The organism is Micromonospora echinospora, from assembly GCF_900091495.1.
GTDB classification, from domain to species: Bacteria; Actinomycetota; Actinomycetes; order Mycobacteriales; family Micromonosporaceae; genus Micromonospora; species Micromonospora echinospora.
Genome location: NZ_LT607413.1, coordinates 111,528 through 168,594, shown reverse-complemented (window position 1 = coordinate 168,594; position 57,067 = coordinate 111,528). Strand labels below are relative to the sequence as shown.

The window sequence follows — 57,067 nt, the reverse complement described above, 5'->3', positions numbered from 1 at the left end:
GCGAACGCCAGGTAGGCCAGCGGGAAGGCAAGCCACCAGACCGCGTACCGGGGGCGCAGCCGGCCCCGGCGGTCGAAGAACGCCCAGTCGGCCACCGCGAGCAACGGGACCACGGTGTGCAGGAACTGGTTGCCGACCGCGTCGGCCAGGCTACGGTCCGGCTGCGCCATCGCGAACGGGCTCGCCGGGTTGGCCAGCACCAGGTGGTAGACCACCCCGGTGATGGTGATGTAGAGGGTGACCGCGCCCCGGAGGGCCGACGGCGGGTCGGGTCGCCCCTGCCGGGCCCGCGCGACGGCGTACCCGGCGAGCAGTCCGACCGCGATGTTGCTCTGGATGGTGAAGTACGGCAGCAGCCCGGTCACCGTGGCCGGACCGGCGGCGGTGAGCACGATCCCGGCCAGCACGCTGAGGACGACCAGCAGTCGGAGGACCATCGCCGCCGATCCACGCCGCAGAGTCATCGACAGTTTCCTTCCGTGGACACCCCGGCCGTCAGGTCAACCGCGCACGTTAACAGTCCCTACCCGGCCCGTCACCGGCCAGCGGCGTCCCGGACCGGCTCCGTGGGCTCCGGTGGGCCGACGCCCGGCTCGGGCAGGCCGACGCCTGGCTCCGTGGGCTCGGGCAGGCCGACGCCCGGCTCGGGCAGGCCGACGCCCGGGTCGGGCAGGCCGACGCCCGGGTCGGGTAGGCCGACGACGGGCTCCGACGGGCCGCCGGTGTGGTCGGGCCGGCCCGGGATGTCGCCCACCGGCGGGGTCGGTGCCGCCGGCTGCCCGGTCGGTCTCGCCGGTTGCACCGACGGTACCGCCGGCTGGCCGGTCGGCGGTGCGGGCGGAGGACTGCCGGGACCGGCGGTCGGCGCGTCGCGTGGAACGCCGGTCGGGGGCACCGGCGTCCGCCCGCCGCCCAGCACCGTGTCGCACCACGCGTCGACCCTGTCCCGCCCGGCGGCTGCCCGGACCAGCGGGGCGAAGGCCGGGTCCCGCAGAGCCCGGTCCGGGTCGACGGCGCGCGCGTCCCGCCAGGACCGGCACGCCGGAACCAGCTCCGGTGACCGTGGCCCACCGCCGGGCGGCCCGTGGGTGGGCGGCCCGGCGGTGGGTGCCGTCCGCACCCGCTCCGGGACGCCGCCGGACGGCCCGTCCACCGGCGTGGTCGTCGCCGGTGGCACCGGACGCAGCGGATTGGGCACCGCCCCCTGTACCGTGGCGAGGGCCATGCCGCCGGTCGCGGCCACGGCCAGGGCGGCGATGGTCTTCGCCGGCAGCAGGCGAGCCAGGGCGCCCCGGCGTGCTGGACGACGCGACGGTCGTCGGGCCGGTGCCGACCGTGCGGCGTGGAACGCCTGTACCGCGAGGTGTTCACCGCGCAGTTCCTCGGCCCGTGGGGCGGCGCGGGCCGCGTCGAGCAGCCGGACGAGGTCGTCGGGGACCTGTCGGCGCTCGACGGCGGCGACCCCGTCGAGCAGGCGTTCGACGGTGTCCCGGTCGATCCGGTGCTGGTGATGTGAGCTCATCTCGTGTCCATCAGCGCCGGGGCCTGCCTCGACGTCACACGGGTGCCCCGGGGCCTCCGGGATGGCCGACCGGAGGACCACCCTCCCGGTCCCCGGGACCAGTCGGGGATCATCCCTGGGGCCACCGGCAGAACGGACGGATCGACACCTCAAGGTCCAACCGGGACGGTACCCGTCGACAGACCGATGGATGAGGTGTCACAGTCAGCGACAGGAGAACATGAACGCATGAAGGTGCTCTTCCTCGGTGGTCCCTGGCACAACGAACGTCACGAGGTGACGCCCGCGCGGGCGTCCGCCGCCCTGCGGTCGCTCCCGCTGAGCTTCACCGTTCCGCTCCCGACGGAGCGCAACGGTGAAGCTGCGGAAGGGCCTCCGCCGCCGCGAGTCGGCGGCCACGTCACGTACACCCGTCGCTACGCCCGCGCTGGCGGTGAGCGCCTGCCCGTCTACGTCGCGCCGAACTACCAGGGCCCGCCCCGCGCCTGATCCCCGCCTCGTCCCGTCCCCGGGCCCGCTGCCCGGGGACGTTGCGGGGCGGTCCGGTCAGCCCATGGTCCGTTGTCCGTCGAGCGCCTCCCGGATGATGTCGGCGTGCCCGGCGTGCTGGGCCGTCTCGGCGATGACGTGCAGCAGCACCCGGCGCACCGACCAGCGGGCACCCGGAGGAAACCAGGGGGCCGACGGCAGCGGACGGGTCACGTCGAGGTCGAGGGTGGCCACCAGCTCGTCGGTGCGCTGCGCCACGTCGGCGTACCGGTCGAGGAGACCGGTCAGTGTCTCCCCGGCGGACATGCGGAACTGGTCCGTCCAGGAGTCCGGGTCGGCATGCATGGCGGCGGGCCCCTCGATCACGAAGCGCAGCCACCTCTCCTCGACCCCGGCGACGTGCTTGATCAGGCCGCCGAGGCACAGCTCGCTGACCGTGGTGCGCCGGGCTGCCTGCTCGTCGGTGAGCCCCTGCACCGTGTGCCGGAGGAACCCGCGGTGCAGGGCCAGCGACTGGAGCAGGTCGGCGCGTTCCCCGGTCGTCGGTAGGTCGGTAACGGTCACGTGTGGCGTCCTTTCACGTCGTCCGATCAGTACGCACGCTACGGACCACCCCCGACACTCCACCGGCACGCGCTTCCGCTCGAACCGCCTCCGGTTGCCGAATCCGGACACCGGGGGTCAACTGGTGACATGGGTGTGATCAGGGTGGGTACGTCGTCCTGGGCCGACCAGATGCTGCTGCGCTCCGGCTGGTACCCCCGTACGGCCCGGACCCCCGCGGCCCGGCTCGGCCATTACGCCGGACAGTTCGGTCTGGTCGAGGTGGACACCTCCTACTACGCGGTGCCGACGCCGGAGACCGCCGAGGGTTGGGCGGCGGCCACCCCGGACGGGTTCATTTTCGACGTCAAGGCGTTCAGCCTGTTCACCGGGCACCCGACACCGGTTTCCGTGCTGCCCCGGGACCTGCGTCCGGCCGGTACGCGCCGCCGGGTCCAGCGCCGTGACCTGTCCGACGAGGCGTACGACGAGCTGTGGGGGCGGTTCCACGCGGCGTTGGCCCCGCTCGCCGGGACCGACCGGCTGGGCGCGGTGCTGTTGCAGTTCCCGCCGTGGTTCGCCCACGGCGAGGCGGCGAAACGGCGGATCGTGGAACTCGCCGGCCGGTGCCGCCCGCACCGGGTCGCCGTCGAGTTGCGCCACCACTCCTGGTTCGCCGAGCCGACCGTGCTGGACACCCTCGACCTGCTCCGCGACCAGGACCTGACCTACGTCTGCGTCGACATGCCCCAGGGGTTCGTCTCGTCGGTGCCGCCCGTCCTGACCGTCACCGCCGGGTTGGCGATGGTGCGGTTCCACGGGCACAGCACCGCGTGGGAGAGCGGCGACAAGCAGGAGCGGTTCCGCTACGCGTACGCCGAGGAGGAACTCGCCCGCTGGGCGGAACTGCTGACCGAGTTGGCCGGGCAGGCCGACGAGCTACACGTGCTGATGAACAACTGTTGTGGCGACCAGGCCCAGCGGGACGCCGCCCGGCTGGCCGACCTGCTGGGCGTGCCGGCCGGCTGGGTTGACTGCAGGGGACCCCTGCTCGGCAGAAAGCGGTAACAGGGGTCCCCTGCTACCACCTCACCCGCATCCCGGACCACGGCGGGCGGAGGCACGGCGGGCGGAGGCACCGTGAGCGGCCGGCCCGCTCGGGCAGCGCCCCGTGCCGCCGGACGTGCCGCTCGTCGTAGAAGAACCGGGCCGGCCGTCGGGTCGCGGAGACCGGAGCCGGCTCTCACCCGCCCGGTGACCGGGTCTCCGGATGCATGCCCGTCGCCTCCTCCAGCGCGTTGTCCGGCAGGTCGCCGCCGGCCCGGTCGTCGGGGAAGGGGCGACGGGACGGCGCCGGGTCCGGGGGCGCTCCCGGCCCGGCCTCGACGTGGCGGCTCGGCTCGACCGGGCCGAACCCGTGCCGGCCGGCCGGGCGGGACACCCGCGCGGGCTCGCCCGCGCGCCGCTCGCCCCGTCGTCCGGGTGGCACGCCGGCCACCTCGCTGCCCTCGTCCATCGGCGAGTCCTCGCCGACTCCCCAGGGCAGCTCTCCCTCGTACTCGCCGGTGCTGCCCCACGGCCCCGGTCGCTGGGGCCCGCGTCCCTCGGCGTCCCGTTCCTTCATGGTCACCTCGCTGGTCGGCTGCGTCTGTCGAGGTGGAATCCCCGTCGGGAGCGGCTGCATGCCCGCCCCGTCCGCTCGGGTGGGCCGGACCGTTACCCGTCGGCCGGGCCGGGTAACCGCAGCGGAGGCCAGCAGCTACCGGGCCGCCGGCCGTACGCCGGGCGGCCGCGAGGACGGGAGTCGACATGAACCGCAGCGTCCAGGCCCACCTGCACGGCGGACCGCTCGACGGGACGGTGCGCCCGGCCCCGATGGAGGCCGACGGGCGACCCGCCGAACGGATCGAGTTCGACCACCGGGGGGACGGTGGGGTCTGGTACGTCGAGTACCGGCGCACCCGCGACACCGACCAGGGTTGGCACTTCGAGGCGACCGGTAACCAGGAACGCGCCGACGAGGAGTGACCGGACACGCGTCGACCCGCGACCGAACCGGTCGCGGGTCGCGCGGCCCCGCGGTCAGCGGTGGGCCATCATCCGGTGCATCCGGCCGTTGCCGTTCGCACCGAGCATGCCCACGCCCATGCCCATCCCCGGTCCCCGGGCCCCGTTCGTCCTGCCGCCCGCGCGACCGAGGATGCCCCGCAGCACCTGGCCGGGTTTCTGCTGTTCGCCGGCGTAGCTGGTGACCACGATCAGCGCCCCGGTGATGGCCGGGACGGCCCACTGGAGCACCTTCATCTGCCGTTGTGAGGAGGCGACCGCGCGCGGCGTGTCGTGCTGGGGTTCGGTGACCCCGGCGACCGGTGGCTGCCCCGCCTTCTCCAACCGCATACCGAGCATCCGGCTGTACCCGGTGACCGCCAGGGCGGCGACGGTCAGCGCGGTCTTGACCGCGCTCATCCGGCCGACCCCGGACTGGCTGAGCACTCGGGGGCTCTCGGTCACCAGTTCGCCGACCGCGCCGGCCAGGTGCGCCCCGATGGCCGCCGCGTTCACCGGTGTCCACCGGGCCCAGCCCGCCGAGGCCATCGGCAGTCGTTGGGTCCTGTCGCTGATCTGCGCCGCCGCGCCGTTGACCCCGGTGGCGCCCATCAACGAGCCGCCGAACCAGGCCGCGAGGCCGAGGTCGTGCATCGAGCGCAGGACGGTGTGCCGTTCGGACATCTGATCCCCTTCCGCCGTGTGGGCGCTGCGGCATACCCACCCCCCGGACGGCTATTCCCGCACGGTCGGTCGCCGCGCTGGTCAGGCGACCGCCGGGGCCGCCCGACCGATGCCGGCGACCGTCTCGTACACCGCCCCGAGCTGTTCCACGGCCCGCTTCCAGGAGTACCGGCTGCGGATCCGGTCCAGCGCCGCGGTGGCGTACGAGAAGCGGCGGACGTTGTCGCGCAGCAGCCGGCGGACCGCCGTCCCGAGGGCCCGGGGGTCGCGCGGCGGGACGAGGTCACCGGTGAGCCCGTCGACCACGGTGTCGGTGATCCCGCCGACGGTGGTGCCGATCACGGGCACCCCGCAGGCCATGCCCTCCAGGGGCGTGAGGCCGGACGGTCCGTACCAGGGGGCGGCGACGAGGATGTCGGCGGAGCGGTACCACCGGCCCAGCTCCGTACGGGGCACCGCGCCGACGAGGCGGACCCGCTCGGCCACGCCGCAGGCCGTGGCGAGAGCCAGCAGCCGGCGCGCCGTGCCGTCGCTGGGCAGCAGGTCGGCGGGGGGACCACCGACCACGACGCACTCCGCGTCCGGCACACCGGGCAGCGCCCGGACCACGTCCGGCAGACCCTGCGCGGCGACCAGCGGGCCGGCGGTGAGGATCCGGGGCCGGGCCGGATCCCGGGGCACGACCGGTCCCTCGGGGCCGAACAGTTCCTCGTCGACCCCGGTGGGGACCAGGGTCATCCGGGAGCGGGGCACCCCCAGCCGGAGCAGTTCGGCGACCTCGTCCTGGCACTGCACGACCACCCGGTCGACGGCCCGGCCGATGGCCCGTTCGTAGCCGATCCGCCCCGGTGGGCTGGTGTCCTGGTTGCCGAGCTGCCGCCGGGCCACCGTGCCGAGCCCGTGGTACGTCTGCACGACCGGCACCCCGGTCCGGCGGGCGGCGTGCAGGGTGGCCAGGCCGCTCATCCAGAAGTGCGCGTGGGCGACGTCGGGTGCCCAGTCACCGTCCCGCCACGCTCCGGCGAGCCAGCGCCCGAACTCGCCGAGGTAGGGGAGCAGCTCGTCCCGGGGCAGCCGCTCGGGCGGGCCGGCGGGCACGTGACAGACCAGGTAGCCGTCCCCGGTGGGCACGGCGTCGGGCATCGCGGTGGAGTCCCGGCGGGTGTAGACGCGCACGTCGTGGCCCGCGCCGACGAGGGCGGTGGCCAGCTCCGCGACGTGCGTGTGCTGGCCACCGACGTCCGGCTCGGCCGGTACGGCGAGCGGGCTGGCGTGCTCCGAGATCATCGCGATGCGCATGCTTCCTCCTCCATCAGCCGGTCCCGTCGCCCCGGGAACGGTCGACCGCCGAACCGTGCCGTTCCGCGTTCGACGCGGGCCGGTGGAGCGCGTCCCGGTCGGCGGGTGCCGACCGGGACGCGTCCGTGACGTTCCGGCTGGAGCGGACGCCCGACCCGCATGGCAGGGTCCGTACCCTGAGCCGTGCGGCCTAACCAACCGATCGGGTCACGTCCGGGCACTTCCGGTCAGACGTCGTCGCGGAGCATGCCCGGGCCGAACACCTCGTACGCGATCCGACCGGCCGGTACACCCCGGCGCACCAGCCCGCTGCGGACCAGGTTCATGAACGGCAACGGTCCACAGAGGTGGACGTGCGCGTCGGGGGTGAGCGGGATCAGCTCCGGGTCCACCCGGCCGGGTTGACCTCGGCCGACAGCCCGTCGAGCAGGTCTCCGTCCTCCTCGTACCACAGGTGCAGGCGCAGGTGGGGCAGGGCGGCACGGAGTCGGGGGAGCTGGTCGCGCAGGGCGTGCGTGCCGCCGGCCCGGTCGGCGTGCACGAGGGTCACCGGCCGGTGCGGCGCGGTGACGGCGAGGTGCTCCAGCGCGGCCATCGCCGGGGTCACCCCGATCCCGGCACTGATCAGCAGCAACGGGCCCTCCCCGGGGGCCGAGGCGACCTCGCCGAAGGGCGGGCTGAGCCGCAGCGTGTCCCCGACGGCCACCTGCTCGTGCAGGAAGGTGGAGACCGCCCCGTCCGGGGCGCCGTCGGTGCCGCGTACCCGCTTGACGGTGATCCGCCAGTGGTCCGCGCCGGGGCGGCCGGAGAGGCTGTACTGCCGGATCTGCTGGCCCCGCCCATCGCCGAGGTCGACGGCGACCGACACGTACCGGCCCGGGACGAAGTCGGGCACCGGGCCGCCGTCGGCCGGGACGAGGGTGAGGGAGACCACGTCGGCGGTTTCCGGGGTCCGCCGGTCGACCCGCCAGGGGCGCCACACCGGCTCGCCCTCGCCGATCCCGGCGCCGTGGTAGAGCCGCGCCTCGCGGGCCACCAGCTCGCAGGCGAGCAGCCAGTACGTCTCCTCCCACGCCGCCGCCACCTCGGCGGTGACCGCGTCGCCGAGCACCTCGCCGACGGCGGCCATCAGGTGCCGGCCGACGATCGTGTACTGCGCCGGGGTGATGCCCAGCGAGGCGTGTTTGTGCGCGATCCGGTCCAGGACCGGTCCCCACGGCAGGTTGCTCACCCCGATCAGGTGCTCGGCGTACGCGACCACGGCCGCGGCGAGCGCCGCCCGCTGCCGTCCGGTCGCCTGGTTGCCCTGGTTGAAGATGTCGAGCAGCTCCGGGTGGGCCTCGAACATCCGCTGGTAGAACCGGCCGGTGATCGCCTCCCCGTGCGCCTGTACGGCCGGCAGGGTCGCCTTGACCACCGCTGCTGATGTCTCCGTGAGCACGACTCACTCCTCCTGGTCACTGGTCGGTCGAGCGCGCTCAGCTAAACAGGTAGATCAAATACTTCTTCAGGGTCGAAGGTCCCGGATCCGGGGTCGTCCGGATCACACCGCCGGGGGACCTCCGGCCGTCAGCGGCGGCCCGTCCCGCTGACTAGGGTCGGGACGTGAAGCTCAACCGGTCCACCGACATGGCGCTGCGGATCGCCATGCTGACCGCCGCGTCACCGGGCCGGACGACCGTGGACGAGCTGGCCGTCCAGCTCGCCCTGCCCCGCAACCACGTGGCGAAGGTCGTCCAACGCCTCCAGCGGCTCGGTGTGCTGGTCACCATCCGGGGACGCGCCGGCGGGGTGGTCTTCGCCGAGGAGGCGACCGCGCTGACCGTCGGCGCGATGGTCCGGGCGTTCGAGGGCGACGACGAGGTGGTGGACTGCGACCGCCCGGCCTGTCCGCTGCGGCCCGCGTGTCGCCTGCGCGGCGAGCTGCGCCGCGCGCAGGACGCGTTCCTCGGCGTGCTCGACCAGGTCCGCCTCGGTGACCTGGTGGCCGGCTCGGCCGGCCCGGTGCTGCTCACCCTCGGTGGCCGGCCGCTCTGACGGGGTGTGTGTGACAAGACGGGACCCCGCCCGAGGTGGGCGGGGTCCCGGTGGTCCGTCCGAGGCGGCGACGTCCCTGGCGGCGGTGACGCCGCCTCTCAGGAGACGCTGACGCTGCCGTCCGGCGACCGTACGCAGGCCACGCTGCGGGCGGTGGCGGTGGCGGCCCCGGTCAGGCACTGCCCGAGCACCTGGTGCCCGGCGGCGTTCGGGTGCCAGGACTCCTGGCAGGTCTGGAAGTAGCTGACGCAGGTGTTCGCGATGTCCTGGATATCCAGCTTGTCGTAGCCGGAGAGGCTGGTCACGAAGACCCCCGAGGGCCCGTCCTGGAGCCGGATCGGGGTGGCCAGGGTGCCGGTGGGGCTGCTCGGCGACTCGCAGAGCCGGGCGCCGTCGAAGGCCCGCTGCACGTTCAGGTAGACCAGGTCCGCGCCGGGGAACTCGGCGGCGAGGGTGTCCCGGGTCGACCGGACCAGGGTGCCGAGGCTGGCGGAGAAGCGGTGCCCCGGGGCCAGGCTGGCCCGGTGGATCGGGCAGCCGGCCGCGTACCGCTCGGCGCCGAGGTCCCGGAACTTGTCCCGGTCGTCGGCCCGGCCGTCCTGCTCGTGGAAGGTCGGGTACAGGTCGAACGGCAGCGGGTTGGTGTAGTCCTGGAACACCACCCGGTGCTGGCCGTCGGCGTCGACCTGGGCGAGCGTGGCGAGGATCTGGCGGACCGCCGAGGTGGTCTCCCCGGTGGCGGCGGTCAGCTGCGCCGGGGTGGCCAGGTCGGCGTCGGCGCACGGCTCCTGCGGGACCGGGCCGCCCAGGTACGCCCAGAACTCCCACCAGCCGGTCCAGGCGTCGGCGATGAACCGGTTGGCGCACTTCTCCGCCACCGAGCCGAAGGTGAACGAGCTGTTGTTGGAACCGAGGCCGATCAGGACGAGGTCGATGTCGTGGGTCCGGGCGACCGCGCGGAGCTGGTCGAGCTGGGACGTCACCTGCCGGCCCTTGGCGCGGGCGGCCGAGGCGGCGCCGATGTCGTACGGCTGCCCGCCGGAGCAGGCCAGGTTGAACCGGTCCTGGATGCCCGGGAGGCTGGCCCGGTGCAGGGACGCGTTCGCCGAGCGGTGGCAGAAGTAGGCGTTGTTGTTCGGCGCGGACCAGCCCGGGAAGCCCTGGGGCACCCCGTTGACGTCGACCACCGGGGCGTACGCGCCGGCGCCTTCGCCGCTGATGAAGCTGTCGCCGAGCGCCACCGCGGCGGTGGGGAGCGCGGCGGTCGCCGGGGCGGGGGGCGCGGCCGTGGCGGTGAGCCCGGCCGCGGCCACGACCAGCGCCGCCGCGAGCGCGGTACGACGGAACAGGGACATCGGACCTCCATCCATCGATGGAAATGTGAGAAAGTCTTTGAGATCGCGATCACACCACGCCCGTCTCGCGGGCGTCAACGGTTCGCCGCCGTTTTCGATCGATGGACTTCGTGCTCCCGGGGGTCGGAGGGGCCTACCCCGACCCCGCCTCGCGGGCCCGTGGCCCTGCTCACGATCGGTGCGTGCGGACGGCCCCGGCGCGGGGCGGCGTGGGTATGTCGGCGCATCCGGCTAGGCTCGCTGCGGCGTGCCGTCCACCGGCGATCTCCGCCGGAGGTGGCCCCGCACCGCCGAGACCTGGGAGTACGACCAAGTTGACCGCAGAGCTTGAGCCCCTCTACGGGGCCGACGACCTCACCCACCTGGAGGGGCTGGACGCCGTCCGCAAACGCCCCGGCATGTACATCGGCTCGACCGACAGCCGTGGCGTGGGTCACCTCGTCAACGAGATCCTCGACAACTCCACCGACGAGGGGGTCGCCGGCCACGCCACCCGGATCGAGGTCGTGCTGCACGCCGACGGTTCGGTGCAGGTCGACGACGACGGCCGGGGCATCCCCACCGACGTGCACGCCAAGTCCGGCATCTCCGGCGTCGAACTGGTGCTGACCCGGCTGCACGCCGGCGGCAAGTTCGGCGGCTCGGGCTACAAGACCTCCGGCGGCCTGCACGGCGTCGGCGCGTCGGCGGTCAACGCGCTCTCCCGCCGCTTCGACGTGACCGTCCGGCGGGACGGCAAGGTGCACGCCATGTCGTTCCGGCACGGGGTGCCCGGCATCTTCGACGGCCCCGGCCCGGACGACCCGTTCACCCCCGGCCCCGGCCTCCAGGTGGTCGGCGCGACCAAACGCGGCCAGCGCACCGGCACCTCGATCCGGTACTGGCACGACGCGCGCTACTTCGAGACCGGCGCCCGACTGGACGTCGACGCGGTCCGGATGAAGCTGCGCAACACCGCCTTCCTGGTGCCCGGCGTCAACTACCTGCTCCGTGACGAGACCGGCGAGGAGCCGACCCGGGAGGAGTTCCACTACCCCAACGGGCTCACCGACATGGTGGAGTTCCTCGCCCCGGCCGGCGACCGGGCGGTCTCCGGCACCCTGCTGGTCACCGGCGAGGGCACCTACCGGGAGAACGCCGCCGACGCCAACGGCGTCATGCAGTCCAACGTGCAGCGTCGCGCCGAGGTGGAGGTGGCCTTCCGCTGGGGCACCGGCTACGAGCGCACCGTCGAGTGCTTCACCAACACCATCCGCAACGCGCACGGCGGCACCCACCGCAAGGGGTTCGAGCGGGCGCTGACGCGTACCCTCGCCGAGGCCGTCCGCAACACCCGGGGCCTGCTGCGGGCCAAGGAGGACCCGCCCACCCTGGACGACGTCCTGGAGGGGATGACCGCCGTGGTGCACGTGCGGATCCCCGAACCGCAGTTCACCTCGCAGACCAAGGACGAACTCTCCACCGCCGGCATCACCAAGGTCATGCAGTCCCTGGTGGAGCAGCACCTCAAGGCGTGGCTGGAGGACCGCCGGTCGAAGGCCGAGGCGCGCACCGTCCTCCAGAAGATCGTCGACGCGGCCCGGGTGCGCCTGACCCAGAAGCAGCAGAAGGACGCCGCCCGCCGCAAGACCGCCCTGGAGGGGGCGGCGATGCCGGCGAAGCTGGTCGACTGCCGCTCCGCAGGCATTGAAAGAAGTGAGTTGTTCATCGTGGAGGGGGACAGCGCCCTCGGGACCGGGCGACTTGCCCGGTCCGCCGAGTACCAGGCGCTCCTGCCGATCCGGGGCAAGATCCTCAACGTGCAGAAGGCGAACCTCCAGCAGGTGCTGGACAACGCCGAGTGCGCGGCGATCGTGCAGGTGCTCGGGGCCGGCTCGGGGCGGACGTTCGACCTCTCCACCATGCGGTACGGCCGCGTCCTGATCATGGCGGACGCCGACGTGGACGGCGCGCACATCCGGACCCTGCTGATCACCCTCTTCGCCCGCTACATGCGACCGCTGATCGAGGCCGGACGCCTCTACGCCGCGATGCCGCCCCTCCACAAGATCACCACGAGGGGGCGCAACCCGCAGACCGTCTACACCTACACCCAGGCCGAGATGGAGGCGACGGTTCGCAAGCTGGAGAAGGCCGGCAAGCAGATCGTCACCCCGATCCCCCGGTTCAAGGGCCTCGGCGAGATGGACGCCGACGAGCTGTGGGAGACCACCATGAACCCGGCCACCCGGTCGGTCCGGCGGATCACCCTGGAGGACGTCGACGCCGCCGAGCGGATCCTGGAGCTGCTCATGGGCGAGAAGGTCGAACCGCGCCGCAACTGGCTGATCGAGTCCGCCGACCGTGTCGACCGCGACGCGATCGACGCCTGACCACCCCTGTCACGGGAGAGAGCGCAACCATGGCACGCCGTAAGGAAACCCGCGACAAGGTCGACCTGTCCGCGTTCGACCGGGCCGGTGCACGGGTCTTCGACAACCCGCTGGTCACCGAGGTCTCCGACTCCTACCTGGAGTACGCGTTCTCGGTCATCCACTCCCGTGCCCTGCCAGACGCCCGGGACGGCCTGAAGCCGGTGCACCGCCGCATCCTCTACTCCATGCACGAGTCCGGGTTCCGCCCGGACCGGGCGCACGTGAAGTCCGCCCGCGTGGTCGGCGACGTGATGGGGCGCTACCACCCGCACGGCGACACCGCGATCTACGACGCGATGGTCCGGCTCGCCCAGGACTTCTCGCTCAACGTCCCGCTCATCGACGGGCACGGCAACTTCGGCTCCCCGGACGACGGCCCGGCCGCGGCGCGCTACACCGAGGCCCGGATGTCCCGGGAGGCGATGCTGCTCGTCGGCGAGCTGGGCGAGGAGACCGTCGACGTCGAGCCGAACTACGACGGCTCGCTGACCCAGCCCACCGTGCTGCCGGCCGCCTTCCCGAACCTGCTGGTCAACGGCGCGTCCGGGATCGCCGTCGGGATGGCCACCAACATGATCCCGCACAACCTCGGCGAGGTGGTCGCGGCGGCCCGCTGGCTGATCCGGCACCCGGACGCCACCCTCGACAAGCTGATGGAGTTCGTCCCCGGCCCGGACCTGCCCACCGGCGGCCTGCTGCTCGGCCTGGACGAGGTCCGCCGGGCCTACGAGACCGGCCGGGGCGTGGTGCGGATGCGCGGCCGGGTGGAGATCGGCCCGGTGGAGGGCAGTCGGGGCCGGCAGGCGATCACCGTGGTCGAGTTGCCGTACGGCGTCGGCGCGGAGAAGGTCATCGCGGCGATCACCAACGAGGTGACGAAGACCAAGCGGCTGACCGGCATCGCCGACGTCAAGGACCTCACCGACCGGGAGAGCGGCACCCGGCTGGTCGTCGAGTGCAAGGTCGGGGTCAACCCGCAGGCGCTCCTGGCCGACCTCTACCGGCTCACCCCGCTGGAGCAGTCCTTCGGCGTCAACAACCTCGTCCTGGTCGACGGGCAGCCGCGCACCCTGGGGCTCAAGGCCCTGCTGGAGGTCTTCCTCGCCCACCGGTACGACGTGGTGACCCGACGCACCTCGTACCGGCGGCGTCGGCGGGAGGAGCGGCTGCACCTGGTCGACGGCCTGCTCGTCGCGCTGCTCGACATCGACCGGGTGGTCCGGCTCATCCGGGAGAGCGAGGACGCCCAGGCCGCCAAGGACGGCCTGATGAGCCGGTTCGGCCTCTCCGAGATCCAGGCCACCTACATCCTGGACACCCCGCTGCGCCGGTTGACGAAGTACGACCGGCTGGAGCTGGAGGCCGAGCAGGAGAAGCTGCGCGGTGAGATCGCCGAGCTGTCCCGGATCCTCGACGACGAGAAGGTGCTGAAGAAGCTGGTCTCCGACGAACTGGGCGCGGTGGCGAAGCAGTTCAGCAGTCCCCGCCGGACCACCCTGGTCGACGGTGACCTGAAGGAGGTGCTGGCGGCGTCCGTGCCGGCCGGGCCGCTGGAGGTCGCCGACGACCCGTGCCAGGTGATCCTCTCCGCCACCGGGCTGATCGCCCGGACCGCGGCCGAGTCGGAGGAGGCCGCCGAGGGGCGCGGCCGGCGCGGCCGGGTCAAGCACGACGCGGTACGCGCGCTGGTGCACTCCACCGCCCGGGGCCGGGTGCTCGTGGTAACCAGCGCCGGGCGGGCGTTCAAGGTCGACGTGCTGCCGCTGCCCGTCCTGCCGCAGCAGTCCGGCACGGTGTCGCTCAGCGGCGGGATGTCCGTCACCGAGCTGGTGCCGCTGGAGCCGGGGGAGTCCGTGGTCACGCTGGCCCCGCTCGGTCCGACCGCCGAGGGGTCGCCGGGCCTGGCCCTGGGCACCCGGCAGGGCGTGGTCAAGGTCTGCGCGCCGGAGTGGCCGGTCCGCTCGGACGAGTTCGAGGTGATCTCCCTGCGCGAGGGGGACGAGGTGGTCGGGGGAACCTGGCTCACCGACGGGGCGGAGACGCTGACCTTCGTCACCTCGGAGGCGTCGTTGCTGCGCTTCGCCGCCGGCCTGGTCCGGCCGCAGGGCATCCGGGGCGGCGGCATGGCCGGCATCAACCTGCCGGACGGGGCACGGGTGGTCTTCTTCGGCGCGGTGCGCACCGACGACCCGGTGCACGGGGAGCCGATGGTGGTCACCTCGACCGGTGCCACGGTCAAGGTGACGCCGTTCGCGGCGTACCCGGCCAAGGGACGGGCGACCGGCGGGGTGCGTGCCCAGCGTCTCCTGAAGGGGGAGACGGACCTGGTCGTGGCCTGGGTCGGCGCCCGGCCGGTGGGTTCCACCGCCACCGGGGAGCCGGTCGAACTGCCGGCGGAGGATCCGCGCCGGGACGGGTCCGGCTTCGCGGTGATGCTCGGTCCCACCCTGCTGGGCCACCACCAGACCCGCGAGTGACCGTTCCTCCGGGGTCCGACCGCACGTCGGCCGGACCCGGAGGTAGCGGACGGGGTCAGGTCGGGACGCGGGGGGAGCGCAGGCGCGCGACGGCGCGCATGACGTGGTAGGTGACCAGGGCGGCGGCGGTGCCCAGGGCGATGCCGTTGAAGGACAGGTCGCCGACGGTGAGGGTGTAGTCGGCGGCTCCGATGATCAGGGCGACCGCGGCGGTGAAGAGGTTCACCGGGTCGTGGAAGTCGACCCGGTTCTCGATCCAGATCCGTGCGCCGAGGACGGCGATCAGCCCGTACAGGACGGTGGTCGCGCCGCCGAGCACCCCCGCCGGCACGGTCAGGATCAACGCCCCGAACTTCGGGCTGAGCCCGAGCAGCACCGCCGCCGCCCCGGCCACCCAGTACGCGGCGGTGGAGTAGACCCGGGTCGCCGCCATCACGCCGATGTTCTCCGCGTACGTGGTGGTGCCGGAGCCGCCGGCGGAGCCGGCGAGCACGGTGGCGATCCCGTCACCCAGGAACGCCCGGCCCATGTCCCGGTCCAGGTTGCGGCCGGTCATCGCGGCCACCGCCTTCACGTGGCCGGCGTTCTCCGCGATCAGCACCAGGACCACCGGGATGACCAGCACCGCCGCCTGGACGCTGAAGCTGGGCGCGTGGAACTCGGGCAGTCCCACCCAGGCCGCCTCGCGCAGCCGGGTGAGGGTGGCCAGGTCGAGCCCGTTCGTCGCGGCCGCGAACAGCCAACCGACCACCACGCCGAGCAGGATCGACAGCCGACCCGTGAAGCCCCGGAAGGCCACCGTGGTGAGCAGGATGGCGGCCAGGGTGACCGCCGCGACCAGCGGCTGCGCCTTGACGCCGGTGCCGCTGCCGTTGCCGTCCCAGGCCACCGGAGCGAGGTTGAGCCCGATCAGCGCGACGATCGCGCCGGTCACCGCCGGAGGCATCAGCGCGTCGATCCACCGCGTCCCGGCCACCTGGACGACCAGGCCGACCAGGGCCAGCGCCGCGCCGGCGACCACGATGCCGCCGAGCGCCGGACCGATGTCACCACCGGCCTTCGCCGCCATGACCGGTGCGATGAAGGCGAACGACGAGCCGAGGTACGACGGCAGCCGGTTGCCGGTGATCACCAGGAACAGCAGGGTGCCCAGCCCGGAGAAGAACAGCGTGGTGGCCGGCGGGAAGCCGGTGATCAGCGGCACCGTGAAGGTGGCGCCGAACATGGCCACCACGTGCTGCACGCCGACCCCGACGGTGCGCGGCCAGGAGAGGCGTTCGTCCGGGGCGACCACGTCGCCGGGGCGTACCGCCCGGCCGTCGCCGTGCAGCCGCCAGGGTGTCCGGCTCGTCGTCGTGGTGGGGGGTGGTGGTGGGGTCATGGCGGCACTGCCCTTCACGTCGGTGGGACCTGGTGGGGCAGCGGCGACCCTGGACGTTTCTAACAGAGTGCCGCTGGCGGCCGGTCCGCCGGACCGGCACCGGGCGGTGCGAACGGGTCCGCCGGTGGGGTCGGACGCGTGCCAGCCGTGGTCTCCGCGAGGGTCCGCCCGCGCGGACCCGGCTCAGGCGACGCCGGCGGGACGGAACTGCACGCTGACCCGGGGGCCGACCGGGCGGTTGGTCTTCGGGACGGCGTGTTCCCAGGTGCGCTGGCAGGAGCCGCCCATGACGACCAGGTCGCCGTGGCCGAGCGGGAAGCGCGGGCCGGTCCCGCCGCCGCGCGGGCGCAGCAGCAGCGGGCGGGGCGTGCCGAACGAGACGATCGCCACCATGGTGTCCGCGTGCGCGCCCCGACCGATGGTGTCGCCGTGCCAGGCGACGCTGTCCCGGCCGGACCGGTAGAGGCACATGCCGGCGGTGACGAACTCCTCACCGAGTTCGGCGGCGTAGTGCCGGTTGAGCGCCGCGCGGGCCTCGGTCAGCACGGGATGGGGCAGGGGGCGGCCGGCGGCGTACCAGCAGAGCAGCCGGGGTACGTCGACCTCGGCGTCGTACATCCGGCGGCGCTCGGCCCGCCAGGGCACCTCCCGCAGGAGCGTGGCGAGGACCGGGTCGGAGCCCTGCACCCAGCCGGGCAGGTGGTCGACCCAGGCGCCCCGGCCCAGCTCGTGCCGGCGCACCCGCCCGGCCAGCGGCTCCAGAGCGGGGCCGGAGTCGGTGAGGTCCAGCATCGAGGGCTGGTACGCGATGTCGGCCACCCGGCCGATCCTACCCACCTGTCGTACACACGTACGAGAGGCGGATGGTCGGGGTAGGGTGCCCGGCGGGGCGGCGGCGACCGGTTCCGCCCCATGTGACCAATCCCGGCGTACGCCGGCCGACCGACGGGAGAACCCGCATGCCGATCCGCGAGCCGTATCCGCGGGCGGTGTCATGACCAGCCTCACCCCGACGCCCGGGGCCGACCGGTCCCTGTCCCGCCTGCCGTCCCTGACCGGACTGCGGTGGATCGCGGCGATGCTGGTCTTCGGCTTCCACGTCGGGACGATGCGGATCATCGTCGAGCCGGAGTTCAAGGCCGTGGTGGACCAGTTGTTCACCCTGGGTCTCTCCGGGGTGCAGTTCTTCTTCGTGCTCAGCGGGTTCGTGCTGGTCTGGTCGGCCCGTGAGCAGGACACGAAGTGGGCGTTCTGGCGCCGCCGGCTGGCCAAGATCTACCCGAACCACCTGCTGATGTGGGCGGTGGTGCTGCTGGTCGGGCTCTGGTTCGCCGACCCGGTGAACCCCTCGGCGGCGGTGCAGAACCTCCTGCTCGTGCAGGCCTGGAACCCGACTCCCGGCTACTTCTACAGTGTCAACACGGTGAGCTGGTCGCTCTCCTGCGAACTGTTCTTCTACTTCTGTCTGCCGTTCGTGCTGCCGGCGCTGCGCCGGACGCCGTCGGTGGCGCTCTGGGCCGTGGTCGTGGCGGTGCCGCTGGTGATCCTCGCGCTCTGGCCGGGGCAGCTCCTGGTGCCGGAGGAGAGCCGGTGGTGGTTCACCCAGATCTTCCCGCTGGTGCGTTCCACCGAGTTCTGGATGGGCGTCGCCGCGGCCGAGTTGATGCGGCGCGGCCACTGGCGCGGCCCCGGCCTGCCGCTGGCCAGCCTGATCTTCGTGGTCACCTGGGCGGTGGCCGGTGAGTGGATCCGCGCCGAGTTCTGGGCGGCGCTGCTGTCGGCCGCGTACATCCTGGTGATCACCTCGGCGGCCCGGGCCGACGTGCGGGGCCTGCCCTCGCCGTGGCGCTCCCGGCCGCTGGTCTGGCTCGGCGAGGTCTCCTTCGCCTTCTACCTGGTGCACGTCTTCGTGATGGTCACCATCCTCCGGCTCACCGGCGACCACGGCGTGGGCTTCACCGGCTGGAGGGGGCCACTGGTGGCGGTCGGCTTCCTGCTGCTGAACCTCCTGCTGGCCTGGCTGCTGTACCGGTGGGTGGAGACCCCGATGATGCGGCTGCTCGCCCCCAGCCGGAAGCGCGCCCCCACCGGGAGCCCCGCGACGACGGCCGACGGGCCGTCCGCGACCGGGGGACGGCCGGCGACCGTCGCGCCCCGGCAGCGGGCCGCCGGCGTCGACCGGGAGGGACACGCCGACGTCCCGCCCGGTGACCAGGCCGGGGAATCCGACCCGGCCGGCATCGACGCGGGTGCCCGACGACCGGGGTAATCTGCTTCCCGTGCCTCCCGTCGTGCTCGGCTGCCTCCGTTGGTGGTCGGTGCGCCGGGCGTTGCGGGTGTTCACCAGCCTCGCCGTGGCGGTCGCCCTCGCGCTGAGCGGCGGCCTCGCCGGGGGCCTCCCCGCCGGGAGTCCACCCGCCCCGGCCGAGTGGTCCCCCGTCGACCGGGGCGCACCCGTCACCACGGAGCGGGTCGCCCACCGGGTGCCGGGCACGTCCCCGCTCGCCGGCCCGGTCGCCCACGACGTGCTGGCGCCGTCCTCGCCCTCCGGCCGGGTCGCCGACAGCACCACGAGCACCGTCCGCGCCGCCGGGCCGGACACCCACCACCAGACGCCGCTCGTCGCCACCGGTCCGGCCACCGCGACCGACGCCCCGCCGGCCGGGCCGGTGTCGACCGGACACCGGCCGGTCCGGCCGTTGGCCGCCACCGACGCCGGCGTGGTCGGTTCCCGGGCCCCACCACGTCGCTGATCCGTCCATCCCGGGTGTCCTGCCCCCGGGGAGAAGCTGACCCGACGAACCTCACCCCGCACCCGCCGACGGGGGTCCCGGCTCCGCCGCCAGCGGACCCGGCGCCCGAGGTGTGCGGCCCCCACCCGCTCCCGTGTCCCGTGAGGTGCCGACGTGGACGTCGTTCTCTACGAGTTCCTGGTCGACGTGCCCCGGGCGGCCGCCATCTGGTCCGCCCTGCTCGTGCTCGCCCTGACCGTGCTCACCGTCCTGGTGGCCCGCCCCGAGCGGGAGCCGACGCTCTCCCCGCCGGCTGCCGCTGCCGCCGACCCCGCCGCCCCCGACCCGGCGGACCTGCGCCGGTACGCCGAGGAGGTGGCCGTCGCGGCGGCCGGTGCCGCCCGGACCGCCCGCCGCCGCCGGGAGCGGTGGCTCACCGCGCAGGAACGGGTCGACCAGGCCTGGCGGGCGTACGACGAGGCGGAGACCGCCGCCCGTCGCTTCGCCGGGGCCGCCGCCCTGCCCGCCCCCCGGACACCCCGCACCCCGGCCGAGTACGTCGCCCGGGAACGCTTCCTGCACCGGGCCGCGATGGCCGCCTACTGGCGGGGCGACCTGTCGGTGCGGCAGCTCAGCGACGTGTTCGCCCGCCGTAACGGCTGGGATCCGCGGCTGCACCCCGTCGTGCAGGAAGCGGTCCTGCACCGGGTGGTCCGCGACCTGCGGCGGGTGGAGTACCGGACGGCGGCCGAGCGGGAACGGGTGGCCTGGCGGCAGGCGGAGGTCGCCGCGACGGCGGCGCGGTCCCTGGCGGCGGAGGCGTCCCTCGCGGCGGAACGGCTCCGGGCGAGCACCCGGACGGTCGTCGCGCCCCGGCGGCTGCCCGGTGCGGTTCGCCTCGCCGCCCGGTGGCGGCCGGCGCGGGTGGGATGACCCCGCCGGGGCAGATGTGGGATGCGCGGTCGGCCGGATCGCGCCGGCCGGCGTGCCGCGCTCGGCGCGAGCGTGACCGGATCGTGACGTGACCCGGGCCACGCCCCGGTTTCCCGCACCTTCGACCCCGGGCGTCCCGTTCCGCGTCGAGTGCGCCGAGGTGGTTGTGCCGATGCCGTCCGGAAATCGCCCGACGGTACTCGGGGAACCGGTCGTCCCATTGAGCGACGTCAGCGCGTGAACGTACCCGACTTCCGGGTGTGCTGTGCGGTTTGCCCAGCTCACGGGGGTTGGCAGTGGATTGCGGCGTCAGTAGTGTCGGCCCGTCTGGTGCGGTCGTAGGTCGCAAAGGGCGACACCGCGCCGGCCCGCCTAATCGTGCGCAACGAGCCGGGGACCCACGTACGTCCGGGGTGAATCCGCGGGGCCGACCCGTGGTAGGGCGATCTTCCCGCCCGAATCCGTCAGCTAACCCGGTAGGCGGTATCGGAAGGAGTACCTCGTGCCGTACGCCCCCGTTACCCGGCTCCTCCACGGTGCCCCGGTGCCGCCGGCCGTCCGCCCGCGCCGCCGGCACTGACTCCGGCGTCCACCCCCGGACGCCGTCCGAGCGGGCACCCCACACCGACGTCGACCCCACGCACGGTCCGCCGTGCGTCGACCGGGTGCGCCGCTCTCCACCCCTGTCTTCCGTGGAGGAACCCGTGAAGTACCCGGTCCCGCGACCGTTCAACCTGTTCCCAGCCCGCCGGTCGTACCAGGTCGCCGCCTCGGCGGCGGTGCTGGTGGCGGCGTCCACCGCCGGCGTCCTGCTCGTCGACCCCGACCCGCCGGCGCACCGCGAGGACACCGTCGCCACGGCGGCCGAGCCGGACCGGTCGACCGCCGCCTCGCGGCAGCACGGCCGTGCCACCGCGTCCCCGGCCAGCCCGTCGGCCGTCGCCACCACCCCGCCGGCCACCCCGTCCGCGTCGCCCACCGCCACCGGTTCGTCGAACCCGGACCTGACGGCCAGCCCCACCCCGCCGAAGCCGCCCGCGTCGAAGGTGCTCGACATCCAGTACCAGGAGCAGACCACCTTCTACTACTGCGGCCCGGCCGCCACCCGGATCGCGCTGACCGCCCGGGACGTCGTCCGCAGCCAGGACGACCTCGCCCAGCGGCTCAACACCACCCAGGCCGGCACCAACTCCGCCGAGGACACCACCCGCGTCCTGAACGACCTGGTCGGCCGGGACGTCTACCGGACCAGGACGATCCCCGGTAGCGCGGCCACGCCGGCCCAGATGGACCGGCTCCAGGCCGACGTGGTGCGGGCGGTCGGCAACGGGTACGCCGTCGTCGTCAACATCGCCGGCTCCGCCACCGACGTCGCCGGTGGCTGGCACTCCTACCCCGGCGGGCACTACCTGACCGTGGTCGGTTACCGGGACAACGGCCGGACCGTCAAGATCGCGGACCCGGCGAACGCCGCCGCCGGCTCGTACTGGATGACCACGATCAGCCTGGCGCACTGGGCCGCCACCCGGGGCTACTCCGCCTGAGCCCACGCCACGGTCGTAACCGCCGGCCGGGTGGTAGCAGGGGTCCCCTGTTACTCAGAAAGGAGTAACAGGGGACCCCTGCTACCAACCACCACAGACAGCTACGCGCCGACCGGCTGGTCCGCCTGGTCGGGGTGGGTGGCCGGAACGGCAGCCGGCGCGAGGTGCGCCCGGGCCGCCGCCAGGAAGCCCTCGGCGTACGACTCGATCGGGAAGTCACCCAGGTAGTGGGTGCGCATCGCCCAGCGCGCCTCGGCCAGCGGGTCGGTGCCGAGCAGCTGCTCCAGCACGCCGTCGACGTCGGCCAGGTCCCGGCGCAGCACGTAGCCGGAGCGGGCCAGCGGGAAGCGCTCGGTGAACGCGTCGCCGTCCGCGCCCATGTCGGTGACCGCGTACGGCTTGCCGGAGTAGAGGTAGTCGGAGATCACCCCGGAGACGTCCGAGATCAGCGCGTCGGAGCGGTTGACGCAGTCGACGAGGCTCATCGCCCGGCTGGCGTCGGTGCCCCAGACGTGCTGCCGGCCGGTGCGGGAGCGGTCCGCCGCGAGCAACTCCTCCACCCGGGCGAGCTGCCGTGCCGACTCCGGGTTCTGCGCGGTGTACGGGTGGGCCCGCAGGATCACCGTCGCGCCCCGGGCCAGCAGCCGCCCGACCACCGCCTCGGCCACCGGCAGCGAGCAGTAGTTCGCGTCCGCGTGGTGCCCGGTCCAGGTGGGCGTGTAGAGCACGGTCGGCTGGGCCGGCATCGGCACCGGCGGTCGGCGTACCCCGATCGCCTCCACCTGGGGGCGGCCGACGACGACGAACTTCTCCCGGGGAATGTGCACCCCGGCGCGGGCGTACCGGTCGATCGCCGCCTGCCCGGCCACGAAGTTCCGGTCGAAGATCGCCGAGACCGGGTTGGCGCTCGGGGCCTTGTCGCTGTCGCCGTGGTGGATCTGGATGTGGGTGAGCTGGGTGAACCGGATGCAGTGGGCGTTCTTCGCCCCGTGGTTGACGTAGAACGCCACCTTCAGGCTGGGGACGAGCGCCTCGTCGATCGCCTTCAGCGTCGGGCAGTACACCACCGGCGCGCGGGTGGCCGCCGCGATCGGGGCCAGGAACTCCGGTTCGCGCAGCAGCACCAGGAACGGCCGGCCGATCCGCTCCAGGTACGGCAGCCACATGGTGACCTGGTACTCCGAGCCGGGCGGGGCGGAGAAGTAGAGCAGGAACTCCGGCTGGTGCCGGGCCAGCGCGCGGGCCACCGGGCTGGCCGCGGCCGACGGGCGGAACCGCCGGCGGGCCAGGCGCATCCCGACCACTCCGGCCAGTCCGCCGACGAGCAGGCTGACCACCAGGGCGTACCAGCTGGGCAGGGCGAGCAGCGCGCCGAGCGCGACCGCGCCGAGCAGCACGGGGATCGCCGTGCCGACGTGGGTGGTGGTCAGTCCGGGCCGTACCGGCAGGTTGGCGGTGCGGATCTCCAGCCCTCCGGCGTCCCGCAGCGGGCCGTCGAGCAGCACCAGCGCGAGCAGCACCAGCGCGGTCGCCACCAAGGCGGGGTCGAAGCCGGCGTCGAGGCGGCGGGCGTACCCGACCAGGACGCCGGCGGCGACCAGGACGGACTCGGCCACCACGTCCGCACCGGGACGGACCCGGCGTTCCCACACCCCGGCGGCCAGCGCGGCGACCGCGAGCACCAGCCCGGGCAGGGTCGCCCCGGTGAGCGCGACCAGGAGGAAGGCCAGGACCGCCAGGCCCACGGTGAGGCACCGGGCGAGCAGTTTCCGGACCAGGGTGCCACGCATCTCGCTGACTCTCCTGCCTGTCGCGTGGAATGGGGGAGCGCGGGTTCAGCGGGCCGACGGCGCGGCCGACGGTGCCGGCCCGGCGGAGGGTGCGGATCCGGCGGAGGGTGCCGGCCCGGCGGAGGGTGCGGGTCCGGCGGAGGGTGCCGGCCCGGTCTGGGCCGGCACCACCGGATCGTCGGCCGAGCGGCGGACGTCGATCACCTGGCCGGTGAGGTCGGACAGCAGCACGTCCAGCGAGGCCCGGGCCACCGTCGCGGCGGCGAGCAGGGTGTGTTCCGGCTCCGCGCCGAACGCCCGGGTGCGCATCGGGGTGGCGGTGCGTTCCGGGTTGACGCAGTTGACCCGGACGCCGAACTCGGCCCACTCGTCGGCGAGGGCCTGGGTGAGGTTGACCAGCGCGGCCTTGGTCGCCGAGTAGAGCGCGTACCGGGCCCGGCCCCGGGTGTACGAGCTGGAGGTGTAGAGCAGCAGCTGCCCCCTGGTCTGGCGCAGGTACGGCAGCGCGTGCCGGGCGACGGTCACCGGCCCGACGAAGTTGACCTGGAGGAGGCGGTCCATGGTCGCCTCGTCCATCTCGGCCAGGGCGCCCTTCTCCAGGATCCCGGCGGTCACCACCACGTGGTCGATCCGGCCGGTGGCCTCGAACGCGGTGCGCAACGCCGCCTGCACGTCGGCGTCCCGCTCGACGTGGGTGCCGGTGGTGGAGCGGCTGACCGGGAAGACCTGCGCGCCGTAGCGGCGGGCCAGTTCGGCCAGCTCGTGGCCGATGCCGTAGCTGCCCCCGAAGACCACCAGCGTCCGGCCGGTCAGCTCCTCGGTGTACCGGTGTTCGTCCACCGGACGGGGTGCCCGCGCGGCGGCGAGCTGGAAGAGCTTGTCCACCAGGTGCACGTCCACCGGGTGGGTGACCTTGATGTTCTCGTCCGCGCCGTCGATCACTCTGATCGGCACCTCGGGCAGGTAGCGCAGCACCACGCCGCAGTCGTCGGTGGCGGCGAAGTGCGGGTCGTCGGCCGCCCGGCGGTACGCCTCGCGGATGGTGCCGGAGCGGAACGCCTGCGGGGTCTGCCCGCGCCGCAGCCGGGACCGCACCGGGATGCCGGTGATGCAGTCGTCCTCGCCCACCTCGACGATGGTGTCCGCCGAGGGGATCGCCACGTCCACCGCCTGGTAGGTCCAGAGCGCGTTCACGCACTCCCGGACGATCCGTCCGCTGAGCAGGGGGCGGACCGCGTCGTGGAAGAGGATGTTGCAGTCCTCCGGGCCGATGGCCTCCAGCGCGAGCCGGGTGGTGTCGCTGCGCGTCCCGCCGCCGGGGAGGACCTGGCGGACCTTGCGGAAACCGGCCGCCTCGACGATGGCGCGGGCGTCGTCGACGTAGCCGGGGGCCATCAGCACGAGGATGTCGTCGATCTCGGGAGCCGCCTCGAAGACCGCGATGGTGTGTTCGATGATCGGCTTGCCGGCGATCTTGACGAGTTGCTTCGGGATGCCCAGCCCGACCCGGGAGCCCGTCCCGCCGGCCAGCACCACCGCCACCGTCCGCGAGGGGCGCCACGGAGGCGGGGCCTCCGTACCGGTGCCGGCTCCGTTGGGGTGGTCCTGCGTCATCGTGATCCTCACTGATCCACGCGCCGTCGTCCGTGCCCGACTCCTCGGGCGGGCGCGGTACGACCTTAGCTCCGCCGCCGAACGCGCCTGCCCCCCGGTGTTCACCGGGGGGCAGGCCGCCACACGCTACTTCTTCATGAACTCGTTGTACGCCGCGACGACCTGGTCGGTCGGGCCGTCCATGCGGATCACGCCGGACTCCAGCCAGATCGACCGCTCGCAGGTGTCGCGGATGGTGCCGATGGCGTGGCTGACCAGGAACACCGTGCCCGCCTCGGCGCGCAGCTCGCGGACCCGGTCCTCGCTGCGTCGGCGGAACCGGGCGTCACCGGTGGCCAGCGCCTCGTCGATCAGCAGCACGTCGTGCTTCTTCGCGGCGGCGATGGAGAAGCGCAGCCGGGCCGACATGCCGGAGGAGTACGTCCGCATCGGCAGGGAGCCGAAGTCGCCGCGTTCGTTGATCCCGGAGAACTCGATGATCTGCGGAGTGAGTCGGCGGACCTGTGCCGGGGTCATGCCCATGGCCAGACAGCCGAGCGCCACGTTCCGCTCGCCGGAGAGGTCGTTGAGCAGGGCGGCGTTGACGCCGAGCAGGGAGGGCTGCCCCTGGGTGTAGATCGCGCCCCGGCTCACCGGCATCAGGCCGGCGATCGCCCGCAGCAGGGTCGACTTGCCGGAGCCGTTGCTGCCGATCAGCCCGATCGCCTCACCCCGGTACGCGGTGAAGCTGACCCCCTTGACCGCGTGCACCTCGCGGATGTTCGGCGCGTTGGTGCGGGTGACGATCCGCTTGAGGGCGGCCACCGGTGAACCGCTGCCCGGGGTGCCGGCACCGTAGACCCGGTAGATCAGGTGGACGTCGTCGGCGATGACGGTGGGGATGCGCTGGTCGGCGACGGTGGCGACGCCGGGGGTGACCTGGTTGTGCTCAGCCACGACCGTACTCCTTCTCGCCGCGCCAGAAGTAGACGTACCCGCCCAAGAAGGCGATCAGCGCCCAGGCGGTGCCGATCAGCCAGAGGCGCGGTGCCGCGGACGTCAGCAGGACGTCCTCCATCAGCGCGTGCCGGACCAGTTCGATGTAGATCAACAGCGGGTTCAGCTCGATCACCGTCTGAGCCCAGCCGGGCAGGTGCTTGGCGAAGTTCTCCACGCTGTAGAGCACCCCGGAGGCGTACATCCAGGTCCGCATCACGAATGGCATGAGCTGCTTCAGGTCGGTCATCTTCGAGCCGAGCCGGGCCATGCCGAGCGCCATCCCGACGTTGAACACCGACTGGAGTACCAGCGCCGGCACCACCAGCAGCCACTCCGGGCCGAACGGCTCCCCGGTGACCAGCACGATCCCGATCAGCACGAGCATGGCGGTGAGCAGGTTCTGGAACTGGGTCAGCGTCACCGCGATCGGCAGACTGGCCCGGGGGAAGTGCAGCGCCCGGATCAGGCCGAGGTTACTGGTGATCGACTGGGTGCCCTGGAGCACCACGGACTGGGTGAAGTTGAAGACGAACAACCCCACGCAGAGATAGGCGATGAAGTTGTCGATCCCGGCCTTGGTGTTGAGGATCACCCCGAAGATCAGGAAGTAGATCGCCGCGTTGGTCAGCGGCGTCAGGACCTGCCAGACCCGCCCGAGCCGGGCGGTGGCGAAGGTGGCGATCAGCTTCGCGTTCGCGTACGCCGCGATGAAGTGCCGATAGGACCACAACTGCCGGGTGTATCCGGCCAGGGTGGGCCGTTCGCCGGCGACCGTCAGACCGTACCGGGCGGCCAGTTGCGCCCGGGTCAGTCCTGAGTCGGCGTCAGCCACCGCCGTGTTGGCCATGGGAAGGCGCTCCGATCTTCCAGGTTGACGGATTGCGGGTGAGGCGGGCCTCCGGCATGTCGTCCGACCGGACCGCACGCGGTGGGAACGTCGAGCCTCATCGCTGCGTGGACCGTAGTGGAAAACACGTCGGGACGCAACCGTACCGTCGCTGCGCTACATTGTTCCACGTGACGACCGAGAAGAGGCGTGCTCCGGCGGGAGCGGCGGTGCTCCGTGGCGAGATCACCACGGCCATCCGCCGCGCCGTGATGCAGGAACTGGCCGCCGTCGGTTACGGTCGCCTCTCCATCGAGGCGGTCGCCCGCCGGGCCGGAGTGAGCAAGACCGCCATCTACCGGCGGTGGAGCTCCAAGCTCGAACTGGTGCTGGAGGTCGTCTCGGCCGCGGCCGGCAAGCGCCTGCCGTTGCCGGACACCGGCACGCTCCAGGGCGACCTGGAGATGCTCTACATGATCATGGCACGCGCCCTGGGGCACCCGCTCGCCTCCCAGATCATTCCCGACCTGCTCGCCGAGGCGGCCCGGAACCCGCAGATGGCCCAGACCCTCGAAGCGGCCCTACGACTCAACCAGCGCACCGTGGGTGGCCTGCTGATCGACCGGGCGGTGCAGCGCGGCGAACTGCCCGTCGGAGCGGACCCGGATGCCGCGATCGACTTCATCGTCGGGCCGCTGTACTGGCGGTTGGCCATCGCCCGGCTTCCGCTCGACCCGGCCGAGCTGCCCCGGATGGCGGCGGCGGTCGTCGAGGCGCTCCGAGTAGCATGTGAACCACCAATCCGGGACGAGCCGGGCGTCCAGCTCACCGTAGGACCCTGACAAACCGTGCTCGTCTCATCCGATCACCCCCATTTCGTACCGCCAGGTTCCGGGGACACCGGAACCGGCTAGCATCGCGGCCGGACGAGCTCCACACGACAGGAGGATGCCCATGACTGGGCAGAACGCCGAATTCATCCCACCCGCTCGGCCGGTGATCGGCGAAGCCGAGATCGAGGCCGCCGTTCGGGTGCTGCGCACTGGCCGGGTGGTCCAGGGCCCCGAGGTCGCCGCCTTCGAGGAGGAGTTCGCCGAGCTGGTCGCCGGGCGGCACTGCGTCGCGGTCAACTCAGGCACCTCCGCGCTCCAGCTCACCCTGATGGCCCTCGGACTCGGCCCGGGTGACGAGGTCATCGTCCCGTCCTTCTCCTTCGCCGCCAGCGCCAACTCGATCCGGCTGGTCGGCGCGGAGCCGGTCTTCGTCGACATCGAGCCGGGCTCGTTCTGTGTGGACCCGGCCGCGGTGGAGGCGGCCGTCGGCCCCCGGACCAAGGCGATCATGCCGGTGCACCTGTACGGACACCCGGCCGCGATGGACAAGCTCATGGCGATCGCCGAGAAGCACGGCCTGGCCGTCGTCGAGGACGCCGCCCAGGCGCACGGCGCCAGCCTGAACGGCCACCCGGTGGGCGCGTTCGGCACCGCTGGTTGCTTCAGCTTCTACCCCACCAAGAACATGCACTCCCTCGAGGGCGGCATGATCACCACGGCCGACCCGGCGCTCGCCCGGACGCTGCGACTGCTGCGCAACCAGGGCATGGAGCAGCGGTACGCCAACGAGGTCGTGGGCGCGAACATGCGGCTGACCGACGTCGCCGCGGCCATCGGTCGGGTGCAGCTGCGGCAGCTCGCCGACTGGACGGAGCAGCGGCGGGCAAACGCCAAGTTCCTGGACGCCCGGATCTCCGCGATGGTGACCCCGCCGGTGGCCGACAACGCCCGGCACGTCTACCACCAGTACACCGTCCGGGTCGTCGACGGTGACCGGGACGCCGCCCAGCAGCGCCTCACCGACCTGGGCATCGGCAACGCGGTCTACTACCCGACCCCGATCCACCGGCTCAAGCCGTACCTCAACGCCGACGGCGAGCCGGGCCCGTGGGACCTGCCGGAGACCGAGAAGGCCGCCGCCCAGGTGATCTCCCTGCCCGTCCACCCGTCGCTGAGCCAGTCCGACCTGGAGCGGATCGCCGACGCCGCCAACGTCGCCGGGGGTGCGGCATGAGCGAGGGCAGGAAGCTGCGCGCCGGACTGATCGGCCTCGGCGCGATGGGACGCAACCACGCCCGGATCCTCTCCGGTCTGGACGGCGTCGAGCTGGTCGGCATCGTCGACCCGGCCGGCGACGCGACCGGCACGCTGCACGCCCCGGTCGTCCCGGAGCTGGGCGAGCTGCTCGCCCTCGGCATCGACTACGCGGTGGTGGCCTGTCCGACCGCGCTGCACGAGCAGATCGGCCTGGAACTGGCCGGCAACGGCGTCTGCGCACTGATCGAGAAGCCGCTCGCCCAGTCGGTCGAGGCGGCGACCCGGCTGGTCGAGGCGTTCGAGTCGCGCGGCCTGGTGGCCGGTGTGGGGCACATCGAGCGGTACAACCCCGCCCTGCAGAACCTGCGTACCCGGCTGGAGGCCGGCGAGCTGGGTGAGGTCTACCAGGTCGTCACCCGCCGGCAGGGTCCGTTCCCGCACCGGATCGCCGACGTCGGCGTGGTCATGGACCTCGCCACCCACGACATCGACCTGACCAGCTGGGTGACCGGCCAGGAGTACACCTCGGTCTCCGCCCGGACGGTCTCCCGCAGCGGCCGACTGCACGAGGACATGGTCGCCGTCGTCGGTCAGCTCGTCGACGGCACGATGGTCAACCACCTGGTCAACTGGCTGAGCCCGCTCAAGGAACGGTCCACCGTGATCACCGGCGACAAGGGCTGTTTCGTCGCCGACACGCTCACCGCCGACCTGACCTTCTACGCCAACGGCGCCATCGACACCGAGTGGGAGGCGCTGCGCGCGTTCCGCGGCGTGGCCGAGGGCGACATGGTCCGTTACGCGATCCCCAAGCGGGAGCCGCTGCTGGTCGAGCACGAGCGCTTCCGTGACGCGGTGGAGGGCAAGGAGAGCGACATCGTGACGCTGCGCCAGGGCCTGCGGACCGTGCAGGTCGCGGCCGGTTTGCTGGAGTCGGCGTCGGTCGGGGCCACGGTCGACGTCGGCCCGACCCGCATCGACAGCGTCGACCGGACCGTCGCGCGATGACGAGGGTGGGGGTGGTCCGGCCGGGCCACCCCCACCGCCGCCCTCTCCGGTCAGGGCGAGTAGGTCCAGATCAGCATCAGGTGCCCGCCGTACCAGGCGGAGGCCAGCGCCAGGGCGACCAGCACCGTTCCCGCCTTCGCCCGGCCGGCTCGGCCCAGGACCACCGCCAGTGGCAGCAGCAGTGTGGCGGCCGGCAGCAGGAACCGCCCCTTCGAGTGGTAGTAGCCGGCACTGCCCACCGTCATCACCACCATGACCAGGCCGAACACGACCAACTGCCACGGTTGCCGGTCCAGTAGGCCCAGCACGACCAGCGTGGCGGCGGCGAACAGGAGCAGGGTGACCACGACCAGGTTCAGAGCCGACGCCTTGCCGAGCAGGTCGTGGGCGACCCGCAGGGTGTAGCGGCCACCGTCGAAGTAGCTGCCCCAACCGGCCCGTTGCAGGTGGAACCAGCCGTCGATCCGGCCGGTCTGGACGGCCACCCATCCGATGTACCCGATCCAGCCCAGCGGGGCCATGACCACCGCCGCCCAGGGCCGCCAGCCGTCCTGACGCCGGAACACGGCGATCAACCCGGCCAGCCCGACCACCCCGATCAGCGCGGTCGCCGTGGGCCGGCTCAGGCCGGCGACCAGGCACAGCACGCCGGCGGTGAGCCAGTTCCGGCGGAGCAGGGCCAGCAGCGCCCAGACCGCCAGAGCGGTGAACAGCGCCTCGGTGTACGCCATCGTCAGCACCACGGAGTGCGGTAGGCAACCCCAGAGCACCGCGAGCGCGAACCCGACCCGCCGGTCGTGCAGGTGACTGCCCAATGCGAACAGTCCGGCCGCCGCGACCAGGGCGGCCACCCAGCCGATCAGCAGCGCCGTGTTCCGTGCCCCCAGCGGCAGCAGCGGTTCCAGGCCGGCGATGAGCATCGGGTACAGCGGAAAGAACGCGAGGTCCCGTTCGCCGATCCCGGGCCCGCCGTAGCCGTCCGCGGCGATGCCCAGGTACCAGGCGCCGTCGTAGCCGGCGAGCAGCGCGAGCAGGTCGTTGAACCCGCCGCCGTTCCAGAGGGTGAGGACGACCAGGCCGGCCACCCGGGCGGCCGCGAAGGCGGCGACCGCCGGCGCGAACGTCCGGACGGCGGCGCGTAACCGGTTGTGGCCGTGCGGGACCCGGTGCGACGCCGGTGCGTGCGGGTGGGTCGGGAGCGGGCGGCTGTCGAGAGGGGCTGCGGTCATCGGTGCTCCAGCTCAGGCAGGAGGAGGGGGCGCGCGTCCGATGCCGGGTCGGGCGACCGGCCGCGGCAGCGGTGGTCCACCGGCCCGGCACGGGTCGGTGCGGTGGGGGTGCGACGGGTGGGGGAAGGTAGCCGTGGTCAGGGCTGCGGGGGTAGCCCGAACAGCGTGTCGAAGCGGCGCAGGGTGACTGTCCAGTCCCAGGTCGCCAGGGCGTGTCCGGCGGCTTCCCGCCCTGCCGTCCGCCAGCGTTCCTCGTCTGCGGTCTCCGCACGGATCCGGTCGGCGGCCTCGGCTGGCGTGTCGACCACCCATCCGGCGGGGAAGAGCGTGCGTGGACCGTGCGCCTGGCGGGCGAAGAAGGGCCAGTCGCGGACCACCGGCACCGCACCGCTCGCCGTACCCTCCACCAGCGCACAGTGGAAGCTCTCCCGCACCGACGTGCTGAGGATGACGCCGATCCGGGTGAGCACCCCGGGAACGTCGCTGACCTGTCCGACCCGGACCACGGCACCGGAGGGCTCCCACTCGGCGAGCTCTCGGGTGAGTGTCTCGTGGTACTCGCGCACCGCTCCGCTGGCGTCCGCCCGGAGCCCGTCGCCGACCAACAGGAGCCGGTACCGGGGGTCGGTCCGGCGCAGCAGGCGGAGCACCTCGACCGCCCAGAGCGGATCCTTGGCCACCGCGCCGACCCCGACCAGGCCGAGGGTGAACCGGGCGTCCGGGTCCTTGGCGCGCGGGTAGGCGTGCAGGTCCATCGCGTTGGCGATCACGTGCAGCCGGGGCGCGTCCGACGTGAGCAACTCCGGCACCACGTCGGTGACCAGTTCCCGGAGATGGTCGGAGACGAACACCACGTCGTCGACCCGGCTGAAGTCGACCAGGTGCGGCCAGAAGCTGAGCGCCTCGAAGCTGTGCAGTCGCAGTACCACCCGGGTCGTCCCGGGGTCGACCAGGGTGACCAGCGCGGCGGTCGCCACGCACCAGTCGACGAACAGGACGTCCGCCCAGTCCAACTGTGGCCGTAGCCAGGTCTCGACCTGGTCGCCGTGTGCCGAGGCCCCGGTCAGCAGGTGCTCGACCACCGGTTCGACCCGCCGGATCAGCGGCGCGGTGGTCGGGTCGTCGGACAGGTGCACGTACCGCAGCTCCACCGCCGGGTGATCGGCGTACCGCTGGCGGATCTCGCGCAGGAAGTGCGGGTTGCCGTTGGTGAGGACCAACAGTCGCAGCGGCCGGTCGCCCGGCGGCGGCGCCGCTGGCGTCGTACGTCCCCGGGGCATCCGCAGGGCCCGGCCCACGGCACTGTCGCGTAACGGGGCGAGGAAACCGGCCGGGTCCTCGGCCAGCGGGGAACCGAGCTGGTCGAAGTGCAGCGCGCGGTGGAACAGCACCCGTAGCGCCCGGTTCAGGTGCCGGGCTGCCGTCCGCCGGTCACCCCGGGCGTACCGCTCGTCGGCGACCGCCAGTTCGGCGCCGACCGCCTCGATGAGGTGGTCGGGTGTCCGGCCAGCCGCCAGGTCGTCGGTGGCCTCCCGCATCAGCAGGCCGGCCCGGGTGGGAGCGTCGGCGGTGCGGGCCAGTCCGGCCAGAGCCGCCCGCGCGTCGGCCGGGGCCCACCCGGCGCGGGTCATCCCGGACCGGAGTTGGTGGGCGAGCGCTCCCCGGGCCCGGGCCGGCAGCACCGGCGTGCCGGCGACCCCCCGCAGCAGCCGGACGGCGGCGCGGTGCCGGAGCACGGCGGGGGAGGTGGCCCGACGGAGTACGGAGGCCAGCGGGTTCCTCATGGCCGGTGGACTCGCTTCATGTCTGACCTTCCGATGGGAGCGCAGGGGTGTCCCGAGCCCGGTCAGGCTGGCGGGCGTGATCGACGCGGCTCATGTTAACGTCAGGCTGTCTGGGCCATATGGCAGGGAAGGTTTGGGTGCCGACGATTTCTCACCGGGATGTTGCTGTTATCACCCCTTGGTACCCAACCCGTGAGCTTCCGTTCCGTGGCGCCTTCGTCCGGGCGATGGTCGACGCCACCGGGCCCGGCTGTGACCGGATGACGGTCTTTCACTGCGACGCCTGGGTCGCCGCGCTCGACGAGCCCGCCGAACGGGAGGTGCTCGCCGCTCACCGGGCGCTGATGCCGCACACCATGCACCGCACCCCCACCGTGGGCGGGGCCGACCTGGTCTACATCCCGGTGCCGGTGCCCCGTGGCCAGGGCCACCCGGAGATCGCCGACCGGAACGACCGGGCGCTGCGCGCGGCGTTGGGCGGCCGGCCCCTCGACGCATCGGTGGTCCACGCCCACGTCGGGTTGCCGAGCGGGTGGGCCGCGATCCGTAACGCCCGCCCGGACGCGCGGGTGTTCGTCACCGAGCACGCGAGCTTCCTGGACAAGGTGTTGGAGACTCCCCGGGGCCGGGAGATGTACGACGAGGTGTTGCACCGCTGCACCGGATTCCTGGCGGTGGGCGAGGGGGTCCGCCGTCCGTTGGTCGAGGCGTTCCCGCACCACGCCGAGCGGATCGGCGCGATCTCCAACCCGATCTCCTTCGACCAGCCGCGTTCCGCCCCGGTGACCGCGCTGAGCCGCTGGCTGTTCGTCGGTGCGCTCTCCGATCTCAAGGGCGTCCCGCTGCTGCTGGAGGCGTTCGCCCGGTGCCGGGCGGACGACCCGTCGCTCACCCTCACCCTGGTCGGTGAGGGCGCGCTGCTGGCGTCGTTGACCGCCCGGGCCGTGGAGTTGGGGGTGGCCGACGCGGTGACCTTCACCGGTGCGATCCCGCCGGACGAGGCGCTGCGCCTGATGCGCGAGCACGATCTGCTGGTGCATCCGAGCCGTAAGGAGACGTTCGGGGTGGCCGTGGTCGAGGCGCTGGCGGCCGGGCTGCCGGTGCTGGTCACCCGGTGCGGCGGGCCGGAGCGGACGTTGGCCGGGATCGAGGACGCGGCCGGGCTGATGATCGACGTGACCGACGACCCGGAGACCATCGTCGCCGGGTACCGCGAGCTGCGCGCCCGGTACCCGCACGGGCTCGACCTGACGCTCGCGCACAAGACTCTCGCCGACCGGTACGGGTACGCCGCCGTCGCCCGGTCCCACCACGGTCTGTGGTTCGGCGACACCGAGCCCGCCCCGGCTCCCTGAGCTGTCGCGGCGACGAACGGATGGGGTGAGATGCACGTCCTGTTTCTGGCCGTCGGGGGTACCCGTCGACGTGCCGTGGTGGAGGAGTCGGCGCGGGCGGTGGCGGACGGGCACCGGGTGACCGTGGTCGTCGATCGGATCGCCCAGTGGACCCGGGACCAGTTCCCCGCCGGGGTCACGGTGGTCGAGCTGGCTCTGCTCGAACAACGCCTGCCGGCGCTGCGGATCGAACAGGCGGTGTTCTTCAAGGCGCCCCGCCGGGTGGTGCGGACGGTGGGCCGGGGGCCGCTGCGCGACGTGGCCCGCCGGGCCGGACGGTCGTACGAAACCCGGGTCGCCGCTCGGGCGCACCGGGTTTTCCTACGGGCCTGGGGTGGTGCGCGCGCACAGGCACGGCTGCGGCTGGTCGCCGAGCTGGTGGAGCGGGGGCCCGGAGTGGACCTGGTGGTGGCCAGCGACCCGGTGGCCATGCCGTTCGCGGCCCGGGTCGCCACCGGTGCCGGCCGGGTATCGTCGCAGCAGGTTTGCTTCAGTTACGACTACTCTGGCCGTACCTCAGCAACCCAGCACCGGCCCGTTCCGAACGCTGTCCAGGGGGACAACTCATGAACCGGACGCGGGAACCGCGTCAGCCACGCATTCTCTACCTGTCGTTCTATTTCCCGCCCTCCCGGGCCAGTGGCGTCTACCGCGCGCGGGCCACCGCCAACTATCTCGCCGCCCACGGCTGGGACGTGACCGCCTTCGCGGCGCCGATCAAGTTCCTGCGCGAGGTGATCGGTTCCGTCGACGAGCAGTTGGCCGAGACGGTCGACCCCCGGGTCCGGATCGAGCGCCCCCCGCTGAGCCAGTTCGCCTGGGAACGGGACCTGCGGCGGTTCAGCCGCTTCCGGGGGATGTCCCCGGTGATGGCCAGCAAGATGTACAAGCTGGGGTTGGCGAAGATCTTCCCCGAGCACTACCTCTCCTGGGCCGCCGCCTCGGTGCGTAAGGCGTTGGCGATGCATGCCCGCCGCCGGTTCGACGTGGTGCTCGCCACCGGCAACCCGTTCGCGTCGTTCGCCGCGGCCTGGATGATCCACCGACTGACCGGGGTGCCGTACGCGGTGGACTACCGCGACGCGTGGACGCTGAACATGTTCGAGGAGAAGCCCGGCTACCCGGACGGCCACCTGGCCTGGAAGTGGGAGCACCGGATCCTGCGGGACGCGTCGGCGTCCATCTTCGTGAACAACCCGTTGCGCGCCTGGCACGCCGACCGTTACCCGGAGCGGGCGGACCGGATGATGGTGGTGCCCAACGGCTGGGACCCGGACCTGTTCACGCAGGGGGAACCAGTCGACGCGGGATTCACCGACCCGGCCCGTCCGCTGCGGTTCAGCTTCCTGGGCACGGTCAACAACACCCAGCCGGTCGAGCAGTTGGCGGACGCCTTCGAGCGGGCCCGGCGGCACCCCGACCTGGCCGGCGCGGAGTTGAACATCCACGGTCACCTGGGCTACTTCAAGCAGAGCCAGTCCGAGATGATGAAACGGCTGGGGCTGTCCGGCGAGGGCTCGGCGGAGGAGGACGGTGCCATCCACTATCGGGGGCCGGTCTCCAAGACCGAGGTCGGGCGGGTCTACCAGGAGAGCGACGTGCTGGTCTTCCTGGCCGGCGGGGCGCGTTACGTCACCTCAGGCAAGATCTTCGAGTACATGGCCAGCGGCCGGCCGATCGTGTCGGTGCACGCCCCGGGCATCGCCGCGCAGGACGTGCTGACCGGCTATCCGCTGTGGTTCAACCCGAACAGCCTCGACGTGGACGAGATCGCCCAGGCGATGATCGCCGCTGGTAAGGCGGCCCGGGACATGACCCCGCAGCTGCGGGCGGACGCGCAGACCCACGCCGCCGCCTTCACCCGGGAGGCGGTGACCGCCCCCCTGGAGGCCCGGCTGCGGGCCATGGTCAAGCGGCGGATCATCGCGGGCGGAGCGGAGGCATCGTGACGACGACAGGCGAGAACGCGGAGGCCGCGACGGTGACGGCCGGGCGGCAGCCGAGAGTGCTCCTGCTCTCCTTCAACCTCCGGCCGCACGAGCGGGTCATCGCTCTGGCCGAAAACCTGATCGAGCAGGGCGCGCTGGTCGACGTCCTGGTCATGGACGACCAGGGCTGGCAGGACGTCATCGGACGGCCGAACCTGCGGGTGCACTCGCTGGACGGGGCGGAGCGACGGCACCTGGTCATGCGGGCCGAACGGGTGGCCGTCTTCCGGGGGCCCGGCGCGGTGCTCTCCGGTCTCGGCAAGCTGACCGGCCAGCGGCCGGTCCGGCCGCTGGTGCGGGGGCACGAGAAGCTCGCCGGCGCGTTCCACCGCCGGGTCTTCATGAAGAGTTACGCGGCGGTCCGGCCCATGGTGCTGTCCCGGCTCTTCGAGCGTCGGCTGCCGGATCTCGGTATCGACCGGGTCGACGCGATCATCGCGTCCGACATGCTCACCGTGACGCTCGGTTGGAAGCTCGCCAAGCGGTTCCCGAACGCGGTGGCGACCACCTCACTGGATCCGCCCGTCCTCACCGCGGAACGCTGAGCCGGGACGCCCCCGGGTCAGCCACCCGGCCCGGAGCGGACACCACTCGGGACGAACACGACGCCGCAGGCGGGCCGACGATCCGGCATCCACCTGCGGCGTCCCGTCGTCACCGGCGGACGTGCTCCGCGAGGACCCGTACCACCTGCTCGGCGGCCCGCCCGTCGCCGAACGGCTCACCGCGTGGAGCCTCCGGCGTCGGCCGGGTCGCGGTGGACACCCAGCCGGTGTGACCCAGTGCGGCCGGGTCCGGCACGAGCACGTTCCAGCCGTCGTGCAGGGTCTCCACCCACTCGGTCTCCGGACGCAGCGTGGTGCACGGCCGGTCCAGCAGGTAGGCCTCCTTCTGCAACCCCCCGGAGTCGGTGACCACGCCGACCGAGCCGAGGACCGCAGCCACCAGCGCGGCGTAGGGCAGCGGACGCCCGACGTGCAGTGACCCTCCGGCCAGCTTGAGTCCCTGCTCGTTGGCGCGGGCCAGCAGTCGGGGGTGGGCCAGCAGCGCGACCGGCACCGGCAGGTCGGCCAGGGCGGCCACCAGCGCGGCGAGTCGCTCCGGGTCGTCGGTGTTCTCCGCCCGGTGCAGGGTCGCCAGCAGGTACGGTGCCTCCGGGTCGATCCCCTCGGGAAGCTCCGGACGGGCCTGCGTGCCGGCGAGCACCGCGTCCCGCACCCGTAGGCAGACATCCACCATCACGTCACCGACCAGTACCGACCGGTTGGCGAGGCCCTCGGTGGCGAGGTGCCGCATCGCCTCCCCGGTGGGGGCGAGCAGCAGGTCCGCGCAGTGATCGGTGAGCACCCGGTTGTGCTCCTCCGGCATGCGCCGGTTGAACGAGCGCAGCCCGGCCTCCAGATGGGCGACCGGCAGGTGCTGTTTGACCGCGGACAGCGCACCGGCGAGGGTCGAGTTGGTGTCGCCGTAGACGAGCACCCAGTCCGGCTGCTGCTCGGCGAGCACCGGGTCCAGCGCGGCGAGCGTCTTGCCGGTCTGCGCCCCGTGGCTGCCGGAGCCGATCCCGAGGTGGACGTCCGGGTCCGGGATGCCCAGGCCGGAGAAGAAGACGTCGGAGAGGTCGGCGTTGTAGTGCTGCCCGGTGTGCACGATGACATGCTCGTGCTCGGTGGCGGCGAACGCCGCGGCTATCGGGGCGAGTTTGACCAGCTGCGGCCGGGCGCCGACGACGCTGAGTACCTTCATCTCCGGTTGTCTCCTCCGAGTGTGCGGTGTTGTGCGAACGGCCGCTGCGGCCGGACCCGCCGGACACCGTCGCCGGTGCGCGGGAACCCCCTGGCCAGCATCCCACCGCGTGGACGGTCGGCCGACGACCGGTGGCGTGTCGCGTCGGCCATCCGTGTCGAAGGCGGCCCAGGCTAACATCTGGGCTGTCTTCCAACGGACGGTAACCGTCCCGACCCCTGAGGATCCCCGTGGCAACGGAGCAACCGGCCGTCATCGACCACCCTGAGCAGGACGGAGTTCGTAGCGACACACCCACCGGAGCGCGGGCGTCCCGGTGGCGGGACGTCCTGCGTCGACGGTCCGTCGTGGCGGTCGCTGCGCTCCTGGCCGGGTACGTCGTGGCCCGGCTGGTGATGATGGTCAACGCGGAGGCGTTCCGGACGTTCGACTCCCGCTCCTACGCCGGCCGGCTCGACGGCCGCAACTTCACCGAGGTGCTGTCGTTCACCGGCGGGTCGCCCCGGCCCTGGGGCGCGCCGCTGCTCTACGCCCTGACCGGTGACGACCAGTCCCGCGCGTGGCTCCAGGGGCTGGTCGGGATGGTCGCCTGGGTGGTGCTGGTGGTCGCGGTCTGTCTGTGCCTGCGCGGGCTGACGGCGCGGGTGGTGGCGACGGTCGCCCTGCTCCTGTTGGCACTGACGCCGCAGGTGTACGTCTGGGACCACACCCTGTTGTCCGAGTCGCTGTCGATCAGCCTCGGCCTCCTCACCGCCGGTCTGCTGGTGATCGGACTGCGGACCGGCAGCCGAGTGGCGCTGGCCGTGGCCGCCCCGGTCGCGGTCTGGTGGATCTTCACCCGGCCGGACGTCCTGCTCTACGTGGGGCTGGTGCTGGTGGCGCTGGTCCTGGTCGTCTGGCGGCTGCCCCAGCGCCGGCGGGGTGCGGTGGCGGTGCTGGCCGTGTTGCTGGCCGGGCTGGGCTGGATGGCGGCGATCCAGGGCTCGACCGACCGTACCTTCGCGAGGTGGAGCGCCACCGGGCTGCCGCAGACCGAGGAGACCTTCCTCTACCGGCTGATGGTCCAGGTGATGGACGACCCGCAGATGCGGGCCACCTACTACACCGATCTCGGCATGCCCCGATGCGTGGCGGTGGAGACGGCCACCGACCGGGTCGCCTGGCGGATCAGCGAGGTCGCCAAGGCGTACCGGAGCTGCCCGGAGCTGATCGCCTGGACCGAGGAGCACAGCCTGCTCTCCGGCTACCGGTACGCCCTGGCCGATCCGGGGCACTACGCCACCACCACCCGCGAGGATCTGCGGTACGCGTTGGGCGGGCACCCCCTGCACACGTACGGCAAACCGGTGACGATGCTGCCCACGACGGTGCAGCGGGCCTACTTCCCGCCGGTCACCGTGGTACTGCCCGCCCTGGTGGTGGCGGGGCTGGTCGCGGTCGCCGTGGCGGTGGCCAGTGGGGCGTGGCGCCGCCGGCCGTGGCTGGTGGTGGCCGGGCTGGCCGCGGCGCTGGCCAGCGTGGCGAGTGTCCTGGTCAGCCTGATGTTCTCGGCCGGCGAGTACAGCCGGTTCGGCATCCAGGAGGCGATCTATCTACGGGTGGCGCTGATCCTGCTGGTCGTCGTCGCGCTCGACACGGCGTCGACCCGGTGGGCGGCGCGTCGGGGTCGGTAGGCGTCGGCCGGAGCGGAGGACGTCGCGGTGGGCCGGTGACCGGCCCGCCGGCCGTGCGGGTGAGGTCGAGGTCGATGCGTTCCGGCCTGCCGTAGACTCTCGTGGGCTCGTCGGTGGGTCCGGGTGATGGCCGACCCATCAACCGGTGAGATGTCTCGACGTGAACCAAGTGCCCGCAGAGAGGCGGAAACGGGCAGAATGGCGATTGACAGCGCGAATGGGCAGCCCCGTGGACGGGTTGTCATGCTGGTCGACAACGGTGTGAACGGCGACTCCCGGGTGCAGAAGACAGCCCGCTCGGCCGCTGACGCCGGCTGGGACGTCGTCCTGCTGGGCCGGTCTCCGGGCGGAGTGGCGCAGTCATGGCGGCTCGGCGAGGCCGAGGTGCGGCTGTTGGCCATGCCCGCCCCACTGGCCCGTCGGCGGCACGAGTTCCGCCGGGCCTGGCTGCGCTGGCCGCTGGCGTACCCGCCGAGCGGGATCGCCGCCCATCGTCAGCAGGCGGTCCGGGCCTGGCAGGCCGACCTCGCCGTCCGGGCCGCGAAGTTGGCCGTCGCCGACCCTTCCACCCCGCGACTGGGACTGAGCCGGCGGGTGCTCCAGGCCGAGCAGGTCGCGGCGAAGGTGACCCGTACCTGGGTCTCGGGGCGGTACTGGATGCTCACCCGGGCCCGCACCCGTCGTCGCTTCCGTAACCCCTGGGACCGCGCGTACACCAAGTTCTGGCAGACGGTGAAGGGCGACGGCGCGTGGCGGCGCCTGGAGCCGGGCCTGTGGGACTACGAGCTGGCCTACGGGCCGGTGGTCGACGAACTGCGACCTGACCTGATCCACGCCAACGACTTCCGGATGCTCGGGGTCGCCGCCCGTGCCAAGATCCGTGCCGCCGCGCAGGGACGTGAGATCAAGGTGGTCTGGGACGCGCACGAGTTCCTGCCCGGTCTGAAGCCGTGGCAGGACAACGCCCGTTGGCTGCCCGCGCACCGGGCCCACGAGCGGGAGTACGCCCCATACGCCGACGCGGTGATGACCGTCTCCGACGGCCTGGCCGAGCTGCTGCGCCGCGAACACGGGCTGACGTCCATGCCGGACGTGGTGCTCAACGCCCCGGCGGCCGACCACGGTGAGCTGGTTCCGGACGCGCCCGCGCCCGACCTGCGCGCCCTCTGTGGAGTCGGCCCGGACGTGCCGTTGCTGGTGTACAGCGGGGCGGCGGCGAAACAGCGCGGTCTGGACATCATGGTCGACGCGCTGCCGCAACTGCCCGGTGTGCACGTCGCGCTGGTGGTCAACAAGCCCGCCGGCCCGTACGTGACCGGGGTGCTCGCCCGCGCGGCTCGGCTCGGCGTCGCCGACCGGGTGCACGCCCTGCCGTACGTGGCGCACTGGCAGGTGGTGCCCTTCCTCTCCGGGGCGGACGCCGGGGCGATCCCGATCCACCACTGGCCCAACCACGAGATCGCGCTGATCACGAAGTTCTTCGAGTACTCGCACGCCCGGTTGCCGATGGTGGTCAGTGACGTGAAGACGATGGCCGGTACGGTGCGCTCCACCGGCCAGGGCGAGGTGTTCCGCGCCGAGGACGTGACCGACTACGTCCGGGCCGTCAAGGCGGTGCTCGCCGACCCGGCGCGCTACCGGGCCGCCTACGACCGCCCCGGCCTGCTGGAGAGCTGGACCTGGGAGGCGCAGGCCGAGGTGCTGGACGCCGTCTACCGCCGGCTCCTGCCGGGCCGGCCCGGCCCGACACCACCCGGCACGCACCCGGCCCCGGCCGTGGACCCGGCGGCCGACTGGCCGGCGGTGGGGGCCGGCACGTGACCGTCCCCGACGTGACCGTCATCACCGCCGTCTACAACACCATGCCGTACCTGACCCGGTGCCTGACGTCGGTGCTCGAACAGACGATCGGGCTCGACCGGCTGGAGGTCGTCGCGGTGGACGACGGGTCCACCGACGGCAGCGGCCGGGAGCTGGACCGGTTCGCCAAGGCGTACCCGGGCACGGTGAAGGTGATCCACCAACCGAACTCCGGTGGCCCGGCGAACCCGAGCAACCGCGCGCTGGAGATCGCCACCGGTCGGTACGTCTTCTTCATCGGGTCGGACGACTACCTCGGCCCGGAGGCGCTGGAACGGCTCGTCGCCGCCGCCGACCGGCAGGACGCCGACGTGGTGCTCGGGCGGATGGTCGGGGTGAACAGCCGGTACATCCACCAGGCGATCTTCGAGTCGAGCCAGTCGGACGTCGACCTGTTCACCTCGCCGCTGCCCTTCTCGCTGTCGAACACCAAGCTGTTCCGGCGTGAGCTGATCGAGCGGCACAAGTTGCGCTACCCGGAGGACATGCCGGTCGGCAGCGACCAGCCGTTCACCATCGAGGCCTGCTACCGGGCCCGGCGGATCTCCGTGCTCGCCGACTACGACTACTACTTCGCGGTGCGGCGGTTCAACGCGCGCAACATCACCTACAAGAGCCGACACCTGGAACGGCTGCACTGCGCCGAGTCGATCATGAACTTCGTGGGCGGGCTGATCGAGGCCGGTCCCCGCCGGGACGCGGTGCTGCTGCGCCACTTCGCCTGGGAGGTCGCCCGGCTGCTGGAGAACGACTTCCTGGGGTTGGACCGGCCCACCCAGGCCAGCGTCCACGCCGGGGTGCGGTCGTTGGCCGAGCGGTATCTCACCGACACCATCCGCGACCAGCTCGGCATCGAGCCCCGGGTCCGGCTCGCCCTGGCCCGGCACGGCGAGCTGGACGACCTGCTCGCGGTGATCCGACAGGACGCCGACCACGGCAACCCGCCCACGGTGGTGGAGGACGACCGGTGGTACGCCGAGTACCCCGGCTTCCGTGACCCCCGCCTCGGCATCCCGGACCACTGGTTCGAGATCACCGGCAGCGCCGCGGAGTGGATCGCCCGCCTCGACACCGTCCAGGTGACCTTCGAAGGCTCCCGCACCCTCGTGGTGACCGCCCGCAGTCCCCGTCCCGACCTGCCGCACCTCGCCTCCGCGTTGCGGGTCATGGCGGGCGACGACGTGCCGGCGGAGACCACCGAACTGGTCCCGGACATCACCGGCACCACCATCCGGGCCCGCATCCTGTTGCCCGCTCTCCTCACCGACCTGGCCCCCGGCGGTAAGCTTCGACTCATCCAGGCGCGGATCGACGCGTTCGGTACGACCGGGACGGCCCCCCTGCGCGGTCCCCGTCGGGCGGTGCCCCAGCGTGTGGTGGTCCGCCGCGGCGCGCGTCTGCACGTCCTCACCGCCACCGTCAACCACAAGGGTCAACTGATCGTCGCCGTAGCACCTGTGACGCCACGCCGGGTGATGGCCCGCCTGCGGCGCAGGCTCCCACTAGGAGGAAAGTAGTAGACATGAACATCTGCGTCGTCGCCCTCGGGAAGATCGGACTGCCGCTGGCCGTGCAGTTCGCGACGAAGGGGCACCGGGTCCTCGGTGCCGACGTCTCCGAGCGGGTGGTCAGCCTGGTCAACGACGGTGCGGTGCCGTTCCCCGGGGAAACCGATCTGGACGTCAAGCTCAAGGAGGTGGTCTCGGCCGGTCTCCTCTCGGCCACCACCGACACCGCCGCCGCGGTGGCCGACAGCGAGGCCGTCGTGGTGGTCGTACCGCTGTTCGTCGACGCCGAGGGCGTGCCGGACTTCGGCTGGATGGACGACGCGACCCGGGCCATCGCCGCCGGACTGAAGCCGGGCACCCTGGTCAGCTACGAGACCACCCTGCCGGTCGGCACCACCCGCAACCGTTGGGCGCCCATGCTGGAGCAGGGCTCCGGGCTCACCGCCGGCAAGGACTTCCACCTGGTGTTCAGCCCCGAGCGGGTGCTCACCGGCCGGGTCTTCGCCGACCTGCGCCGCTACCCGAAGCTGGTCGGTGGCATCGACGAGGCGTCCGCCGCGCACGGCGTGCGCTTCTACGAGTCGGTGCTCGACTTCGACGAGCGCCCCGACCTGGGCAAGCCGAACGGCGTGTGGGACCTCGGCTCGGCTGAGGCGTCCGAGCTGGCCAAGCTCGCCGAGACCACCTACCGGGACGTCAACATCGGCCTGGCGAACCAGTTCGCCCGGTTCGCCGACACCGTCGGCGTGGACGTCACCAAGGTCATCGAGGCCTGCAACACCCAGCCGTACAGCCACATCCACTCCCCGGGCATCGCGGTCGGCGGGCACTGCATCCCGATCTACCCGCGGATGTACCTGTGGAACGACCCGGCCGCCACCGTGGTCCGGTCCGCCCGTGAGGCGAACGCGGCGATGCCGGACTACGCCGTCGACCTGCTCGCCGCCGCGTACGGCGACCTCACCGGCGCAGAGGTGCTGGTGCTCGGCGCCGCCTACCGGGGCGGGGTCAAGGAGACCGCCTTCTCCGGGGTCTTCCCGACGGTGGAGGCGCTGCGCGCCCGGGGCGCCCGGCCGTACGTCTCGGACCCGATGTACACCGCTGAGGAGCTGACCGCGCACGGCCTGCCCCCGTACTCCGGGGAGCGGGTCACCGCCGCCGTCGTGCAGGCCGACCACGCCGAGTACCGTTCGCTGGCCGCCAGTGACCTGCCCGACGTACGGGTGCTGGTCGACGGCCGGCGGGTGACCGACCCGGCCCGCTGGGCCGACGTCCGGCGCGTCGTCATCGGCGGCTGAGCCGCACCGGCCCACCGCGCCACACCCGAGGTCGACACGGACCCCGACCGATCCGGTCGGGGTCCGTCCGCGGTAACAGGGGCCCCTGCTACCACCTCAGCCGCGGGCGGGCGGGGTGGCCGGGTCGCGGGAGACGACCTCGCCCTTCTCGTTCACCCAGCCCTTCGGCCGGGCCGGGTTGCCGGCGACGAGCTGGTACGGGGCGACGTCCCGGGTCACCACCGAGCCGGCGGCGATCATCGCGTACTCGCCGACCTCGATCCCGCAGATCAGGGTGGCGTTCGCGCCGATGGAGGCGCCCCGGCGCACCACGGTCGGGGTGATCTGCCAGTCCGGGTTCTGCGCCCGGGGCCGGAAGTCGTTGGTGAACACGGCGCACGGGCCGACGAAGACCTCGTCCTCCAGGGTCACCCCCTGGTACACCGAGACGTTGTTCTGGACCTTACAGAGGTCCCCGATCACCACGTTGCTGTCGACGTAGACGTTGCGGCCGATCACGCAGCCGCCGCCGATCCGGGCGGTGGACCGGACGTGGGCCAGGTGCCAGACCTTCGTGCCGTCCCCGATCCGGGCGCCCTCCTCGACGTCGGCGGACGGGTGCACGAAGACCTGGTCGGTTCCTTGGCTCATGAGCTCCACTCACAGTGTTCGCAGGGCGCGGGGCGCGCCGGTGTGACGCACGTCCGGCGGCCGGCGGGACGGACCCCGCCCGGCGTCGTCGCGCGTGCTCGGTCACCGCGGTCCCGGCGGGACGCCAGGGAGCACCACGGCAGCCGGAAGCATAACCGGCGGCCCCGCCCACTCCGGACGCTTACCCGGACGGCCGCCCCTGCGGAGTGTCCCTGCGGTACGCGGGCGGCTGGCCGCCCCACCGGCCGTCCCACCACCGCCGGTGCGCGCCCCGGTCGCCGACCACCTGCCCGGTGCCGTGGCGACCGGGGTGTCGCCGGGCCAGCCGGTCTGGCACCATTCGCTGACCGGGGGCTCAACGGTGGAGGGGGTGCGGGTGCGGGTCCTGCTGGTGGAGGACGACCGCCGGGTGGCGGCGGCCCTGTCGTCGGCGTTGGGCCGGCGGGGCTACCAGGTCGAGCACGCCGCGACCGTGGCGGCGGCCCTGGCCGCCGCGCCGTGCGACCTGGTGCTGCTCGACCTGACCCTGCCGGACGGGGACGGCACCGAACTGTGCCGGGAACTGCGGCGGCGCAGCGCGCAGATCGGCATCATCGCGGTCACCGCCCGGGGCGAGGAGCGGGACCGGGTGCTCGGGCTCCGCCTCGGCGCGGACGACTACGTGGTGAAGCCCTTCTCCATGGTCGAGTTGCAGGCGCGCATCGAGGCGGTGCTGCGCCGGGCCGCCCGGGCCGCCCCGGAACCGGACCGGATCACCGCCGGTGGGCTCCGGATCGACGTGGCCGCCCGTACGGTCACCGTCGACGACCGGCCGGTCACCCTGACCCGCAAGGAGTTCGACATCCTCGTCTCGCTGGCCCGCCAGCCCGGCACGGTGGTGCCACGCGAGCGGATCCTGCTCGACGTCTGGGGCACCACCTGGGCCGACCGGCACACCGTCGAGGTGCACGTCGGGTCGTTGCGGAGCAAGTTGGGCGACTCGCGCCTGGTGGAGACCGTGCGCGGGGTCGGCTACCGGCTCCGGGGCGAGTGAGGGCCCGGTGCGCCGTCGGCTGGTCATCAGTTACCTGCTGCTGATGGCGTTGGTGCTGGTGGCGCTGGAGACCCCGCTGGCGGTGACCCTGGCCAACCGGGAGACCGACCGGGTCCGCGCGGACCGGCTCGCCGACGCCACCCGGTTCGCCTCGCTCGCCGGCCCGGCCCTGCGGGGCGGCGGCACCGGGCAGCTCGACGGCGAACTCGCCAGCTACGAGAAGCTGTACGGCATCAGCGCGGCCGTGGTCGACCGGGAACAGCGGACGGTGGCGGTCTCCGCCGGCTACCGGTCGTCGCCGGACACCGAGCTGGCGTTGCGGGTCGCGCTCTCCGGTCAGCAGTTCACCGGCACCGAGTCGGTCTGGCCCTGGGTGGACGGGCCGATCGTGGTGGCGGTGCCGATCAACGACGGCGGCGAGGTGCTGGGTTCGGTGGTCACCACCAGCCCGGTCGACGCGGTCCGCCGCGCGGTCACCACCTGGTGGCTCGCGCTCGCGGTGATCGGGCTGCTCGCCGTGCTGGCCTGCGTGCTGACCGCGTTCGGGCTGGCCGGTTGGGTGCTGCGCCCGGTGATCGAGTTGGATGCGGTGACCCACGAGATCGCCGAGGGGGACCGCACCGCCCGGGTGCAGCACCGGCTCGGCCCGCCGGAGCTGCGTCGTCTCGCCGCCGGCTTCAACCACATGGCCGACGTGGTCTCCGACGTGATGGACCGCCAGCGGGCCTTCGTCGCGCACGCCAGTCACCAGCTCCGCAACCCGCTCACCGCGCTGCGGCTGCGGGTGGAGGAGCTGGGGCCGAGCCTGACCGACGCGGAGGGGCGGGCCGAGCACCGGCTCGCCCTGGAGGAGACCGACCGGCTGGCCCAGGTGCTCGACGCGTTGCTCACCCTGGCCCGCGCGGAGCGGGAGGAGAACCGGCTGGTCACCGTCGACGCGGTGGCGGTGGCCGCCTCCCGGGTGACCGCGTGGGAGCCGCTGGCCCGCCGCCGGGCGGTCACGCTGCGTCTGACCGCCGCCTCCGCCCCCCGGTACGCCCTCACCGTGCCGACCGCCATCGACCAGGCCCTGGACGCGTTGATCGACAACGCGGTGAAGTTCAGCGGTCCCGGCGGCGCGGTGACGGTGGACGTCGAGCCGGACGGGGACGGGGTGACCGTGGTGGTCCGCGACACCGGTCCGGGCATGACCGACAGCCAGCTCGAACAGGCGACCGAACGGTTCTGGCGGGCCCCGGACGCCCAGAACGTCGAGGGGGCCGGGCTCGGACTGACCATCGTGGCCGTGCTGGTGGACGCCTCCGGTGGGCATCTCACCATGCGCCGGGGCGAGCCCCGGGGCCTGGTCGCGGAACTGTGGTTCCCGGCCGCGCCGACCGGCGACGGCCACCCGACCGGCGACGGCCACCCGACGGGCGACGGCCAGCCGGCGGGGGAGGGGGCGCCGACCGGGGACGGCCTGCCGGACGTCGAGGGCCGACCGGGCCCCCGGAAACCTGCGGCTACCTGAGCCTGCCCTTCGGGCCCGGCTGGAGGCTCGGTCAGGGCTTGTTCTCGCGGTACCAGGCGGCGGCGCCCGGATGCAGGGGCAACGGGACGGTGGCGATGGCCGAACGGGCACTCATCCGGCCGGCGGCCGGATGCGCGGCGGCCAGTTCCTCCCGGCGTTCCATCAGCAGCCGGGTCACCTCCCGTACCAGCGCCTCCGGCACGTCCGCCCCGACCACCAGGTAGTTCGGGTTCGCCACCGTGGTCACCGGGTCCGCGCCGTACGCCGAGCTGGGGATGTCCCGGGAGACGTAGACCTCCCGGTGGCTGCGGCGCAGCGGCTCGGTCCACTCGCCCAGGTCGACCAGACGGATGCCGGTGGCGCCGGCGAGCTGCTCGATCGCCCGTACCGGCAGGCCGCCGGAGAAGAAGAACGCGTCGAGCCGTCCCTCCCGCAGGGCGGACACCGAGTCGTCCAGGCCGAGCCGTTCCCGCCGCACCACGCCGCCGTCCAGCCCCGCCACGTCGAGCAGCCGGCCGGCGGTGATCCCGGTGCCGGAGCCGGGGGCACCCACCGACACCCGCCGGCCGCGCAGGTCCGCCAGGGTCCGGACCGGCGACCCGGCGGTGGTGACCAGGTGCAGCAGGTCGTCGTAGACCCGGGCCACCGCCACCACGCCGGGGTGGGCGTTCGGGGCCCCGGAGAGGACGTCGGCCTGGGTGAAACCGAGCTCCGCCGAGCCGGTCGCGACCAGGTGGACGTTCTCCGCCGACGCGGCGGTCACCACCACGCTGGCCTGCACCCCGGGCAGTTCCCGGTTCAGGATTGTCGCCAGCGACTCGCCGAAGGCGTGGTAGACGGCGGTGGGGCTGCCGGTGGCGATCCGGATGCGGATCGGCTCGACGGTCTCGTCGCGGCAGGCGGCCAACGCCGGCATGGCCGCACCGACCAGCACGGCCAGTAGCGCGAGGGCGACGGCCGGCCGCCGACCGGAGGTGGAGGGCACGCCGTTCACAGGCAGCACTCTGCGCCGGGACACCCCCGGTTGGCAACCCACCGCCGCGTTCGGCACTGCCGTCAGGGCGGCTCCCGGTCGCCGGGCGCCACCTCGACGGCGGCCGGCGGGGCCAGCGCCGGGGCCGCTAGGACGCGTCCCCGGCCTGGGTGGGGTGCAGGCTGGCGCTCTCCAGGATCCGGTTGCGGTCCGCCCCGTCGGCGACGCTCACCACGAAGCAGCCGGCTCCGGGGCGGAGCGTGGCCGGAACCTCCAGCAGGGCGGCGCCCCGGACCAGGACGGCGGCCAGCTCCCGGTCGGTGAGACGCACCCCGAGGATGTGCCGGCGGACGTGCCGGCCACCGGCCAGCAGGGCGGACCGCCAGGCGGCGGTGGCCAGCCGGGACCGCCACACCCGCCGGGCCGCCGACGCGCCGGGCACCGGCCCGCCGAGCAGTTCCCGCCGGCCCTGCCGCCACCCGCTGTCGAGCAACGTCGTGTACGCGGCCTGGCCCGACGCGGGCACCCGCAGCCGGTGCAGCTCGAAGCGGCGGCGCAACCCGCCGACGGTGATCTCGTGTTCGACCGGGACGCCGAGCCGGCCGAGCAACTGCCGCATGCGCAGCGCGGCGTCCTCACGGTTGAACTCGACGGTGCTCCGGTACGGCTCACCGGGATGCCGGCCCCGGGGGCCCGCCGGCAGGGGCATGCAGCGCAGCAGGCAGGCAACCTCGAAGGCGTCGGCCACGGTCGGCCAGTCCAGCGGCGGCGGGTGCGCCGTGGTCCGGGGCCGGTCGAGCAGGGTGGTTTCCATCGGGGACCGCTCCTCCACTCGTCGGGGTATCCCTACCGTGGACGGTGCGGGGCCCGCGCGGTACCGATCGGCGCAAGCCTTGAGCAAAATTTGCGTTGCCGTGCGTCCGGACGGACCCGTCGAGGACCGGGCCGGCTCCCGGGACACCGCCGGTCAGAGCCGGGTGACCACCACGTCGACGCGGCGCGTCCGGCCAGGCGCGTCCGGCTCCTCCTCCAGCACCGTGTACTTCAGGTCGCGCAGCGCGGTCAGCAACTCGTCCGTGTCGCGCGGGCGGATCCCGGCGGTGAGCAGGTCACGGACCAGCCGGCCCTTGGTCGCCTTGTTGAAGTGGCTCACCACGGAACGGGTCACCACCCCGTCGACCTCCCGCTCGTGCAGCACCCGCACGGTCACCGTCCGTCGGGCCAGGTCGCCCCGGGGCGTCCAGGTCGCGGCGTACGCGGCGGAGCGCAGGTCGAGGATCGGGCCGTCGGCCGCCGTCGACTCCATCACCGGTGCCAGCGCCCGCTTCCAGTACGCGCCCAGCGCCCCCGGGCCGGGCAGGGTCAGCGGCATCGGGCACCGGTACGGCGGGATGCGGTCGGTGAGGCGTACCGCGCCCCAGAGCCCGGAGGCGACCAGCACCTGCCGGCGGGCCGCCCGCAGGGCCGGCGCGGGGAGCGTGGCCAGGTCCAGCGCCTCGTAGAGCACCCCGGTGTAGAGCGCCGCCGCCGGGGCGGTGGCGGCCCGGCGCAGCCGCGCGTTCCGGGCGATGTCCTCCCGCTGGGCGCTGGTGAGCACCACCTCCCGCGCGACGTCGGTGTCCGGCGTGGTGGCGACGGCGACCAGCGCGTCCAGCACCCGTTCCCGGGCCGGGTTCAGCTCGGGCAGGCTGAGGCGGGTCAGGTCGAGCCGCCGCCCGGCGCGGACGTCGGCCTTGCGCTCGGAGGGCGGCAACAGGATGAGCATCGGAAGGCACCCCTTGCGGGCCGGTGGGACGCTGGCCGGGCGAGCCTATCCGGGCGCCCACCGGCGGCGACGGACAGCGGCGCACCGGGGCGCCTGTGCGTGGCAGCGGACAACGCGGCGCACCGACGCGACGGTCACCCGGGCGCTCACCGCCAGGGACGCACCGCGGTGGCCGGGTGGTACACCCGGTAGTCGCCGACCTCGGTGACCGTGGCCGGGATGCCGTCTGCGGCGAGCAGTTCGGTCAGCCGCCGCTCGGCCGCCGAGCCGGCCCGCAGCACGTACCCGGGCCGCTCGGCGCGCGCCACCGCCCGCCAGTACGCCGGATAGCGGTTCTGCCCCGGGTGCAGCCGGTCGTCGAGCACCCCGCAGAGCACCTCCTCGGCGGTGGTGAAGGTCAGCCGGTGGCAGGTCCAGTAGTCGCCGTACACGTGGTGGGGACCGCTGCCGCGCAGCACCTCGGCGATCCGGCGGGCCTGCCGTTCCTCGGCGCGGATGTCGGCGGTGCCGACCGCGAACAGGCCGGTCGCCACCAGTGCGGTGGCGGCCAGCGCGGCCAGTACGGCGGTGGCGGTGGCCCCGGCGAGCCGTCCGACCGCCCCCGTGGTGCCCCGCCAGCAGCCCACCGCCGCCACCCACAGCGGCCAGAGCACCGCCGGCAGCGACAGTTGGAGCACCGACAGGTACCGGGCGCTGGCCAGTGGGTCGGCGGCGGCCAGCGGGCTGCGCACGTACCCGACGAGGGTCAACGCCGCCCCGGCGACCAGGGCGAGCCGCACGACCGGCCGGACCGGATGGGTGGCCCGGCGGCGCAGCGCGGCCAGCGCGAGCCCGGCGGCGAGCGCGAGCAGCACCGGGTAGAGCAGGCCGAACCACTCCTGCCAGCGGGCGCAGCCCCCGGCCGGGCAGAGCCCGCTGGCCAGCGGCACCCCCTCGGTGAACCCGCCGACGACCCGGCCGACCAGCGGGCCGGGGGGACCGCCGGTCGCGTCGACCTGGCGGAACACCGAGAGCGAGTCCTGCCCCGGCGGGGCGGTGAGGTTGTCCCAGAGCATCGGGAACACCCCGACGGCGAAACCGGCCGCCAGCAGCACCGCCGCCCACCCGAACAGCTCCCGGCGCAGCGCGTACACCAGGGCCAGGCCGGCCACCGCCAGGTACGGCACGATCAGCCAGTCCGACCAGGTGGCCACCCCGGCCAGCAGCCCGAACAGGCCCACGGCGAGCCGGCGGTGCCGGACCGTGCGCTCGGCGAGCCCGACCACGAGCAGCAGCATGGCCGCCACCGCCACCTTCACCTCGGGCCGCCCACCCACCGCGGTCATCTGGTCCCGGACCACCCGTTCCGTGCCGAGCGCCAGCAGACCGACCACCAGCACCGCGAACCAGGGCGAGAAGACCCGCCGGGTCAACCGGTACATCAGCCAGACGAACAGGGCGTAGAGCGCCAGCAGGGGCAGCCGCAGCGCCGTCCAGGACGGCCCGGCCACGGCGACCAGCGGCGCGGCCAGGTACGACTCCAGCACCCCCATGTACCGCTGCCCGTAGAGGAAGACCGGGTGCGCGCGGCCCTGTGCGACGTGCAACGCGACCAGACCGAAGGTCGCCTCGTCGCTGTTGCCGGCGGGGACGGTGTGCAGAATCAGCACCAGTCGGTAGACCACCCCGGCGGCGCCGAGCAGCAGGGCGACCAGCGCCGGCCGGTCCAGCGCCGGAACCCACCGTCGTACGCCTCGCGCCATCGCCGAACGCCCCCGTCGCCGCCCTGCGACGGAAAGTGTTTCACGCCCGCCGGGGCGGGGGAGGCGGATCGGCGCAGGTGGCAGAGTTGTTGATCGCTCGCGTGGCCGTGTCCCGGCGGGTGTGGCAGGGTGGCAGCGTGTCCACGCCACCCGCCGGCCAGCTCGCCGTACCCGCCCTGCACCGCGCCGCCCGGATCGAAGACGCCGTGCACCGGTTGGTGGAACGCCGGCTGCGCCGCACCGGCTGGCAGACCAACATCATCGCCTACACCGGGTACGGCGCCCCGGGCTGGGTGCGGGTGATGTGCCGGGTGCTGCTCGGCCGGGCGGACAACCGCAAGCGGGGGCGGCTGGAGAAGGTGCGCGGCTGGCGCAGCTTCGCCACCCTGCCGGCGAAGCGGGTGACCGTCACGATCGAGGCCGGGGGAGTCCGCCACGAGGCGTGTGCCGACCGCAGCGGCTTCATCAACACGGTGGTCGAGGCCGACCTGCCCCCGGGGTGGGGGTCGGTACGGCTGAGCATGCCGGACGCCGAGCCGGTGGAGGCGCCGGTGCGCATCCTCGACCCGCAGGTCCGGTTCGGCATCATCTCCGACATCGACGACACGGTGATGGTCACCGCGCTGCCCCGACCGCTGCTCGCCGCGTGGAACACCTTCGTCCTCGACGAGCACGCCCGCACCGCCGTGCCCGGCATGGCGGTGCTCTACGAACGCCTGGTCACCGCGCACCCCGGCGCGCCGGTCTTCTACCTCTCCACCGGCGCGTGGAACGTCGCGCCGACACTGACCCGGTTCCTCTCCCGGCACCTCTACCCGGCCGGGCCGCTGCTGCTGACCGACTGGGGGCCCACCCACGACCGGTGGTTCCGCAGCGGCATGGAGCACAAGCGGGCCACCCTGGCCCGGCTGGCGAGCGAGTTCCCCGACGTGCGGTGGCTGCTGGTCGGCGATGACGGCCAGCACGACCAGGAGATCTACCGGGAGTTCGCCGCCGGCCACCCGGCCAACGTGGCGGGCGTGGCGATCCGCCGCCTCTCGCCGACCCAGTCGGTGCTCGCGGGTACGCTCCCGGCGCCGCTGGCCGGGCACGAGTCGTCGTCCGGGCCGGTGGGGCAGAAGTGGCTCTCCGCGCCGGACGGCGCGGGGCTGTGGAAGCTGCTCCGCCAGACCGGCCTGGTCTGAGCCGAGACGGGCCGTCGGGCGAGGTTCGCTGAAGGATACTTGCGCAACCGACTCGCATAGATGAATATCTTCTTCATGGTGGCTGTGCGCATCCCGACCCTCGTCCGTACCGCGCTGGTGGCGGCGCTGCTCGTCGGCGCGGGTCTGCTCGCGCAGACGCCCCAGCCGACGTCCACGCCGACCCCCGTCGTCCCAGTGGCCGCGCAGGCGGACTGTCCCGTCGACCCGGCCACCCCGAAGCGGCAGTTCCGGGGCATGTGGATCGCCAGCGTCGCCAACGTGGACTGGCCCAGCCGCACCGGGCTCACCGTCGCCGACCAGAAGGCCGAGTACCGGTCCTGGCTCGACCTGGCCGTCCGCAACCGGATGAACGCGGTCGTCGTGCAGATCCGGCCCACCGCCGACGCGTTCTGGCCCTCGTCGTACGAGCCGTGGTCGCACTGGCTCACCGGCACCCAGGGCCGGGACCCGGGCTACGACCCCCTCGCGTTCATGGTCGCCGAGGCGCACGCCCGCAACCTGGAGTTCCACGCCTGGTTCAACCCGTACCGGGTCGCCAACCACGCCGACCTCAGCCGGCTGGTGAGCACCCACCCGGCCCGGCGCAACCCGAGCTGGGTGGAGACCTACGGGGGCCAGCTCTACTACAACCCGGGCATCCCGGCGGTACGGGCCTTCGTGCAGGACGCCATGATGGACGCGGTCAGCCGCTACGACATCGACGGCGTGCACTGGGACGACTACTTCTACCCGTACCCGGTCAGCGGGGTGAGCTTCCCCGACCAGGACACCTTCGCCCAGTACGGCGCCGGGTTCAGCAACATCAACGACTGGCGGCGCAACAACGTCAACCTGCTGGTCCAGGAGATGGGCCAGAAGATCCACGCGGCGAAGTCCTGGGTCAGCTTCGGGATCAGCCCGTTCGGCATCTGGCGCAACGCCAGCACCGACCCACTCGGCTCCCGCACCAGCGGACTCCAGTCCTACGACGCGATCTACGCCGACACCCGCCGGTGGGTCAAGCAGAACTGGGTCGACTACATCGCCCCGCAGATCTACTGGCACATCGGGCACCCCGCCGCCGACTACGCCGAACTCGTCCGCTGGTGGTCGCAGGTGACCACCGGAACGAACGTGCAACTCGTCGTCGGGCAGGCCACCTACCGCTCCGGCGCGTCCGGCCAGGACCCGGCCTGGCAGAACGCCGGCGAGCTGACCAGCCACTTCACCCTCAACCGCAGCCACCCGCAGGTGGTCGGGGACATCCACTTCAGCGCCAAGGACGTCCGCGCCAACCGGATCGGCGCGATGGCCCGGGTGGTCGCCGACCACTACAGCCGGCCGGCGCTGCTGCCCGTACCGCTGGTCCGGGGTGGGTCCGCGCCCGGCGCGCCGACCCTGAGCTCCGCGACGCGGTCCAGCGGCGGGGTCACCCTGACCTGGCAGCGTCCGACCACCGGCACCACCACCGGGTACGCGGTGTACCGCCTCCCCGGCGACGGCCCGGTGGACGCCTGCGCGCTGACCGACAGCCGGCACCTGATCGCGACCGTCCGCGCCTCCGGGGCCACCGGCACCTGGCTCGACACCACGGCGGCGGCCGGCAGCACCTACCGGTACCTGGCCACCGCGCTGCACCGGCTGCACCACGAGAGCGCGCCGAGCGCGGCCCGGACGGTGCCCGGCGACGGCTCCGGCACGTTCAGCGTGATCGTGGACAACGCCACCTCGGGCGGCTTCACCGCCAGCGCCAACTGGGGCACCTCGACGTTCCTGACCACCCGGCACGGTACGAACTACCGGTTCGCCAACCCGCAGTCGGTCAGCGACGTGGCCTGGTTCAGCGCGACGATCCCGGCGTCCGGCACCTACCGGGTGGAGGTCTGGTACCCGGCCGACCCCGGCTACAACAGCGCCACCCCGCACCTGGTGGCCACCAGCACCGGCAACGTCACGGTCACCGTCGATCAGCGCAGCGGCGGCGGCCAGTGGCGGACGTTGGGCAACTATCAGCTGGCGGCGGGCACCCGGCAGGTGGTCGGGGTGAGCCGCTGGACCGCCACCACCGGCTACGTCGTCGCCGACGCGGTACGGATCACCCGCGTCTGACCGCGACCGTGCACGCATCGTCATCGGCAATGCGCTGACCGTCAATGACTCCCTGACCGTCGGCCGGCAACCTGGTCATCACCGAGCCGCGACCCCGCTGGCCGGTTGCCTACCGTCACGGAGAAGGGATCAGGGATGTCACTGCGTATGAAGAGCGCCGCACTGGCGGCACTTCTCGTCCTCGGCAGTCTCGGCCTGTCGCCCATGCCCGCCCACGCCAGCGCGAGCGGCGGTGTCGTCCACGGCACGGGAGACTGGAGGGACGACTGGGATGACGAGGGGCCAATCTCCCAGTCGGCGTACGCCCACAGCAACGTGGCGGCGATGTGGCAGGCCATCCTCTGGGCTGACGGGAGGCTGTCGTCGACGGCGGACATCGACTGCCGGTTCGGGCCGGGTACGCACAGCGCCACGGTGGCCTGGCAGAAGGGCAACAACCTCGCAGGCGACGGCATCGTCGGCGAGAACACCCTCTTCGTCGCCAGCCTGAGCCTCTCCGGGAGTGCTGGTTCGGGCAACCGGATCACCTACGACGGCGCGTACGGCAGCCGGTACGTGACCTTCACCCGGGTCGACAACGGCCGGTGGGGGATGTACATCGGCAACGAGCTCAAGACGCTCTGGTACAACGACGCGACCTTCAGCGCGTGTAGCTGAATGCCCTGCGCGCCGAAGCTGCGGTCGATCTCCTCGTGGGTCGGCCGCAGCTCCCGTGTCCGCCCTCAGCCGGCCGTCGTGGGCGGTAGCGCGGTGTGCCGGTATTCGCCCGGCGGCGTGCCGTAGGTGGCGCGGAAGAGCCGGGCGAAGTGGGCAGTGTTGGTGAAGCCCCAGCGGCGGGCGATCGCGTGGACGGGGCGGTCGCGCAGGAACGGGTCAGCGAGGTCGCTGCGGCAGTGTTCGAGCCGAAGTTCACGGATCCGGCCGGCGACCGTCATGCCCTGGTCGTGGAAGAGCTTGTGCAGATGGCGCAGGGAAATGTGGTGCGCGGCGGCGATCATGCCGGGGGTCAGTTCGGGGTCACCGAGCCGGCGTCGGACGAAGTCGTGGATCCGGGCCTGGAGCACCCGGTGCCGACTGTCGACCGGCACGGCGGACTCGGTGTCGGTGTGGTGGGCGCAGAGGGTGGTGACCAGGTCGGCGGTGACGGTGGACAGCCGGAGGGCGTCGGCGGGCCGGTACCGGTCGGCGTGCCGGATCAGCGTGGTGAGGTAGGTGGCGAGCAGGGCCCCTACTCCGTGGTGGGCCGGCATAGGCGTGATGACGAGTTGGTCGATCAGCCTGGCGGGCAGTGGCAGCCGCGTCCGTGGAATGTTGATCAGGATGTGGGCGGCTATGTCGCCGTCATCTCCCGACACCCAGCCGCCGAGTGGCCGGGAACTGTCGTAGAGAACGAATTCGTGACCCCTGATGAGGCTTTCCCGGCCACCGGTGGCCAAGCCCAGACGACCGCTCAGGCTGAGTGACAGGTGGATCTTCTCTGGGTCGGACTGCCGGATCAGCCGCCGGTTGCGGTGGTACTTGATTGATTGGAACTCGTGGCGCATCACCTCGACCGCACCGAGGCTGACCATCCGGCATCGCGCGTGGAAATCGCTGTCGCTGTCGCGGGCGATCGCCGTGGGTATCACCGACTGTCGGGTCCATTCGCGCCACCAGTCGAAACGCTCCGCAGCGGGCACGTCCTGGCTAGTGAGATCCGAATAGATCATTTTATGAGTATAAATTGGAGGCATTGGCCAGATTGTTTTGCGAGCCTCAGCAAAATGCGGTATGTCGGAAGCTTGACAGCTGTGGAAGCTGGCGCGGTGCGTCTGAGCCGAACATGGGATTTCCGTCGTCCGACCCCATTGATCCTGCGGCAGCCGTGCGCCGCCTTCGT

47 protein-coding genes, 2 pseudogenes and 1 riboswitch (1 of these 50 running past the window's edge) are annotated in these 57,067 nt (G+C 73.0%); of the genes and pseudogenes, 26 read left to right on the top strand and 23 right to left on the bottom strand.

Features of this window, described 5'->3' with window-relative positions; all coding sequences use genetic code 11:
* Positions 1-464: the 5' portion of a Pr6Pr family membrane protein gene (locus GA0070618_RS00725; RefSeq protein ID WP_170107840.1), read on the bottom strand. It extends 262 nt beyond the left edge of the window; only the first 464 of its 726 coding nucleotides appear in the window; the start codon lies at positions 462-464; its stop codon lies off the left edge, out of view.
* A gap of 71 nt (positions 465-535) precedes the next feature.
* Positions 536-1,522, bottom strand: a complete 987-nt coding sequence (locus tag GA0070618_RS33235; protein ID WP_143740290.1) for a hypothetical protein — start codon at positions 1,520-1,522, stop codon at positions 536-538.
* A 228-nt stretch (positions 1,523-1,750) separates the two neighbouring features.
* On the opposite strand from GA0070618_RS33235, the gene GA0070618_RS00715 reads away from it, so the two are divergent.
* The gene (locus GA0070618_RS00715) at positions 1,751-2,011 is read left to right on the top strand and encodes a hypothetical protein (RefSeq protein WP_088979888.1); all 261 of its coding nucleotides are present in this window, start codon (positions 1,751-1,753) and stop codon (positions 2,009-2,011) included.
* Between the two features lie 57 nt (positions 2,012-2,068).
* Here GA0070618_RS00715 and GA0070618_RS00710 read toward each other — a convergent pair whose 3' ends face one another.
* Positions 2,069-2,575, bottom strand: coding sequence for a DinB family protein (locus GA0070618_RS00710; RefSeq protein ID WP_172900241.1), 507 nt, complete (start codon positions 2,573-2,575; stop codon positions 2,069-2,071).
* Between the two features lie 129 nt (positions 2,576-2,704).
* Between GA0070618_RS00710 and GA0070618_RS00705 the strand changes: the two genes are divergently transcribed.
* Complete coding sequence (locus GA0070618_RS00705) at positions 2,705-3,622, top strand: DUF72 domain-containing protein (protein ID WP_088979887.1); 918 nt, start codon at positions 2,705-2,707, stop codon at positions 3,620-3,622.
* Between the two features lie 175 nt (positions 3,623-3,797).
* On the opposite strand, the gene GA0070618_RS00700 is transcribed toward GA0070618_RS00705, so the two are convergent.
* Positions 3,798-4,178: a hypothetical protein gene (locus tag GA0070618_RS00700; RefSeq protein ID WP_231931557.1), complete on the bottom strand. Its 381-nt coding sequence runs from the start codon at positions 4,176-4,178 to the stop codon at positions 3,798-3,800.
* A gap of 185 nt (positions 4,179-4,363) precedes the next feature.
* On the opposite strand from GA0070618_RS00700, the gene GA0070618_RS00695 reads away from it, so the two are divergent.
* Complete coding sequence (locus GA0070618_RS00695) at positions 4,364-4,582, top strand: hypothetical protein (protein ID WP_088979885.1); 219 nt, start codon at positions 4,364-4,366, stop codon at positions 4,580-4,582.
* A 54-nt stretch (positions 4,583-4,636) separates the two neighbouring features.
* On the opposite strand, the gene GA0070618_RS00690 is transcribed toward GA0070618_RS00695, so the two are convergent.
* From GA0070618_RS00690 to GA0070618_RS00680, 3 genes and pseudogenes are all read right to left on the bottom strand, one after another.
* Complete coding sequence (locus GA0070618_RS00690; RefSeq protein ID WP_231931556.1) at positions 4,637-5,284, bottom strand: hypothetical protein; 648 nt, start codon at positions 5,282-5,284, stop codon at positions 4,637-4,639.
* An 81-nt stretch (positions 5,285-5,365) separates the two neighbouring features.
* The gene (locus tag GA0070618_RS00685) at positions 5,366-6,583 is read right to left on the bottom strand and encodes a glycosyltransferase (protein WP_088979884.1); all 1,218 of its coding nucleotides are present in this window, start codon (positions 6,581-6,583) and stop codon (positions 5,366-5,368) included.
* A gap of 227 nt (positions 6,584-6,810) precedes the next feature.
* Positions 6,811-8,024, bottom strand: a pseudogene (locus GA0070618_RS00680) (globin domain-containing protein).
* Between the two features lie 164 nt (positions 8,025-8,188).
* Here GA0070618_RS00680 and GA0070618_RS00675 point away from each other — a divergent pair.
* Positions 8,189-8,620 (top strand): RrF2 family transcriptional regulator, encoded by a 432-nt coding sequence (locus tag GA0070618_RS00675; protein ID WP_088979883.1) that lies wholly within the window; start codon positions 8,189-8,191, stop codon positions 8,618-8,620.
* Between the two features lie 98 nt (positions 8,621-8,718).
* Here the strand turns inward: GA0070618_RS00675 and GA0070618_RS00670 are convergent, their stop codons facing one another.
* A complete protein-coding gene (locus GA0070618_RS00670) occupies positions 8,719-9,975 on the bottom strand; it encodes an SGNH/GDSL hydrolase family protein (protein ID WP_088979882.1) in 1,257 nt (418 codons plus the stop codon).
* A 215-nt stretch (positions 9,976-10,190) separates the two neighbouring features.
* Between GA0070618_RS00670 and GA0070618_RS00665 the strand changes: the two are divergent.
* Together GA0070618_RS00665 and GA0070618_RS00660 are read left to right on the top strand one after the other, a co-directional pair.
* Positions 10,191-12,347, top strand: a pseudogene (locus GA0070618_RS00665) (DNA gyrase/topoisomerase IV subunit B).
* Between the two features lie 29 nt (positions 12,348-12,376).
* Entirely contained in the window at positions 12,377-14,866 is a 2,490-nt protein-coding gene (locus GA0070618_RS00660; RefSeq protein ID WP_088979880.1) for a DNA gyrase/topoisomerase IV subunit A, read from the top strand.
* A gap of 55 nt (positions 14,867-14,921) precedes the next feature.
* Here the strand turns inward: GA0070618_RS00660 and GA0070618_RS00655 are convergent, their stop codons facing one another.
* Positions 14,922-16,265: a uracil-xanthine permease family protein gene (locus GA0070618_RS00655; RefSeq protein WP_231931555.1), complete on the bottom strand. Its 1,344-nt coding sequence runs from the start codon at positions 16,263-16,265 to the stop codon at positions 14,922-14,924.
* Between the two features lie 165 nt (positions 16,266-16,430).
* Positions 16,431-17,039 (bottom strand): alpha-ketoglutarate-dependent dioxygenase AlkB, encoded by a 609-nt coding sequence (locus GA0070618_RS00650; RefSeq protein ID WP_414467592.1) that lies wholly within the window; start codon positions 17,037-17,039, stop codon positions 16,431-16,433.
* A gap of 202 nt (positions 17,040-17,241) precedes the next feature.
* Here GA0070618_RS00650 and GA0070618_RS00645 point away from each other — a divergent pair, with 202 nt between their 5' ends.
* The 4 genes from GA0070618_RS00645 (at position 17,242) to GA0070618_RS00630 (ending at position 21,456) form a co-directional block, all read left to right on the top strand.
* Positions 17,242-18,516, top strand: coding sequence for an acyltransferase family protein (locus GA0070618_RS00645; RefSeq protein WP_088979877.1), 1,275 nt, complete (start codon positions 17,242-17,244; stop codon positions 18,514-18,516).
* Between the two features lie 10 nt (positions 18,517-18,526).
* Positions 18,527-19,000, top strand: coding sequence for a hypothetical protein (locus GA0070618_RS00640; protein WP_143740291.1), 474 nt, complete (start codon positions 18,527-18,529; stop codon positions 18,998-19,000).
* 153 nt (positions 19,001-19,153) lie between these two features.
* Positions 19,154-19,912: a hypothetical protein gene (locus tag GA0070618_RS00635; protein WP_088979875.1), complete on the top strand. Its 759-nt coding sequence runs from the start codon at positions 19,154-19,156 to the stop codon at positions 19,910-19,912.
* Positions 19,913-20,271: 359 nt separating this feature from the next.
* Positions 20,272-20,410: riboswitch (cyclic di-AMP (ydaO/yuaA leader) on the top strand.
* A 194-nt stretch (positions 20,411-20,604) separates the two neighbouring features.
* A complete protein-coding gene (locus GA0070618_RS00630) occupies positions 20,605-21,456 on the top strand; it encodes a C39 family peptidase (protein WP_088979874.1) in 852 nt (283 codons plus the stop codon).
* Positions 21,457-21,557: 101 nt separating this feature from the next.
* Here the strand turns inward: GA0070618_RS00630 and GA0070618_RS00625 are convergent, their stop codons facing one another.
* From GA0070618_RS00625 to GA0070618_RS00610, 4 genes are all read right to left on the bottom strand, one after another.
* A complete protein-coding gene (locus tag GA0070618_RS00625; protein WP_088979873.1) occupies positions 21,558-23,246 on the bottom strand; it encodes a CDP-glycerol glycerophosphotransferase family protein in 1,689 nt (562 codons plus the stop codon).
* A 45-nt stretch (positions 23,247-23,291) separates the two neighbouring features.
* Positions 23,292-24,860, bottom strand: a complete 1,569-nt coding sequence (locus GA0070618_RS00620; protein WP_088979872.1) for a bifunctional cytidylyltransferase/SDR family oxidoreductase — start codon at positions 24,858-24,860, stop codon at positions 23,292-23,294.
* A gap of 126 nt (positions 24,861-24,986) precedes the next feature.
* A complete protein-coding gene (locus GA0070618_RS00615; RefSeq protein WP_088979871.1) occupies positions 24,987-25,796 on the bottom strand; it encodes an ABC transporter ATP-binding protein in 810 nt (269 codons plus the stop codon).
* Positions 25,789-26,685 carry an ABC transporter permease gene (locus GA0070618_RS00610; protein WP_088979870.1) on the bottom strand — a complete coding sequence of 299 codons (897 nt, stop codon included), beginning with the start codon at positions 26,683-26,685 and terminating at the stop codon, positions 25,789-25,791. The genes GA0070618_RS00615 and GA0070618_RS00610 overlap by 8 nt, the downstream gene beginning before the upstream one ends.
* 209 nt (positions 26,686-26,894) lie before the next feature.
* On the opposite strand from GA0070618_RS00610, the gene GA0070618_RS00605 reads away from it, so the two are divergent.
* From GA0070618_RS00605 to GA0070618_RS00595, 3 genes are all read left to right on the top strand, one after another.
* Positions 26,895-27,506, top strand: coding sequence for a TetR/AcrR family transcriptional regulator (locus GA0070618_RS00605; protein WP_172900355.1), 612 nt, complete (start codon positions 26,895-26,897; stop codon positions 27,504-27,506).
* Between the two features lie 112 nt (positions 27,507-27,618).
* Positions 27,619-28,731, top strand: a complete 1,113-nt coding sequence (locus GA0070618_RS00600) for a DegT/DnrJ/EryC1/StrS family aminotransferase (RefSeq protein WP_088979868.1) — start codon at positions 27,619-27,621, stop codon at positions 28,729-28,731.
* On the top strand, positions 28,728-29,762 hold the full coding sequence (locus tag GA0070618_RS00595) for a Gfo/Idh/MocA family protein (RefSeq protein ID WP_088979867.1): 1,035 nt from the start codon (positions 28,728-28,730) through the stop codon (positions 29,760-29,762). Before GA0070618_RS00600 ends, GA0070618_RS00595 begins: the two co-directional genes overlap by 4 nt.
* Positions 29,763-29,812: 50 nt before the next feature.
* On the opposite strand, the gene GA0070618_RS00590 is transcribed toward GA0070618_RS00595, so the two are convergent.
* On the bottom strand, positions 29,813-30,991 hold the full coding sequence (locus GA0070618_RS00590) for a hypothetical protein (RefSeq protein WP_231931553.1): 1,179 nt from the start codon (positions 30,989-30,991) through the stop codon (positions 29,813-29,815).
* A gap of 137 nt (positions 30,992-31,128) precedes the next feature.
* Positions 31,129-32,775, bottom strand: a complete 1,647-nt coding sequence (locus tag GA0070618_RS00585; protein ID WP_088979866.1) for a glycosyltransferase — start codon at positions 32,773-32,775, stop codon at positions 31,129-31,131.
* A gap of 260 nt (positions 32,776-33,035) precedes the next feature.
* Between GA0070618_RS00585 and GA0070618_RS00580 the strand changes: the two genes are divergently transcribed.
* From GA0070618_RS00580 to GA0070618_RS00565, 4 genes are read left to right on the top strand one after another with little or no spacing between them, the layout of a single operon-like run.
* Positions 33,036-34,130: a glycosyltransferase gene (locus GA0070618_RS00580; protein ID WP_231931552.1), complete on the top strand. Its 1,095-nt coding sequence runs from the start codon at positions 33,036-33,038 to the stop codon at positions 34,128-34,130.
* 30 nt (positions 34,131-34,160) lie between these two features.
* A complete protein-coding gene (locus GA0070618_RS00575; RefSeq protein ID WP_088979864.1) occupies positions 34,161-34,739 on the top strand; it encodes a hypothetical protein in 579 nt (192 codons plus the stop codon).
* The gene (locus GA0070618_RS00570; protein ID WP_170107841.1) at positions 34,736-36,118 is read left to right on the top strand and encodes a glycosyltransferase; all 1,383 of its coding nucleotides are present in this window, start codon (positions 34,736-34,738) and stop codon (positions 36,116-36,118) included. The genes GA0070618_RS00575 and GA0070618_RS00570 overlap by 4 nt, the downstream gene beginning before the upstream one ends.
* Positions 36,115-36,702: a hypothetical protein gene (locus GA0070618_RS00565; RefSeq protein ID WP_088979863.1), complete on the top strand. Its 588-nt coding sequence runs from the start codon at positions 36,115-36,117 to the stop codon at positions 36,700-36,702. Before GA0070618_RS00570 ends, GA0070618_RS00565 begins: the two co-directional genes overlap by 4 nt.
* Before the next feature lie 109 nt (positions 36,703-36,811).
* Here GA0070618_RS00565 and wecB read toward each other — a convergent pair whose 3' ends face one another.
* The gene (gene wecB, locus GA0070618_RS00560) at positions 36,812-37,903 is read right to left on the bottom strand and encodes a non-hydrolyzing UDP-N-acetylglucosamine 2-epimerase (RefSeq protein WP_088979862.1); all 1,092 of its coding nucleotides are present in this window, start codon (positions 37,901-37,903) and stop codon (positions 36,812-36,814) included.
* A gap of 230 nt (positions 37,904-38,133) precedes the next feature.
* On the opposite strand from wecB, the gene GA0070618_RS00555 reads away from it, so the two are divergent.
* From GA0070618_RS00555 to GA0070618_RS00540, 4 genes are all read left to right on the top strand, one after another.
* On the top strand, positions 38,134-39,576 hold the full coding sequence (locus GA0070618_RS00555; protein WP_143740292.1) for a hypothetical protein: 1,443 nt from the start codon (positions 38,134-38,136) through the stop codon (positions 39,574-39,576).
* 243 nt (positions 39,577-39,819) lie between these two features.
* Entirely contained in the window at positions 39,820-41,397 is a 1,578-nt protein-coding gene (locus GA0070618_RS00550) for a glycosyltransferase family 4 protein (protein WP_088979860.1), read from the top strand.
* Positions 41,394-42,953 (top strand): glycosyltransferase family 2 protein, encoded by a 1,560-nt coding sequence (locus tag GA0070618_RS00545; RefSeq protein ID WP_088979859.1) that lies wholly within the window; start codon positions 41,394-41,396, stop codon positions 42,951-42,953. Before GA0070618_RS00550 ends, GA0070618_RS00545 begins: the two co-directional genes overlap by 4 nt.
* Before the next feature lie 5 nt (positions 42,954-42,958).
* Positions 42,959-44,242: a nucleotide sugar dehydrogenase gene (locus GA0070618_RS00540; protein WP_088979858.1), complete on the top strand. Its 1,284-nt coding sequence runs from the start codon at positions 42,959-42,961 to the stop codon at positions 44,240-44,242.
* Between the two features lie 96 nt (positions 44,243-44,338).
* On the opposite strand, the gene GA0070618_RS00535 is transcribed toward GA0070618_RS00540, so the two are convergent.
* The gene (locus GA0070618_RS00535) at positions 44,339-44,872 is read right to left on the bottom strand and encodes an acyltransferase (RefSeq protein WP_088979857.1); all 534 of its coding nucleotides are present in this window, start codon (positions 44,870-44,872) and stop codon (positions 44,339-44,341) included.
* A gap of 376 nt (positions 44,873-45,248) precedes the next feature.
* On the opposite strand from GA0070618_RS00535, the gene GA0070618_RS00530 reads away from it, so the two are divergent.
* Both GA0070618_RS00530 and GA0070618_RS00525 read left to right on the top strand, forming a co-directional pair.
* Positions 45,249-45,905, top strand: a complete 657-nt coding sequence (locus tag GA0070618_RS00530; RefSeq protein ID WP_088985182.1) for a response regulator transcription factor — start codon at positions 45,249-45,251, stop codon at positions 45,903-45,905.
* A gap of 7 nt (positions 45,906-45,912) precedes the next feature.
* Entirely contained in the window at positions 45,913-47,415 is a 1,503-nt protein-coding gene (locus GA0070618_RS00525) for a sensor histidine kinase (RefSeq protein WP_088979856.1), read from the top strand.
* Positions 47,416-47,446: 31 nt separating this feature from the next.
* Here GA0070618_RS00525 and GA0070618_RS00520 read toward each other — a convergent pair whose 3' ends face one another.
* From GA0070618_RS00520 to GA0070618_RS00505, 4 genes are all read right to left on the bottom strand, one after another.
* Positions 47,447-48,400 carry a TAXI family TRAP transporter solute-binding subunit gene (locus GA0070618_RS00520; protein ID WP_414467591.1) on the bottom strand — a complete coding sequence of 318 codons (954 nt, stop codon included), beginning with the start codon at positions 48,398-48,400 and terminating at the stop codon, positions 47,447-47,449.
* 136 nt (positions 48,401-48,536) lie between these two features.
* Positions 48,537-49,202, bottom strand: coding sequence for a hypothetical protein (locus tag GA0070618_RS00515; protein ID WP_088985180.1), 666 nt, complete (start codon positions 49,200-49,202; stop codon positions 48,537-48,539).
* A gap of 153 nt (positions 49,203-49,355) precedes the next feature.
* The gene (gene yaaA, locus GA0070618_RS00510) at positions 49,356-50,153 is read right to left on the bottom strand and encodes a peroxide stress protein YaaA (protein ID WP_088979855.1); all 798 of its coding nucleotides are present in this window, start codon (positions 50,151-50,153) and stop codon (positions 49,356-49,358) included.
* Between the two features lie 146 nt (positions 50,154-50,299).
* Entirely contained in the window at positions 50,300-51,895 is a 1,596-nt protein-coding gene (locus tag GA0070618_RS00505) for an ArnT family glycosyltransferase (RefSeq protein WP_088979854.1), read from the bottom strand.
* Between the two features lie 137 nt (positions 51,896-52,032).
* Here GA0070618_RS00505 and GA0070618_RS00500 point away from each other — a divergent pair, with 137 nt between their 5' ends.
* The 3 genes from GA0070618_RS00500 (at position 52,033) to GA0070618_RS00490 (ending at position 55,845) form a co-directional block, all read left to right on the top strand.
* Positions 52,033-53,079 (top strand): App1 family protein, encoded by a 1,047-nt coding sequence (locus tag GA0070618_RS00500; RefSeq protein ID WP_088985179.1) that lies wholly within the window; start codon positions 52,033-52,035, stop codon positions 53,077-53,079.
* A gap of 60 nt (positions 53,080-53,139) precedes the next feature.
* Entirely contained in the window at positions 53,140-55,188 is a 2,049-nt protein-coding gene (locus GA0070618_RS00495) for a family 10 glycosylhydrolase (RefSeq protein ID WP_231931551.1), read from the top strand.
* A 135-nt stretch (positions 55,189-55,323) separates the two neighbouring features.
* Positions 55,324-55,845, top strand: coding sequence for a peptidoglycan-binding domain-containing protein (locus GA0070618_RS00490; RefSeq protein WP_143740293.1), 522 nt, complete (start codon positions 55,324-55,326; stop codon positions 55,843-55,845).
* A 65-nt stretch (positions 55,846-55,910) separates the two neighbouring features.
* On the opposite strand, the gene GA0070618_RS00485 is transcribed toward GA0070618_RS00490, so the two are convergent.
* Positions 55,911-56,897, bottom strand: coding sequence for an AraC-like ligand-binding domain-containing protein (locus GA0070618_RS00485; protein WP_170107842.1), 987 nt, complete (start codon positions 56,895-56,897; stop codon positions 55,911-55,913).
* Positions 56,898-57,067 lie beyond the last annotated feature (170 nt).

Excerpts from the sequence above, each read along its gene's own strand:
- GA0070618_RS00705 (WP_088979887.1), top strand. The coding sequence starts at position 2,705 with ATGGGTGTGATCAGGGTGGGTACGTCGTCCTGGGCCGACCAGATGCTG.
- GA0070618_RS00645 (WP_088979877.1), top strand. The coding sequence starts at position 17,242 with ATGACCAGCCTCACCCCGACGCCCGGGGCCGACCGGTCCCTGTCCCGC.
- GA0070618_RS00540 (WP_088979858.1), top strand. The coding sequence starts at position 42,959 with ATGAACATCTGCGTCGTCGCCCTCGGGAAGATCGGACTGCCGCTGGCC.
- GA0070618_RS00505 (WP_088979854.1), bottom strand. The coding sequence starts at position 51,895 with ATGGCGCGAGGCGTACGACGGTGGGTTCCGGCGCTGGACCGGCCGGCG.
- GA0070618_RS00690 (WP_231931556.1), bottom strand. The coding sequence starts at position 5,284 with ATGTCCGAACGGCACACCGTCCTGCGCTCGATGCACGACCTCGGCCTC.
- GA0070618_RS00570 (WP_170107841.1), top strand. The coding sequence starts at position 34,736 with ATGAACCGGACGCGGGAACCGCGTCAGCCACGCATTCTCTACCTGTCG.
- GA0070618_RS00595 (WP_088979867.1), top strand. The coding sequence starts at position 28,728 with ATGAGCGAGGGCAGGAAGCTGCGCGCCGGACTGATCGGCCTCGGCGCG.
- GA0070618_RS00575 (WP_088979864.1), top strand. The coding sequence starts at position 34,161 with ATGCACGTCCTGTTTCTGGCCGTCGGGGGTACCCGTCGACGTGCCGTG.
- yaaA (WP_088979855.1), bottom strand. The coding sequence starts at position 50,153 with ATGCTCATCCTGTTGCCGCCCTCCGAGCGCAAGGCCGACGTCCGCGCC.
- GA0070618_RS00515 (WP_088985180.1), bottom strand. The coding sequence starts at position 49,202 with ATGGAAACCACCCTGCTCGACCGGCCCCGGACCACGGCGCACCCGCCG.
- wecB (WP_088979862.1), bottom strand. The coding sequence starts at position 37,903 with ATGAAGGTACTCAGCGTCGTCGGCGCCCGGCCGCAGCTGGTCAAACTC.
- GA0070618_RS00695 (WP_088979885.1), top strand. The coding sequence starts at position 4,364 with ATGAACCGCAGCGTCCAGGCCCACCTGCACGGCGGACCGCTCGACGGG.
- GA0070618_RS00670 (WP_088979882.1), bottom strand. The coding sequence starts at position 9,975 with ATGTCCCTGTTCCGTCGTACCGCGCTCGCGGCGGCGCTGGTCGTGGCC.
- GA0070618_RS00490 (WP_143740293.1), top strand. The coding sequence starts at position 55,324 with ATGTCACTGCGTATGAAGAGCGCCGCACTGGCGGCACTTCTCGTCCTC.
- GA0070618_RS00715 (WP_088979888.1), top strand. The coding sequence starts at position 1,751 with ATGAAGGTGCTCTTCCTCGGTGGTCCCTGGCACAACGAACGTCACGAG.
- GA0070618_RS00650 (WP_414467592.1), bottom strand. The coding sequence starts at position 17,039 with ATGCTGGACCTCACCGACTCCGGCCCCGCTCTGGAGCCGCTGGCCGGG.
- GA0070618_RS00485 (WP_170107842.1), bottom strand. The coding sequence starts at position 56,897 with ATGATCTATTCGGATCTCACTAGCCAGGACGTGCCCGCTGCGGAGCGT.
- GA0070618_RS33235 (WP_143740290.1), bottom strand. The coding sequence starts at position 1,522 with ATGAGCTCACATCACCAGCACCGGATCGACCGGGACACCGTCGAACGC.
- GA0070618_RS00590 (WP_231931553.1), bottom strand. The coding sequence starts at position 30,991 with ATGACCGCAGCCCCTCTCGACAGCCGCCCGCTCCCGACCCACCCGCAC.
- GA0070618_RS00535 (WP_088979857.1), bottom strand. The coding sequence starts at position 44,872 with ATGAGCCAAGGAACCGACCAGGTCTTCGTGCACCCGTCCGCCGACGTC.
- GA0070618_RS00660 (WP_088979880.1), top strand. The coding sequence starts at position 12,377 with ATGGCACGCCGTAAGGAAACCCGCGACAAGGTCGACCTGTCCGCGTTC.
- GA0070618_RS00600 (WP_088979868.1), top strand. The coding sequence starts at position 27,619 with ATGACTGGGCAGAACGCCGAATTCATCCCACCCGCTCGGCCGGTGATC.
- GA0070618_RS00580 (WP_231931552.1), top strand. The coding sequence starts at position 33,036 with ATGACGGTCTTTCACTGCGACGCCTGGGTCGCCGCGCTCGACGAGCCC.
- GA0070618_RS00495 (WP_231931551.1), top strand. The coding sequence starts at position 53,140 with ATGAATATCTTCTTCATGGTGGCTGTGCGCATCCCGACCCTCGTCCGT.
- GA0070618_RS00610 (WP_088979870.1), bottom strand. The coding sequence starts at position 26,685 with ATGGCCAACACGGCGGTGGCTGACGCCGACTCAGGACTGACCCGGGCG.
- GA0070618_RS00700 (WP_231931557.1), bottom strand. The coding sequence starts at position 4,178 with ATGAAGGAACGGGACGCCGAGGGACGCGGGCCCCAGCGACCGGGGCCG.
- GA0070618_RS00620 (WP_088979872.1), bottom strand. The coding sequence starts at position 24,860 with ATGACGCAGGACCACCCCAACGGAGCCGGCACCGGTACGGAGGCCCCG.
- GA0070618_RS00550 (WP_088979860.1), top strand. The coding sequence starts at position 39,820 with ATGCTGGTCGACAACGGTGTGAACGGCGACTCCCGGGTGCAGAAGACA.
- GA0070618_RS00585 (WP_088979866.1), bottom strand. The coding sequence starts at position 32,775 with ATGAGGAACCCGCTGGCCTCCGTACTCCGTCGGGCCACCTCCCCCGCC.
- GA0070618_RS00685 (WP_088979884.1), bottom strand. The coding sequence starts at position 6,583 with ATGCGCATCGCGATGATCTCGGAGCACGCCAGCCCGCTCGCCGTACCG.
- GA0070618_RS00625 (WP_088979873.1), bottom strand. The coding sequence starts at position 23,246 with ATGCGTGGCACCCTGGTCCGGAAACTGCTCGCCCGGTGCCTCACCGTG.